Origin of the sequence: Streptococcus sp. HMSC074F05 (assembly GCF_001808725.1) — a bacterium.
Taxonomy (GTDB): domain Bacteria; phylum Bacillota; class Bacilli; order Lactobacillales; family Streptococcaceae; genus Streptococcus; species Streptococcus parasanguinis_I.
The window spans coordinates 982954-1040624 of record NZ_KV794411.1 but is presented as its reverse complement, the minus strand read 5'-3'; the positions used below and the strand labels follow the sequence as shown (position 1 = coordinate 1040624).

General features: G+C 42.6%; 55 protein-coding genes, 2 pseudogenes and 1 riboswitch (1 of these 58 running past the window's edge). Of the genes and pseudogenes, 50 read left to right on the top strand and 7 right to left on the bottom strand.

Annotated features, from left to right (window positions below; genetic code table 11):
* The 16 genes from gndA to greA form a co-directional block, all read left to right on the top strand.
* On the top strand, positions 1–666 hold the 3' portion of the coding sequence (gndA, locus tag HMPREF2685_RS08755) for an NADP-dependent phosphogluconate dehydrogenase (RefSeq protein WP_070466421.1). It extends 759 nt beyond the left edge of the window; only the last 666 of its 1425 coding nucleotides appear in the window; its start codon lies off the left edge, out of view; the stop codon is at positions 664–666.
* A gap of 9 nt (positions 667–675) precedes the next feature.
* A complete protein-coding gene (locus HMPREF2685_RS08750) occupies positions 676–1374 on the top strand; it encodes a response regulator transcription factor (protein WP_049483336.1) in 699 nt (232 codons plus the stop codon).
* A 233-nt stretch (positions 1375–1607) separates the two neighbouring features.
* Positions 1608–3803, top strand: a complete 2196-nt coding sequence (locus HMPREF2685_RS08745) for a PTS transporter subunit IIBC (RefSeq protein ID WP_083279716.1) — start codon at positions 1608–1610, stop codon at positions 3801–3803.
* Between the two features lie 85 nt (positions 3804–3888).
* On the top strand, positions 3889–4701 hold the full coding sequence (locus tag HMPREF2685_RS08740) for an endonuclease/exonuclease/phosphatase family protein (protein WP_049474028.1): 813 nt from the start codon (positions 3889–3891) through the stop codon (positions 4699–4701).
* 164 nt (positions 4702–4865) lie between these two features.
* Positions 4866–5339 carry a transcriptional regulator NrdR gene (gene nrdR / locus HMPREF2685_RS08735; protein ID WP_003005476.1) on the top strand — a complete coding sequence of 158 codons (474 nt, stop codon included), beginning with the start codon at positions 4866–4868 and terminating at the stop codon, positions 5337–5339.
* Positions 5340–6518 carry a replication initiation and membrane attachment family protein gene (locus tag HMPREF2685_RS08730; protein ID WP_070466419.1) on the top strand — a complete coding sequence of 393 codons (1179 nt, stop codon included), beginning with the start codon at positions 5340–5342 and terminating at the stop codon, positions 6516–6518.
* A complete protein-coding gene (dnaI, locus tag HMPREF2685_RS08725; protein ID WP_070466417.1) occupies positions 6519–7418 on the top strand; it encodes a primosomal protein DnaI in 900 nt (299 codons plus the stop codon). It abuts the gene before it with no gap.
* Complete coding sequence (locus tag HMPREF2685_RS08720; RefSeq protein WP_070466415.1) at positions 7415–8128, top strand: nitroreductase family protein; 714 nt, start codon at positions 7415–7417, stop codon at positions 8126–8128. Before dnaI ends, HMPREF2685_RS08720 begins: the two co-directional genes overlap by 4 nt.
* A 57-nt stretch (positions 8129–8185) precedes the next feature.
* A complete protein-coding gene (gene der / locus HMPREF2685_RS08715; protein ID WP_031575509.1) occupies positions 8186–9496 on the top strand; it encodes a ribosome biogenesis GTPase Der in 1311 nt (436 codons plus the stop codon).
* 597 nt (positions 9497–10093) lie between these two features.
* Entirely contained in the window at positions 10094–13192 is a 3099-nt protein-coding gene (locus HMPREF2685_RS08710) for a pilus expression-regulating Snf2 family helicase (RefSeq protein WP_070466413.1), read from the top strand.
* Between the two features lie 55 nt (positions 13193–13247).
* A complete protein-coding gene (locus tag HMPREF2685_RS08705) occupies positions 13248–13898 on the top strand; it encodes a divisome accessory protein ZapJ (protein WP_003017389.1) in 651 nt (216 codons plus the stop codon).
* Between the two features lie 9 nt (positions 13899–13907).
* A complete protein-coding gene (gene murC, locus HMPREF2685_RS08700; protein ID WP_003005130.1) occupies positions 13908–15242 on the top strand; it encodes a UDP-N-acetylmuramate--L-alanine ligase in 1335 nt (444 codons plus the stop codon).
* Positions 15243–15323: 81 nt separating this feature from the next.
* On the top strand, positions 15324–15740 hold the full coding sequence (locus tag HMPREF2685_RS08695; RefSeq protein WP_070466411.1) for a GNAT family N-acetyltransferase: 417 nt from the start codon (positions 15324–15326) through the stop codon (positions 15738–15740).
* Between the two features lie 12 nt (positions 15741–15752).
* Positions 15753–16262, top strand: a complete 510-nt coding sequence (locus HMPREF2685_RS08690) for a GNAT family N-acetyltransferase (RefSeq protein ID WP_176745539.1) — start codon at positions 15753–15755, stop codon at positions 16260–16262.
* 71 nt (positions 16263–16333) lie between these two features.
* Complete coding sequence (mltG, locus tag HMPREF2685_RS08685; protein WP_371106514.1) at positions 16334–17851, top strand: endolytic transglycosylase MltG; 1518 nt, start codon at positions 16334–16336, stop codon at positions 17849–17851.
* Between the two features lie 57 nt (positions 17852–17908).
* On the top strand, positions 17909–18391 hold the full coding sequence (greA, locus tag HMPREF2685_RS08680) for a transcription elongation factor GreA (RefSeq protein ID WP_003005389.1): 483 nt from the start codon (positions 17909–17911) through the stop codon (positions 18389–18391).
* Between the two features lie 154 nt (positions 18392–18545).
* Here the strand turns inward: greA and yidC are convergent, their stop codons facing one another.
* Both yidC and HMPREF2685_RS08670 read right to left on the bottom strand, forming a co-directional pair.
* The gene (gene yidC, locus HMPREF2685_RS08675; protein WP_003008377.1) at positions 18546–19463 is read right to left on the bottom strand and encodes a membrane protein insertase YidC; all 918 of its coding nucleotides are present in this window, start codon (positions 19461–19463) and stop codon (positions 18546–18548) included.
* Positions 19464–19540: 77 nt separating this feature from the next.
* Positions 19541–19819 (bottom strand): acylphosphatase, encoded by a 279-nt coding sequence (locus HMPREF2685_RS08670; protein WP_023918900.1) that lies wholly within the window; start codon positions 19817–19819, stop codon positions 19541–19543.
* A 73-nt stretch (positions 19820–19892) separates the two neighbouring features.
* On the opposite strand from HMPREF2685_RS08670, the gene HMPREF2685_RS08665 reads away from it, so the two are divergent.
* From HMPREF2685_RS08665 to yidD, 14 genes are all read left to right on the top strand, one after another.
* Entirely contained in the window at positions 19893–20639 is a 747-nt protein-coding gene (locus tag HMPREF2685_RS08665; protein WP_049523730.1) for a TrmH family RNA methyltransferase, read from the top strand.
* An 82-nt stretch (positions 20640–20721) separates the two neighbouring features.
* Complete coding sequence (locus HMPREF2685_RS08660; protein ID WP_003005617.1) at positions 20722–21213, top strand: HDIG domain-containing metalloprotein; 492 nt, start codon at positions 20722–20724, stop codon at positions 21211–21213.
* 28 nt (positions 21214–21241) lie between these two features.
* The gene (locus HMPREF2685_RS08655) at positions 21242–21928 is read left to right on the top strand and encodes a Bax inhibitor-1/YccA family protein (protein ID WP_003008369.1); all 687 of its coding nucleotides are present in this window, start codon (positions 21242–21244) and stop codon (positions 21926–21928) included.
* A gap of 95 nt (positions 21929–22023) precedes the next feature.
* Positions 22024–23274: a diaminopimelate decarboxylase gene (locus HMPREF2685_RS08650; RefSeq protein ID WP_070466409.1), complete on the top strand. Its 1251-nt coding sequence runs from the start codon at positions 22024–22026 to the stop codon at positions 23272–23274.
* A gap of 55 nt (positions 23275–23329) precedes the next feature.
* Positions 23330–23575: a YneF family protein gene (locus HMPREF2685_RS08645; RefSeq protein ID WP_031575486.1), complete on the top strand. Its 246-nt coding sequence runs from the start codon at positions 23330–23332 to the stop codon at positions 23573–23575.
* Positions 23576–23652: 77 nt separating this feature from the next.
* Positions 23653–24447 (top strand): glutamate racemase, encoded by a 795-nt coding sequence (racE, locus tag HMPREF2685_RS08640; protein WP_003008361.1) that lies wholly within the window; start codon positions 23653–23655, stop codon positions 24445–24447.
* Entirely contained in the window at positions 24444–25424 is a 981-nt protein-coding gene (locus HMPREF2685_RS08635; protein ID WP_003005496.1) for a nucleoside-triphosphate diphosphatase, read from the top strand. Before racE ends, HMPREF2685_RS08635 begins: the two co-directional genes overlap by 4 nt.
* A complete protein-coding gene (locus HMPREF2685_RS08630) occupies positions 25397–25918 on the top strand; it encodes a metallophosphoesterase (protein ID WP_049474019.1) in 522 nt (173 codons plus the stop codon). Before HMPREF2685_RS08635 ends, HMPREF2685_RS08630 begins: the two co-directional genes overlap by 28 nt.
* Complete coding sequence (gene cbpB, locus HMPREF2685_RS08625; protein WP_003008353.1) at positions 25915–26376, top strand: cyclic-di-AMP-binding protein CbpB; 462 nt, start codon at positions 25915–25917, stop codon at positions 26374–26376. The genes HMPREF2685_RS08630 and cbpB overlap by 4 nt, the downstream gene beginning before the upstream one ends.
* Complete coding sequence (gene xerD / locus HMPREF2685_RS08620; RefSeq protein ID WP_070466407.1) at positions 26373–27104, top strand: site-specific tyrosine recombinase XerD; 732 nt, start codon at positions 26373–26375, stop codon at positions 27102–27104. The genes cbpB and xerD overlap by 4 nt, the downstream gene beginning before the upstream one ends.
* A complete protein-coding gene (locus HMPREF2685_RS08615; RefSeq protein WP_049472072.1) occupies positions 27104–27823 on the top strand; it encodes a segregation/condensation protein A in 720 nt (239 codons plus the stop codon). Before xerD ends, HMPREF2685_RS08615 begins: the two co-directional genes overlap by 1 nt.
* Positions 27807–28376: an SMC-Scp complex subunit ScpB gene (gene scpB, locus HMPREF2685_RS08610; protein WP_070466405.1), complete on the top strand. Its 570-nt coding sequence runs from the start codon at positions 27807–27809 to the stop codon at positions 28374–28376. The genes HMPREF2685_RS08615 and scpB overlap by 17 nt, the downstream gene beginning before the upstream one ends.
* The gene (locus HMPREF2685_RS08605) at positions 28366–29097 is read left to right on the top strand and encodes a pseudouridine synthase (RefSeq protein ID WP_003005375.1); all 732 of its coding nucleotides are present in this window, start codon (positions 28366–28368) and stop codon (positions 29095–29097) included. The genes scpB and HMPREF2685_RS08605 overlap by 11 nt, the downstream gene beginning before the upstream one ends.
* On the top strand, positions 29094–29336 hold the full coding sequence (yidD, locus tag HMPREF2685_RS08600; RefSeq protein WP_023918885.1) for a membrane protein insertion efficiency factor YidD: 243 nt from the start codon (positions 29094–29096) through the stop codon (positions 29334–29336). Before HMPREF2685_RS08605 ends, yidD begins: the two co-directional genes overlap by 4 nt.
* A gap of 223 nt (positions 29337–29559) precedes the next feature.
* Here yidD and HMPREF2685_RS08595 read toward each other — a convergent pair whose 3' ends face one another.
* Complete coding sequence (locus HMPREF2685_RS08595) at positions 29560–30999, bottom strand: TrkH family potassium uptake protein (protein ID WP_070466403.1); 1440 nt, start codon at positions 30997–30999, stop codon at positions 29560–29562.
* A 5-nt stretch (positions 31000–31004) separates the two neighbouring features.
* Positions 31005–32360: a Trk system potassium transporter TrkA gene (gene trkA, locus HMPREF2685_RS08590; protein ID WP_003008340.1), complete on the bottom strand. Its 1356-nt coding sequence runs from the start codon at positions 32358–32360 to the stop codon at positions 31005–31007.
* A 333-nt stretch (positions 32361–32693) separates the two neighbouring features.
* Between trkA and HMPREF2685_RS08585 the strand changes: the two genes are divergently transcribed.
* The 7 genes from HMPREF2685_RS08585 to HMPREF2685_RS08555 all read left to right on the top strand — a co-directional run bounded on the left by HMPREF2685_RS08585 (position 32694) and on the right by HMPREF2685_RS08555 (position 38838).
* Complete coding sequence (locus HMPREF2685_RS08585; RefSeq protein ID WP_070466401.1) at positions 32694–33236, top strand: tRNA (cytidine(34)-2'-O)-methyltransferase; 543 nt, start codon at positions 32694–32696, stop codon at positions 33234–33236.
* Positions 33237–33316: 80 nt separating this feature from the next.
* Positions 33317–33551, top strand: a riboswitch (FMN riboswitch).
* A 217-nt stretch (positions 33552–33768) separates the two neighbouring features.
* Entirely contained in the window at positions 33769–34326 is a 558-nt protein-coding gene (locus HMPREF2685_RS08580) for an ECF transporter S component (protein WP_049472288.1), read from the top strand.
* Entirely contained in the window at positions 34316–34966 is a 651-nt protein-coding gene (locus HMPREF2685_RS08575) for a phosphatase PAP2 family protein (protein ID WP_070466399.1), read from the top strand. Before HMPREF2685_RS08580 ends, HMPREF2685_RS08575 begins: the two co-directional genes overlap by 11 nt.
* A 57-nt stretch (positions 34967–35023) precedes the next feature.
* A complete protein-coding gene (locus tag HMPREF2685_RS08570) occupies positions 35024–35983 on the top strand; it encodes a tRNA modification radical SAM protein MnmL/YtqA (RefSeq protein ID WP_148130451.1) in 960 nt (319 codons plus the stop codon).
* Entirely contained in the window at positions 35967–36524 is a 558-nt protein-coding gene (locus HMPREF2685_RS08565; protein WP_070466395.1) for a tRNA 5-(aminomethyl)-2-thiouridylate-methyltransferase MnmM, read from the top strand. Before HMPREF2685_RS08570 ends, HMPREF2685_RS08565 begins: the two co-directional genes overlap by 17 nt.
* Positions 36517–36771: a hypothetical protein gene (locus HMPREF2685_RS08560; protein WP_023918874.1), complete on the top strand. Its 255-nt coding sequence runs from the start codon at positions 36517–36519 to the stop codon at positions 36769–36771. The genes HMPREF2685_RS08565 and HMPREF2685_RS08560 overlap by 8 nt, the downstream gene beginning before the upstream one ends.
* A gap of 12 nt (positions 36772–36783) precedes the next feature.
* The gene (locus HMPREF2685_RS08555; protein WP_070466393.1) at positions 36784–38838 is read left to right on the top strand and encodes a cation:proton antiporter; all 2055 of its coding nucleotides are present in this window, start codon (positions 36784–36786) and stop codon (positions 38836–38838) included.
* Positions 38839–39047: 209 nt separating this feature from the next.
* Here HMPREF2685_RS08555 and HMPREF2685_RS08550 read toward each other — a convergent pair whose 3' ends face one another.
* Positions 39048–39839, bottom strand: coding sequence for an ABC transporter ATP-binding protein (locus HMPREF2685_RS08550; protein WP_070466392.1), 792 nt, complete (start codon positions 39837–39839; stop codon positions 39048–39050).
* 74 nt (positions 39840–39913) lie between these two features.
* Here HMPREF2685_RS08550 and HMPREF2685_RS08545 point away from each other — a divergent pair, with 74 nt between their 5' ends.
* The 6 genes from HMPREF2685_RS08545 to HMPREF2685_RS08520 all read left to right on the top strand — a co-directional run bounded on the left by HMPREF2685_RS08545 (position 39914) and on the right by HMPREF2685_RS08520 (position 47228).
* Positions 39914–41041, top strand: a complete 1128-nt coding sequence (locus HMPREF2685_RS08545) for an AI-2E family transporter (protein ID WP_049507210.1) — start codon at positions 39914–39916, stop codon at positions 41039–41041.
* Positions 41042–41178: 137 nt separating this feature from the next.
* Positions 41179–42660, top strand: a complete 1482-nt coding sequence (locus tag HMPREF2685_RS08540; protein WP_070466390.1) for an AcpB/EbpR/MafR family transcriptional regulator — start codon at positions 41179–41181, stop codon at positions 42658–42660.
* A gap of 115 nt (positions 42661–42775) precedes the next feature.
* Entirely contained in the window at positions 42776–44125 is a 1350-nt protein-coding gene (locus HMPREF2685_RS08535; protein ID WP_024054783.1) for a hemolysin family protein, read from the top strand.
* A gap of 408 nt (positions 44126–44533) precedes the next feature.
* Complete coding sequence (locus tag HMPREF2685_RS08530) at positions 44534–45511, top strand: ABC transporter substrate-binding protein (protein ID WP_024056316.1); 978 nt, start codon at positions 44534–44536, stop codon at positions 45509–45511.
* 10 nt (positions 45512–45521) lie between these two features.
* Positions 45522–46415 (top strand): ABC transporter permease, encoded by an 894-nt coding sequence (locus HMPREF2685_RS08525; protein ID WP_070466388.1) that lies wholly within the window; start codon positions 45522–45524, stop codon positions 46413–46415.
* 9 nt (positions 46416–46424) lie between these two features.
* Positions 46425–47228, top strand: coding sequence for an ABC transporter ATP-binding protein (locus HMPREF2685_RS08520; protein WP_070466386.1), 804 nt, complete (start codon positions 46425–46427; stop codon positions 47226–47228).
* Positions 47229–47408: 180 nt separating this feature from the next.
* Here HMPREF2685_RS08520 and treR read toward each other — a convergent pair.
* Positions 47409–48042: pseudogene (gene treR, locus HMPREF2685_RS08515) on the bottom strand (trehalose operon repressor).
* Between treR and HMPREF2685_RS08510 the strand changes: the two are divergent.
* The 6 genes and pseudogenes from HMPREF2685_RS08510 to HMPREF2685_RS08485 form a co-directional block, all read left to right on the top strand.
* Positions 47962–48714: pseudogene (locus HMPREF2685_RS08510) on the top strand (alpha-amylase family glycosyl hydrolase); the annotation flags it as partial. The pseudogenes treR and HMPREF2685_RS08510 sit on opposite strands and share 81 nt — an antisense overlap.
* A gap of 129 nt (positions 48715–48843) precedes the next feature.
* Complete coding sequence (locus HMPREF2685_RS08505; RefSeq protein ID WP_070466384.1) at positions 48844–51156, top strand: endonuclease/exonuclease/phosphatase family protein; 2313 nt, start codon at positions 48844–48846, stop codon at positions 51154–51156.
* Positions 51157–51371: 215 nt separating this feature from the next.
* The gene (gene pflA / locus HMPREF2685_RS08500) at positions 51372–52166 is read left to right on the top strand and encodes a pyruvate formate-lyase-activating protein (protein WP_031574308.1); all 795 of its coding nucleotides are present in this window, start codon (positions 51372–51374) and stop codon (positions 52164–52166) included.
* A gap of 124 nt (positions 52167–52290) precedes the next feature.
* Positions 52291–53226 carry a manganese-dependent inorganic pyrophosphatase gene (locus tag HMPREF2685_RS08495; protein ID WP_049485982.1) on the top strand — a complete coding sequence of 312 codons (936 nt, stop codon included), beginning with the start codon at positions 52291–52293 and terminating at the stop codon, positions 53224–53226.
* A gap of 63 nt (positions 53227–53289) precedes the next feature.
* Positions 53290–53802, top strand: a complete 513-nt coding sequence (locus tag HMPREF2685_RS08490) for a YiiX/YebB-like N1pC/P60 family cysteine hydrolase (protein WP_049485983.1) — start codon at positions 53290–53292, stop codon at positions 53800–53802.
* Complete coding sequence (locus tag HMPREF2685_RS08485; protein WP_049485984.1) at positions 53786–54436, top strand: DUF1803 domain-containing protein; 651 nt, start codon at positions 53786–53788, stop codon at positions 54434–54436. Before HMPREF2685_RS08490 ends, HMPREF2685_RS08485 begins: the two co-directional genes overlap by 17 nt.
* 38 nt (positions 54437–54474) lie before the next feature.
* On the opposite strand, the gene HMPREF2685_RS08480 is transcribed toward HMPREF2685_RS08485, so the two are convergent.
* Positions 54475–55920 carry a UDP-N-acetylmuramoyl-L-alanyl-D-glutamate--L-lysine ligase gene (locus HMPREF2685_RS08480; protein ID WP_070466382.1) on the bottom strand — a complete coding sequence of 482 codons (1446 nt, stop codon included), beginning with the start codon at positions 55918–55920 and terminating at the stop codon, positions 54475–54477.
* An 87-nt stretch (positions 55921–56007) separates the two neighbouring features.
* On the opposite strand from HMPREF2685_RS08480, the gene HMPREF2685_RS08475 reads away from it, so the two are divergent.
* Entirely contained in the window at positions 56008–57636 is a 1629-nt protein-coding gene (locus HMPREF2685_RS08475; RefSeq protein ID WP_070466381.1) for a putative polysaccharide biosynthesis protein, read from the top strand.
* Positions 57637–57671: the final 35 nt, after the last annotated feature.

Below are 57671 nucleotides of genomic sequence, written 5' to 3'. Positions count from 1 at the left end.
GACTACATCTTGGACGCTGCAGGAAACAAAGGAACTGGTAAATGGACGAGCCAATCAGCGCTTGACCTTGGTGTGCCATTGTCACTCATCACGGAGTCAGTATTTGCCCGTTACATCTCTGCCTACAAAGAAGAACGTGTACATGCTAGCAAGGTTCTTCCAAAACCAGCTGCATTCAAATTTGAAGGAGACAAGGCTGAGTTGATCGAAAAAATTCGTCAAGCCCTTTACTTCTCAAAAATCATCTCTTACGCACAAGGTTTTGCGCAATTGCGTGTTGCTTCTAAAGAAAACAACTGGAACTTGCCATTTGCGGACATCGCATCTATCTGGCGCGATGGATGTATCATCCGTTCTCGTTTCTTGCAAAAGATCACAGATGCTTACAATCGCGATGCAGATCTTGCTAACCTTCTATTGGATGAGTACTTCTTGGATGTCATTGCTAAGTACCAACAATCAGTTCGTGATATCGTAGCTCTTGCTGTTCAAGCCGGTGTACCAGTACCAACCTTCTCAGCAGCCATCACTTACTTCGATAGCTACCGTTCAGCTGATCTTCCAGCAAACTTGATCCAAGCACAACGTGACTACTTTGGTGCTCACACTTACCAACGTAAAGACAAAGAAGGTACTTTCCACTATTCTTGGTACGACGAAAAATAATCTTGCTCTATGGTCAAACGAGTTCTACTAGTAGAAAATGAGAAGCAAATCGCTCGCTTTATTGATTTGGAACTTCAAAAAGAGGGGTATCAAGTTGATGTGGTCGAGGATGGAAAAGCGGGTCTGGCTTTGATTACTGCGACCAAATATGATCTGATCTTGTTTAATTACGATCTGTCAGATATGTCGGGTGAAGCATTCGCAGAGGAAATCAGTCAGATTCGCCCAGCTTCTGTTTTGATTGTGTTGGATAGCCGCGAAAAAATTGCTGAGCACCAAGAGAGTATTCAGCGCTTTGCTGTTTCCTATATGGTCAAACCCTTTATTATCAGCGATTTAGTCGATAAGATCACAGCGATTTTTAGAGGACGTGATTATATTGACCAACATTGTAGCCAGATGAAAATTCCAACCTCATACCGCAATCTGCGCATTGATGTGGAACACCATACCGTCTATCGTGGGGAAGACATGATTAGTTTGACCCGCAGAGAATATGACCTCCTAGCGACTCTGATGGGAAGCAAGGGAGTGGTGACACGAGATCAGTTGTTGGAAAGTGTCTGGAAGTACGAGAGTACGGGGGAGACCAATATTGTTGACGTTTATATCCGTTATCTCCGTGGGAAAATTGATCTACCCGGTCAAAAAAGCTATATAAAGACCGTTCGTGGGATTGGCTATGCCATGCAAGACGCATTAGAATAAAATATTCGAACCCTTAGAGGGTTCGAATATTTTTATGCCCCAAGGGAAACGTTTGCGTTTGGAAAGGCTGGGTTTTAAAAAGGATTTGGCTTAAAAAAGATAAAAAAAGATAAAATTTGGAGAAAAAAATGAATGTAAGGCTTTACAAATTTTTAAAATATGGTATACTAGAAGCAAATTAAGCGCAAACGTTTTCTTAAAAACAAAAGCCTTAAACAATATAAGGAGGTTGAATGATGAATAAAGGATCATTCAAAAGTTTATTTAGCTTTGAATTCTGGCAGAAGTTTGGTAAGGCCTTGATGGTCGTTATCGCTGTCATGCCAGCGGCTGGGTTGATGATTTCAATCGGGAAATCAATCCCTATGATCAACCCGAATTTATCTCCACTTGTTATTACAGGTGGAATTCTCGAACAAATCGGTTGGGGGGTTATCGGTAACCTTCACATCCTCTTTGCACTCGCTATCGGTGGTAGCTGGGCCAAAGAGCGTGCTGGGGGTGCCTTTGCGGCTGGTCTCTCTTTCATCTTGATTAACCGTATTACCGGTGCAGTTTTCGGAGTGACATCTGCAATGTTGGCCGATAAGGATGCTACCGTTCACACGATCTTAGGTGGATCAATTAAAGTTGCAGACTACTTCATTAGTGTCCTTGAAGCACCGGCACTTAATATGGGGGTGTTTGTAGGGATTATCTCAGGTTTTGTTGGAGCAACTGCTTTCAATAAATACTATAACTACCGTAAACTTCCAGAAGCCCTTTCTTTCTTTAACGGGAAGCGCTTTGTCCCATTCGTTGTTATCGTTCGTTCAGCTCTTACAGCCTTGGTTTTGGCAGCCTTGTGGCCAGTGGTTCAATCAGGAATTAATGGATTCGGTGTCTGGATCGCCAACTCACAATCAACAGCTCCAGTATTGGCACCATTCTTGTTTGGTACCTTGGAACGTCTTCTCTTGCCGTTTGGTCTTCACCACATGTTGACCATTCCAATCAACTATACTCAATTGGGTGGTAGCTACCAAGTTCTTACAGGTGCTGCCAAAGGAACAACTGTATTTGGACAAGATCCACTTTGGTTGGCTTGGGTAACAGACCTTGTCAACTTGAAGAAAGCTGATCCTAGCCAATACCAACACTTGCTTCATGCCTACACACCAGCTCGTTTCAAAGTTGGTCAAATGATCGGATCATTTGGTATTTTGATGGGTATTGTGGTTGCCATCTACCGCAATGTGGATCCAGATAAAAAAGAAAAATACAAAGGGATGCTTTTTGCAACTGCCCTTGCAACATTCTTGACAGGTGTAACAGAACCAATTGAATACATGTTCATGTTTATTGCTACACCATTGTACATCATCTATGCTCTTGTTCAAGGTGCTGCCTTTGCAATGGCTGACTTGGTTAACCTTCGTGTTCACTCATTCGGTTCAATCGAATTCTTGACACGTACTCCAATGGCCATCAACGCTGGTTTGGCATTAGATATCTTTAACTTTGTATGGGTAACAGTCCTCTTTGGATTTATCATGTACTTCATTGCCAACTTCATGATTAAGAAATTCAATTATGCGACTCCAGGACGTAACGGTAACTATGAACAAAATGATGATGCCCCTGCAGGAGATGGTGCAGCAGCAGGTGCTGCTACAAGCTCAGCAAGCTCACAAGTCATTAACATCATCAACCTTCTTGGTGGACGTGCCAATATCGTAGACGTTGACGCATGTATGACTCGTCTTCGTGTAACCGTTAAGGACGCTGAAAAAGTCGGAACAGAAGAACAATGGAAAGCTGAAGGCGCTATGGGTCTTGTCATGAAAGGACAAGGTGTCCAAGCAATCTACGGACCTAAAGCTGACGTATTGAAATCTGATATCCAAGACGTTCTTGATTCGGGTGAAGTTATTCCTGAAACACTTCCTAGCCAAATGACAGCAGTTCAAAAAGCTGAAGCAACCTTTAAAGGGGTAACTGATGAAGTGCATTCCGTTGCAGATGGTGAAGTGATCAACATCGAAGATGTGAAAGATCCTGTATTCTCACAAAAAATGATGGGTGACGGATTTGCAGTTGAGCCTGAAAATGGCCACATCGTTTCACCAGTTGCTGGTAAAGTTACTAGCGTCTTCCCAACCAAACATGCCCTTGGTTTGGTAACAGATAATGGTTTGGAAGTCTTGGTTCACATCGGTCTAGATACTGTTAGTCTTGAAGGAAAACCATTTGAGGTTAAAGTTTCTGAAGGTCAAACAGTGGCTGCTGGAGACCTCTTGGTGGAAGCAGACCTTGATGCAATCCGTGCAGCTGGTCGTGAAACTTCAACAATTGTTGTCTTCACAAATGCAGATGCGATTAAATCCGTTAAGGTCGAACATACTGGTAAATTGGCAGCAAATGCGCCAGTTGCAACAGTAGAATTATAAGAGACGTCGGCAAAGAAAATGAGGTTGGGGCAGTGCACCCGGCCTCTTGCCGTTTCTTGATTTGGAGAGAAGGAGAAATCAGGGGATGAAATTTTTAACATTAAATTCCCATAGTTGGATGGAAGAGAATGCTCAGCAAAAATTTGAAACCCTCAAGGAACAAATTTTAGAAGCGCAATATGATGTGATCTGTTTCCAAGAGGTCAATCAAGAAATGGCCTCAGAAACAGTCGAAACAGATGAGTATTATCAAGCTTTGCCATCATCTGTAGCGATTCACAAGGATCACTTTGTTCGCGTATTGGTAGAAGAGTTAGCTGCTCATGGACTCCACTATTATTGGACTTGGGCCTACAACCATATTGGCTATGATCACCTCAATGAGGGTGTGGCCGTTCTTTCGCGTCAACCCTTGAAGGCGGATGAGATTTTGGTATCCAATATGGATGATCCAACGGACTACCATACTCGTCGAGTAGCCGTTGCCCATACAAGTGTAGATGGCAAAGAGATTGCTGTTGCCAGCGTCCATCTTTCTTGGTGGGACAAAGGTTTCCAATTTGAGTGGCCACGCATTGAGAACTACTTCAGCCAAGTAGGCAAACCCTTTATTCTAGCTGGTGATTTCAATAATCCTGCTGGTCAAGAAGGGTATGAAACGATTCTATCCAGTTCGCTAAAACTTCAAGATAGTTTTATCGAAGCCAAAGAAACAAAGGGGACTTATACTGTAGGCCCTGGAATCGATGGCTGGACGGACAATCAAGTTCCATTGCGAATCGATTACGTCTTTGCAAGTCCAGAATGGGACATCCAGCGTCTACATGTCATTTTTGATGATCAAAACAAACCCCATGTCAGTGATCACTATGGCTTAGAAGCTGAATTATCACTTTAATATAAATGGAGAGTCGAAAGGAAAACGATTTTATTCAATCGTCCTTCGACTCTTTTTTATGGATCAATGAGGAGCAAGCATAGGGGATTCTCCTGTTCTTCTGCTTTCTTTACGATTCAATTTATGGTAAAATGAAGTGTTAAAACAGTTTAAGGAGGTAGCAAATGCGTTGTCCAAAATGTGGTGGAAGTAAGTCTAGTGTGGTGGATAGTCGACAAGCTGAAGATGGGAACACCATCCGTCGTCGCAGGGAATGCGAAGAATGCCATTATCGCTTTACTACCTACGAACGAGTGGAAGAGCGGACCCTAGTGGTTGTCAAAAAGGATGGGACACGCGAGCAATTTTCTCGTGATAAAATCTTTAATGGTATTATCCGCTCAGCTCAAAAACGGCCTGTTTCTAGTGACGAAATCGAAGAAATTGTAAACCGGATCGAGCAAAAGGTTCGCAGCCAAAGTGATAATGAAATCAACAGTGAATATATTGGTTCGTTGGTCATGGATGAGTTAGCAGATCTAGATGAGATCACCTATGTCCGTTTTGCTAGTGTTTACCGGAGTTTCAAGGATGTCGGTGAGTTAGAAACCCTCTTGAAACAAATTACGAAGGGAACCAAGAAGAAAAAGGAAAAATAGATGAAGCCCAATACGCCTTTCGCATTTTTAAAAAATAATCTTCTTCCACCGGCAGGGGCTGCATTGGAGCAGTATTACCTGCCTATTTTAGAGACAGAAACTGTAGCAGTTTATCGTTATCTGCTCGCCTCTTATGATCAGGGTGAAAAACAATATTTACTTGCTCAAATCCTCAATCACTTGAATATAGGATTTCCACAGTTGCTACTCGCCTTTGATCGTTTAATTGCTATGGGGTTGATGGATCTCTATGAGGAAGAAGTTGGGATCACGATCCAGTTACATGCTCCTCTTGCCTCAGAACAATTTTTTTCGAGTGCTGTTTTTAAACGCTTGCTTGAAAAAAAGATTGGGGAAAAGGCCGTGGAGGATCTGATCCCAGCTCGCTCTTTAGGGACTAGACGGCAAGTTTCCTTCTCGCAAGTCTTTGGACTAGATGCTGGGGAGACGACCGTTCTTCCAAGTAAGAAACAGCAGTTTGATATGGAGATGTTTAAGCGAATGATGGGGCGTGATGGACTTCGTTTTGCGGATGAAGGAGAAGCAACCCTAGCTCTCTTTGCCATCGCAGAAGAGCAACAATGGACCTGGTATGAAACCTATCTCCTAGCAAAAGAAACGGCTGTAGACCGGATTGTCTCTCCAAAGAGAATGAAGCAAAAGTTGGCTCAGGCCAACCAAGAGCAACCCCGCATGTCCTATAGCCGTCAGGAAGAAACCATTCTGAGAGAAGCTAAGGCAAAATCCAGCCTACAATTTCTAGCGGAGATTAAGAAGGCACGCAATGCGACCATTACGCAGAGCGAACGCAAGACTTTATCCAAGTTAGCTGATCTAGGCTTACTAGACGAGGTGATCAATATTATCTTGTTGTTGACCTTTAACAAGACCCAGTCTGCTAATCTCAATGAAAAGTATGCTTTGAAGGTGGGAAATGATTTTTCTTATCAAGGGGTCAACAGTGCAGAACTAGCGATTTTAAAAGTTCGAGAACGCCAGGAACAAGCTAAAGCTCAAGGAAACAAGGGGACGAGTCCTACATCAGCCAAGGGCAAGAACAGCAATGTTCCCAAGTGGAGCCAACCAAACTATCAAAATCAAACCAGTCAAGCAGAAAAGGTGGATCTTGCTAAAGAGAAACAACGCCTATTAGAAAAACTGAATCAAGGAGGTGAGTAGATGGAAAGTGTAGGTCAAACCATGTCTCACATGAACCGTGCGCGTCAATTTAACTATGAGGATTTGGTCGCACAGATCTTGGCAGACCAAGAAGTGGCTGCCTTTATCAAGGACCAGTCTTTGTCTGAACAAGAAATTCGACGGAGTATTTCAAAATTTAATCAATACATTAGTGAACGCAACCGTTTCTTATTGGGAGATTCGGATTATATTGCCAAAGGTTATAAGCCCATCCTCACCATGAATGAAGGCTATGCGGATGTCGCTTATGAGGAAACGCCAGAGTTAATCGAAGCCCAAAAACGAGCTGCGATCAACCAACGTCTCAACTTGATCAATCTCCCTTCAACCTTGAAAGAAGCGAGTCTAGCCAAGGTAGAGCTCGATGATAAGGGACGATTTGAGGCCTTTGAAGAATTAGCCAATTTTGTGTCCAACTATCCAGAATATCAAAAGGGGATCTACCTCTATGGTGATTTTGGAGTAGGAAAGAGCTACATGATGGCAGCCTTGGCTCATGATTTATCCGAAAAACGCCAGGCCTCAACTACCCTACTTCATTTCCCAAGTTTTGCTATCGATGTCAAAAATGCCATCAGTTCGGGCTTGGTCAAAGAAACCGTCGATCAGGTGAAAAAAGCCGAAATTTTAATTCTTGATGATATCGGTGCGGAACAGATGTCAGCCTGGGTGCGAGATGAAATCTTACAAGTGATTTTGCAGCACCGGATGCAGGAAAATCTCCCAACCTTCTTTACTTCTAACTTTAATTTTGAAGAGTTGGAGCGTCATTTTGCGGTTTCGCGCAATGGAGATGAAACCTGGCAGGCCAAACGTGTCATGGAGCGCGTAAAATTTTTAGCCAAGGAAATCCATCTGGAAGGAGTCAATCGCCGATGAATGAAACCATCCGTTTAATGAAATCTCATTTTTCTGTTCGCCGTTTTAAGGAAGAAGCCATCAAAGAAGCTGACCTCAAGGAAATTTTATCAGCTGGGCAGATGGCATCAAGTTGGAAAAACTTTCAGTCTTATTCTGTGATTGTGGTCAAAAGCAAGGAAAAGAAAGAAGCTCTTTACGACTTGCTTCCTCAAGAAGCGATTCGCCAATCAGCCGTCTTTCTCCTCTTTGTTGGGGATTTAAACCGTGCTGAAAAAGCTGTCAAACTTCATGAGCAGGATTTTCATCCTGAAGGGGTGGACAACTTACTGATCACCTCAGTGGATGCGGCTCTAGCAGCTCAAAATACACTATTGGCAGCTGAAAGTCTCGGCTATGGTGGAGTGATTATCGGCATGTTGCGCTACTGTTCAGAAGAAGTCGCAGAACTATTCCGTCTGCCAGACTATACCTATCCTGTTTTTGGGATTGCTCTCGGAGTACCTAATCAGCAGCATGCAGTGAAACCACGTTTGCCATTGGAACAGGTTGCTTTTGAAGAAGAATACCAAGAACAAGACCTATCAGTTGTGACTGCCTATGACAAGGTTCAGGCAGATTACGCTGGAGCGCGTGCAACCGATAGCTGGAGCGAGCGCCTTGCAGCTCAATTTGGTCAACCTGAACAAGAAGAGACCAAAAAACTACTAGAAAAACACAAACTATTATGAAATGAAGAGAGGCGTTCTTGAACCGAAGTCTCGCCTTTCATTAGAAAAGAGGAAATCATGGCCCTACCAACTATTGCGATTGTAGGCCGTCCCAATGTCGGAAAATCTACACTCTTTAACCGGATTGCCGGTGAGCGGATTTCCATCGTTGAGGATGTAGAAGGAGTCACTCGTGACCGCATTTATGCAACAGCTGAGTGGTTGAATCGAAAATTTAGTATCATTGATACGGGGGGAATTGATGACGTAGATGCCCCATTTATGGAGCAAATCAAGCATCAGGCAGAAATCGCCATGGACGAAGCAGATGTGATCGTCTTTGTCGTTTCTGGTAAAGAAGGAATCACGGACGCGGATGAATATGTCACTCGTATCTTGTATAAGACCCATAAACCGGTGATTCTAGCGGTCAACAAGGTGGATAACCCAGAGATGCGCAATGATATCTATGACTTTTATGCCTTGGGACTGGGTGAGCCACTACCGGTATCCTCTGTCCACGGGATCGGAACTGGGGATGTGCTCGATGCCATCATCGAAAATCTTCCGAATGATACAGAAGAAGAAAATCCAGATATCATCAAATTTAGCTTGATTGGTCGCCCAAATGTTGGGAAATCAAGCTTGATCAATGCGATCCTTGGAGAAGACCGGGTCATCGCAAGCCCTGTTGCTGGAACTACACGGGATGCCATCGATACCCATTTTACCGATGCAGATGGCCAAGAATTTACCATGATCGATACAGCCGGTATGCGCAAATCTGGTAAAATCTATGAAAACACTGAGAAATATTCTGTCATGCGTGCCATGCGTGCCATCGACCGTTCAGATGTGGTTTTGATGGTCATTAATGCCGAAGAAGGGATTCGGGAGTACGACAAGCGGATCGCTGGCTTTGCTCATGAGGCTGGTAAAGGTATGATCATTGTTGTCAATAAATGGGATACTATTGAAAAAGACAACCATACCATGAAGCAGTGGGAAGATGACATTCGCGATCAATTCCAATACCTTTCTTATGCGCCGATTGTCTTTGTTTCTGCCCTAACTAAACAACGCTTGCACAAGTTGCCAGAGATGATTAAACAGATCAGTGAGAGTCAAAATACGCGGATTCCTTCAGCTGTCTTGAACGATGTGATTATGGATGCCATTGCCATTAATCCAACGCCGACCGACAAAGGAAAACGCCTCAAGATCTTCTATGCGACACAAGTGGCAACCAAGCCGCCAACTTTTGTGGTCTTTGTTAACGAAGAAGAACTGATGCACTTCTCATACCTCCGTTTCTTGGAGAACCAAATTCGCAAGGCCTTTGTTTTTGAAGGAACTCCAATCCATTTGATTGCGCGAAAACGGAAGTAGGGAATACGAGACAAATGGATCAAAGTGGAGAAGGATATTTCAAATGATAAAATGCTCATTCTTCCAACTATGAAAACAACTAAAAGTAGCGCATAAGCGTTGCTTTTTTTAATAAGCTGGTAAAATGAAGTGGAGGATAGTCAGATGCGTAGTATCATAGTCCGGATATGCTTTATTCCTTAGCTTTTTTTAAGGTTGAGAAGAGTAAACTCATGAAGATCATGAGAGCTTTAGGTTTGTGTACTTATTATTTAAAATCTATCTGTATCTCTTGTTTCTCGGTTCGATCGTAAGCTTGGAGCTCTTGATCCTATTGTTGGGGATTTATTAAAAAATAGGTCGTATTTTTTGTGGGCTATCGGGATCTTTCTCCTCTCTATTTAGCTATTCTGTCTATTGTTCGCTCAGACGGTTAAAAGAGAAAAATCATGGATAGCTGATTGAGGTAACTCTATTACGAAATCAGGTGAAAAGCTGGGACAAGACTGTCTCAGTTTTTTTCTAAAAGTAAGTTAAAATCCTTTTAATAGTAAAATTATCTTTTCTAATTTTATCTTAAATATGGTATAATAAAGGGATTAATCTAAGGTGGTAAACATGGCAAAATTAATTCCTGGGAAGGTTCGTTCACAAGGGAGCCTTCTCTATGAAGCTGGGAAGGTTTCCCTTCAGGAAGTAAAAGAAAAATACCTATATTTTCGGGTGGAAGAAGAAAGCTTGCGGTACAGTTTGGACGACGATGCTGTTTTTTGTAGCTGTGCTTTCTTTCAAAAGAAAAAATTCTGTACGCATCTGGCAGCTGTGGAAGCTTTTTTGAAGAATGATGACAGTGGGAAAGCAGCTCTTGCAAGTCTTGAAGAAGACGCCACGGCGACTGAAGAAACGCAGGAGAAGGTCTCTTTTGGAAGTTTGTTTTTAGACCAGGTTCTTCCAAAAATCGAAAAGAAAGCAACACGTTATGTCTTATCAGCAGTCGGGCAGGAGGATGAATACTCTGGTCAATTCTTGTGGACCCTTCGCATTCGTCGCTTGCCAGACGAGCGTTCTTATGTGATCAGAGATGTGCTAGCTTTTTTGCAGACCCTTCAAAAAGAAGGCCACTTTGCAATTGGCAAAAGTTACTATGAACCCATTTCTTATTTAGAATTTGATGGGCCTAGTCAGGATGTGATCAATTTCCTACAAGGCTTGGTCACAGATAGTGGCTCGAAAGAGCAAGATTTCTTTCCCAATGCTGGGCGCCATCTTTATTTTCCACCGACTCTCTTTGAAGATGCTGTAGAATTACTGATGAATTTGGATTCTTTCCTCTTGCAATACAGCTTGTATGATTTTTCTGAAGTCTATTTTCAGGATGTCCATGGGGAGGAAGATCTCTTTCATTTTCAGGTGGAAGACCATGGTGATTTTTACGAATTGATCATTACGGAGCCACAAGTGAAGGTTGTCGAGTCGGCTGTTTACCTGTTTCGAAATGGTGTCTTCTATCACCTGACGCCCCAACAGCGAACCCTATGGAAGGCCATCCAAGATCTTCCAATGGATCAGGATCGCAAAAAACGCCTGCATTTTGATCCAACGGATCAGACCAAACTTTCCTATAGTCTAAAAGAGTTCAAAAAACTGGGACAAATAACAGCCCCGACCAGCTTTTTAATCCACGATTTCACTCCGGAATTTCATTTTGATCTAGCACAGGATCAGACTGTATTACTGGATGTTGTCTTTCAATACCAGGATCGTGTGGTGACCACGCGTGAGGAACTTCTCAATCTTCCTTATTCTAGTGATTTCGATAAGGAGCAAGAAGTCTTTTCAACCATGCTAGCAGCAGGTTTTACGGATGATTTTTCTTCCCAAAGAAGTCCTTTATCAAGTGAGCAAATCTATCCATTCTTTCACCAACAGATCCCGACTTTTGAAGCCTTAGGAGAGGTTACCCTCTCTGATAGCCTTTTAGATCTTTATCAAGTGGAGCGTCCAAAAATTGATGTTAAAACCAATGGCAGTCTACTGGAGATCGGTTTTGACTTTGAAAGTGTGGATCCAGCCGAAGTGGACCAGGTCCTCAAAGCTCTAGTAGGGCAAAAAGACTATTTTGTCAGCCATACAGGGAAAGTTCTTGTCTTTGATGAAGAAACCAAGAAGATCAGTCGAGCCTTAGCAGATCTGCGGGCGAAAATGAGCAAGGGTGGGAAACTACAAGCCCGCCGGATTGCCGCTTATCAGCTATCTGATTTGTTGGCAGATCAAGACAATGTTCATTTTTCAGAAGACTTTCGAAATTTAGCTCATGATTTGACTCATCCAGAAGACTTCCAACTCCCTCAGATGACAATCCAAGCGACCCTAAGGGATTACCAAGAAACAGGGGTTAAATGGTTCTCCATGTTAAATCATTATGGTTTTGGTGGTATTTTAGCGGATGATATGGGGCTTGGGAAAACCCTGCAGACTATTTCCTTCTTGACCAGTGTCGCAAAAAAAGAAACTAAAATCTTGATTCTAGCTCCATCTAGTCTCATCTACAATTGGAAACAAGAATTTTCAAAATTCGCTCCTCAGATGGAAGTGGCAGTCGTCTATGGTCTCAAGCAGCACCGAGATGAACTCATCGCAACCAATCCACAGGTAGTTATCACTAGTTACGCATCTTTTCGTCAAGATGTGGAGGAATACCAGAAGAATCAGTATGAGTACTTGATTCTAGATGAAGCCCAGGTCATGAAAAATGCCCAAACCAAGATTGCCCAACACTTACGTGGCTTTGAGGTTCCGCATGTGTTTGCCCTATCTGGGACACCGATTGAAAATCATGTGGGTGAACTCTGGTCCATTTTCCAAATTGTCCTTCCAGGGCTCTTCCCAGCTAAAAGAGAATTTCAAAAATTGAGTCCTGAGACCATTGCACGATTTGTCAAACCTTTTGTCATGAGACGGAAAAAAGATGAAGTGCTCCAAGAATTACCGGACTTGATTGAAACAACCTACCACAATGAGTTGGATGAAAGCCAAAAAACGATCTATTTGGCTCAATTAAAACAAATTCAAGATCGGGTTCGAAGCTCTAGCGAGGAAGAACTAAATCGGAGTAAGGTGGAAATTCTCTCGGGTCTCATGCGCCTTCGCCAAATCTGTGATACCCCCGCCCTCTTTATGGAAGACTATCAGGGAGATAGTGGGAAATTGGAGAGCCTTCGAGATCTTTTGGGTCAAATCAAGGATGGCGAACACCGGGTTTTGATCTTCTCTCAATTTAGAGGCATGCTGGATATCCTAGAGCAGGAGATTGACCAGCTTGGCATGACCTCCTTTAAAATCACAGGTTCTACTCCCGCTAAAGATCGACAAGAAATGACCAATGCTTTTAATGCAGGTGAGCGCCATGCTTTTCTCATTTCTCTGAAGGCTGGAGGGGTTGGATTGAACCTCACTGGTGCCGATACGGTCATCTTAGTCGATTTGTGGTGGAATCCTGCAGTGGAAGACCAGGCTATTGGACGTGCCCATCGAATGGGACAGGAACAAAATGTTGAAGTTTACCGCATGATTACTCGTGGTACGATCGAAGAAAAAATCCAAGAACTACAAGCTTCCAAAAGACACTTGGTCTCAACGATTTTAGACGGAACGGAAACACGATCTAGTTTATCGGTTGAGGAAATTCGTGAGATTCTTGGAATTCAGTCAGAATAGCTTGAAAAATTCTGTGAATAGTTTATAATTAATGGAGTGTCGAAAGGAAGAAAGCATGACAGAAAAATATTTTCCTCAAGTAGGGGATAATGAGTTGATGTTAACAGAGATGCCCCACATGAACCTGTATGATGAAACAGACTTGATTAGTAACATTACAGGCGACTATGTGGATAAAAATTATTTGGAATGGCAACCGATTGCTGAAAATACCAAACCTAAGCATCCTTACCACCAACCATTAGAAGAGCCCCTACCGAAAAGACGGCCAGTAAGAAAACCTGATTTTAAAGAGCCGATTGATAAAAAAAGCCCAGCCAATCGTTATGCAGAGGAAGCGAGAGAGCGCGCTCGTGAAGATCTGAAAAAGAAACGCACAGCTCCCTATCTGACAACGGATCCAGCAGCTACTACAAGTAAACGGAAAAAACCATTTATTTCTGAACGAAAACCTGGTCAGCCAACGGCTCCCTTCCAAAAGGAAAATCCGGGTGAATTATTGAAATATAGCAAACGATTACGACAAGATCAGTTGATCCTTGCAGAGTTCGAATCTGCAGGAGAACCAGAAGTGGCAGAACCGACTGAAAAGAAAAACAATTATGATTTCTTAAAGACTAGCCAAATATACAATAAAGATCAGCACAAGTTGAAACCACAGCCAATCAAACAAGAATTGGATTTAACCCATCTAGATCAAGAATAAGGAGAAAACATGTCTAATACATACCATTTTATTGGAATTAAAGGAGCAGGGATGAGTGCTTTAGCCCTCATGCTTCACCAAATGGGACATACGGTTCAAGGGTCAGATGTTGAGAAGTATTACTTTACGCAACGTGGCTTGGAACAAGCAGGAATTCAAATTTATCCATTTGATGTGAAAAATTTGGAAGGCGACAAGATCCTCATTGCCGGGAATGCTTTCCGTCCAGATAACAATGTGGAAATTGCTTATGCAGATGAGCATGGCCTAACTTATAAACGCTACCATGAATTCCTTGGTGAATTTATGCGTGACTTCGTCAGCATGGGGGTTGCCGGAGCACACGGAAAAACCTCGACAACAGGGATGCTTTCTCACGTCTTATCAAATATCACTGACACCAGTTATTTGATTGGTGACGGGACAGGTCGTGGCTCTGCAGCAGCCAAATACTTTGTCTTTGAATCAGATGAGTATGAACGCCACTTTATGCCTTACCATCCTGAATACAGCATCATCACCAATATTGACTTCGACCATCCAGACTATTTCACGAGCTTGGAAGATGTCTTTAATGCTTTTAACGATTATGCCAAACAAATCAGTAAGGGCCTCTTCATCTACGGAGAAGACAAAGAATTGCGTCGGATTACCTCATCAGCACCAATTTATTACTATGGTTTTGATAAGGAGACGAACGATTTTGTGGCAAGCAACTTGCTTCGCTCAACGACAGGTTCAACCTTCAACGTTCATTTCCGTGGAGAAGATTTGGGGCAATTTCATATCCCAACTTTTGGTCGCCACAATATCATGAATGCTACAGCAGTCATTGGTTTGCTTTACATTGCAGGATTTGATTTAGATTTAGTCCGCGAGCATTTGAAGACCTTTGCTGGAGTGAAACGTCGCTTTACTGAAAAAGTAGTCAATGGAACAGTGATCATCGATGACTTTGCGCACCATCCAACGGAAATTATTGCAACCTTGGATGCGGCCCGTCAAAAATACCCAAGTAAAGAGATTGTGGCGATTTTCCAACCACATACCTTTACACGGACCATTGCCTTGTTAGATGAATTTGCAGAAGCCTTGAATCAAGCAGATGCTGTTTACTTGGCACAGATCTATGGTTCTGCACGGGAAGTCGATCACGGCGATGTGAAAGTTGAAGACTTGGAAGCAAAAATTGTCAAACGTTCAGCGATTATTACAGCTGAGAATGTTTCTCCTCTTCTTGACCATGATAATGCAGTCTATGTCTTTATGGGAGCAGGAGATATTCAAACCTATGAATACTCATTTGAGCGTTTATTATCTAGTTTGACACATAGTGTACAATAAGAGATGATTGAGTCTGGAATCGATTGGTTCCAGACTCAAATTTATCTGTCCACTGAAGGAGTATGAGATGAGGAAAGCAGGATGATGATTCGATCAATCACCCCAGCTGATCAAGAACAGCTGGGCTTACTAGAAGAAGAACTTCATGACAATGAAGGAAAGGAGCACAGGGCCACTCTTGAGGAAGCGCTGGGTTCGAAGGAAGCCATTTCTTTGCTTGCAGAGCAGGTGGGGGATGCTGTGGCTTACTTGTTGGCGACAGAAGACCAGCCTTTAAAAGGAGACCTAATCGTATTGCGATTAGCAGTGAGGCCAGCCTTTCAAGGTCAAGGCTATGGTTCTATTTTGATTGCTGCTTTAAAGGATCTAGCTGTTCAAAAGGAAAAGAAAGCCATTTGGATCGATTGCCCAGAAGACTTACTATCTTATTTTTCCCAGCAAGGATTTCGGGATGAAGCTGAGTCTGACCGAGGTGTCCATATGGTTTGGGAACGATAGAAGGAGTAAATGATGAAAGAAAAGATTCACATTAGACAGGCAGAGCTGCAGGATTTGGATGCCATCGAGCGCATTGAGCTTGAGAATTTCTCAGAAGAAGAAGCGATTGCGCGTGAGATTTTAAAAGATCACATCGAAAAGATTCAAACGACATTTCTTGTAGCAGAGTGCCAGGGTCAGATTTTAGGCTATTTAGAAGGACCTGTTAGACCGGAGCGCTATTTGATCGATTCCTCTTTTTCAGAGGTTGAAGATCTAAGTCAGTTAGAACAGGGCTTTATTTCCATTACGAGTCTATCCATTGCTAAAGAAGCTCAAGGACTTGGAGTGGGAACCCTTTTGCTTGAAGCGATGAAAGAGATTGCGTTGAAAGATAATCGCCAAGGGATCAATTTGACCTGTCATGATTATTTGATTCCTTATTATGAAAAGCAAGGATTTACCAATGAAGGCCGGTCAGAATCCCAATATGCGGGTGAAGTTTGGTACAATCTGGTCTGGGAAAATGAAAAACTTGATTAAATAGGTATTTTAAAGAAGAAAGGCGATTTGTATTGCTTTTCTAAATCTTTTAAGATATAATATTAAGGATTATGATGAGGGAGGTCAATTATTTGACTGATAAATCACAAGACAGTGAGAAGTTATTAAGCTTCAAAGAGCAGATCCTCAGAGACTTAGAAGAGGCCAATGAGCAACTTCTAAAAATCGAAAAAGAGTATGATCTACCTGATCGAAGTATTGAAACCCCTTCTTCACTGAAAGAGGAGGAAGAAGCAACACTACCTCCAAAAGTAGAAGAATCTGCGTTGGCTCCCAAAGAAGAACCAGTGGAGCCGGTAAAGGCGACTCCTGCTGTGGAAGAAAAGAGTGAGCTTACAAAGCCTGCTAAAAAAGAACCAAGTCAGGAACCGGTAGAGGAAAGCTTATCGCGCTCTTCTCGTAACCAGCGCCAACAAAAACAAAAGAAACAAAATAAAATCGCTAAACGAATTGTGCGGACAGTAGTCAGCCTTTTGCTGATTGTGATCGTAGCTACAGGGATCTTTGCTGTGACCTATATCCATTCAGCTGTCAAGCCGATGGATAAAAATGCAACAGAATTCGTAACGGTTGAGATTCCAGCAGGTTCAAGTAATCGTGAGATTGGCGCGATCCTTGAGAAAAAAGGACTCGTGAAAAATGGTCAGTTCTTTAACTACTATACCAAGTTCAAGAACTATAGCAATTTCAAATCTGGTTATTTCAATTTGCAAAAGAGCATGGATCTAGAAACCATCATCCAAAAACTGCAAGAAGAGGGAACCAAAACTCCTCAGGCTCCAGTTCTTGGAAAGGTCACGATTCCAGAAGGTTATACGATCGATCAGATTGCGACGGCTATCACCACCAATGTCTCCACTAAGAAGGCAGGCAAGACTCCATTTAAGAAAGAAGATTTCTTGAAGGCTGTCCAAGACGATGCCTTTATTGAGAAGATGGTGGCCAAATATCCTAAGCTCTTGGCGAATCTGCCAAGTAAGGATTCTGGTGTTCGCTACCGTTTAGAAGGTTATCTCTTCCCAGCAACTTATAACTATGGGAAAGATACCACAGTGAAAGAGATGATCGATCAGATGCTTGCGGCAATGGATCAAAACTTAAGCCCATACTATGAAACACTTGAGAGCAAGAACATCAATGTAAACGAAGTATTGACTCTTGCTTCCTTGGTTGAAAAAGAAGGGGCGACGGATCAGGACCGCAAAGATATCGCGAGTGTCTTCTATAACCGCTTGAACCAAGACATGCCTTTGCAAAGTAATATTGCAATTCTTTATGCAGAAGGGAAACTTGGTCAAAAGACGACCTTAAAAGAAGATGCAACGATCAATACAGAGCTGGATTCACCTTATAATATTTATAAGAATACCGGCTTGATGCCTGGCCCAGTGGATAACCCTGGAGTATCAGCGATCGAAGCGGCGGTGAACCCAAGTAAGACCGATTACTTGTATTTTGTCGCAAATGTCGAAAATGGTGAAGTTTTCTTCGCTAAGACATACGAAGAACACAATAAAAATGTTGAAGAACACGTCAATAGTAAATTGACACAAGCAAGTTCAAACTAGAAAAAGCATGTGGCGCGTCCACAGCTTTTTCATTCAAATAATAGAAAGAGAAGAATAATGGCAGAAAAAACATACCCAATGACCCTAGCAGAAAAAGAAAAATTGGAACAAGAATTAGAAGAATTGAAATTGGTCCGTCGACCTGAAGTGGTGGAACGGATTAAGATCGCTCGTTCATATGGTGACCTCTCAGAAAACTCTGAGTATGAAGCAGCAAAAGATGAACAAGCTTTTGTTGAAGGTCAAATCTCTAGCTTGGAAACAAAAATCCGTTATGCAGAAATCGTCGATAGTGACGCTGTTGCAGTAGACGAAGTAGCGATCGGAAAAACCGTTACAGTTCAAGAAGTTGGCGAAACAGATGAAGAAGTATACAGCATCGTTGGTTCAGCAGGGGCAGATGCCTTTGCAGGAAAGATTTCTAACGAAAGCCCAATCGGTCACGCTTTGATTGGTAAGAAGACAGGTGACGTTGTCACTGTTGAGACACCAGCTGGAAGCTACCAAGTGAAAATTTTGAACGTAGAAAAAACAGCGTAACTATAAAACGCAAGCCCTCCAAGAGGGCTTGTTTTTTTGTGCTCTTAATCTTTTTGTGAGAGTGAAAATTCTTTGCTGACTGAACGATATCAAAAAAAGCACTTGAACCTTGGGTTCAAGTGCTACTGTATACCGCTAGAATTAGTAGTTTGTACTACTTTCTATTGCGTTGTTTTCCTGCATTGCGGTTGTTTTTTGGTTTGTGTTGGATTTGTGTCGTTGCAGTAGGTGTGACATCTTTTTTCACGCGGTGACTAGTCGCTTTAGGAGGATTGTTTTTGTATTCCTCAGCGACTCGTTTGCGAAGATTTGGACGAATCAAGTAGTTGATGACAAATTGTTGGATAATTTGGATCACCCCACCGACTACCCAGTAAAGAGTTACTCCGGCTGAGGAGATCAATGAGAAGACACCGATCATAATCGGACTCATCAGTGATGCTTTGCGCATGCTTTCCTTTTGGGTTTCATCTTCAATTCCATGAAGAGAAAGCATACTTTGGATATAGTAAAGAACTGCTACGATCGCTGTCAAGAGCAAGCTTGGTTTGCCGAGAGCAATGCCAAGGAAGCTACTATCTGCTACCCCTTTGGTGTGCTGAGCTGCAAAGAAGAGAGCTGAGAAGAATGGCATTTGGATCAAGAGTGGCAAACACCCAACTCCACCAAACATGCTAACTCCATTTTCACGTTGAGCAGCCATTAATTCCTGTTGCGCCAATAGCTTTTCTTCTTGTGTGCTAGCGTTCTTCATGCGCTCTTGGATTGGCCCAAGGATAGGTTTTAAGTAGTTCATCTTTTCAGATTGGTAGGTTGCCTTCCATGATTGGTACAAACCAAGTGGCAAGATGATTAACCGTACGATCAAGGTGACGATAATAATCCCGATCCCAAAGCCTAAGCCAAGGTTGTTGGCAAAGAATTTGATGGCTTCGCCCATTGGACGGCCAAGAAGATTCCAGATCAATCCAGTCGGATTTCCAGTTTTCCGATCGACACTCACGCATCCTGATAAGAAGACAAGCGAAGCTAGTCCCATCGATGCAAGTAATGCAAGTTTATTTTTTTTCACAAATAGTTCCTTCTTTTTTTTAATGTTACCTTTCTATTCTACTGTTTTTTTTGAAAATACACAATAGTTCTCTAGTCTTAATTTGCAATTTTGAAGTCTGTATAGTTTTCAAAGTTTGCGAGCGTAACATCTAAATAAGTCACATGCGCAAAAGGCGTAGGACCTTTGCGAATTTCTTGGATGAATTTGGCCATTTGGCTACTAGACTCTGCCTGTGCCAGAATGCCAACTGTTCCGTCGTCATTATTCCAGACACGGCCAGTGATCCCACCGATCTCTAAAGCAAGACTGTAGACTCCCCAGCGAAAGCCAACCCCTTGAACCCGTCCTTGGGCAATCATTTTTACCTTTTGCATGTGCGACCTCCTTGACTCGAAGAAATCTATCTGAGGTATGATTTCTTCTTTTTCTTTGTGCTATAATAGTTCTATGAATATTATAACGTCTAAATCCAATAATGTAATCAAAAATGCAAAAAAATTACATCAAAAAAAATACCGGACAGATTCTTATCTCATTGAAGGCTGGCATCTGTTTGAAGAGGCAGTAGAAAATCATGCGAAGATTCGGCAGGTCTTTGTTTTAGAAGCCTATTTAGACCGGGTAGAGGACATCCAAAAAGTCACTATCGTGACTCCGGAGATCTTAAGCCTCTTGGCAGATTCGAAGACTCCTCAAGGGATTGTCGCAGAGATTCTTCTAGAGCAGCCAGAGCTTCCGGATCAGCTACAAGGGCGATTCCTCTATTTGGAGGATGTACAGGATCCTGGCAATGTAGGGACGATGATTCGAACAGCAGATGCAGCAGGTTTTGATGGCGTCATGCTTTCGAAAGCCTCCGCTGATCTATACAGTCTCAAGACCCTTCGATCCATGCAGGGCAGTCATTTCCATATTCCTATCTGGAAACTGGATCGAGAAGAACTATTGGAGCGAGCTGCGCACTCTCATCTAGCAGTTCTCGCAACGACGCTTTCAGAAGCTTCCATTGACTACCGTCAGCTTTCTCAGACCGATCAGTTTATCCTGGTTATGGGGAATGAAGGAAATGGCATCAGCCAGGAAATGGCGGCACAAGCAGACCAGCTGGTTCATATTCCCATGCCAGGTCGGGCAGAGAGTTTAAATGTTGCAGTGGCAGCAGGAATTTTGATGTTTTCTTTAAGGAAATTTTGAGAAAAAGAAGTATACTTAACCTGTAAGAAGAAGTTGATGGAGATCTTATTGGGAGAGCTTATCAACGAAAGGTGGTTATCTTATGCAATATCATCGTGACAAAGAATACATGACCTATGTAGGCCATCTGATCCAGCATCCTAAGGTTCAAAAATTAGCCGACATTCCCCACCATATTCATTCCAATCGTTTGGAGCATTCCATTCATGTGAGCTATACCAGTTATAAACTGGCTAAAAAATTTGGTTGGGATGCCAAAAGTACGGCTCGGGGTGGCCTCTTGCATGACCTCTTTTACTATGATTGGCGCGAGACCAAGTTTACGAAAAGTCACGCCTGGATCCATCCCCGCATTGCCGTGAGAAATGCACGAAAGATCACAGATCTCAATGCCAAGGAAGAAGACATCATTATTAAACACATGTGGGGAGCTACCCTTGCTCCGCCTCGCTACAAAGAATCCTTCGTAGTGACCATGGTGGATAAATACTGGGCTGTTAAAGAAGCTTCAGAACCATGGCGTAAAAAGATGGCTAAAAGGAGATTTTTTCATCGAAAAATGTTAAAATCGTAGTAAACAAATTTGAAAGGAACTTGTTAATATGTATAATGATTCAGTAATCCAAGAACAAAGTGGATTGAATGCTTTTTATAACAAAATCTACTCATTAGTTGGGATCGGTGTGGGGATTTCAGCCCTTGTGTCTGGCCTGATGATGACAGTCTTTCAAGACTTCTTCGTACAAATCTTGACAACCGCACCAATGGTTTACTACGCAGCAGTGGTTGTAGAATTGATCTTGGTCTTTGTTGCAAGTGGGAAGGCTGTTAAAAATAGCCCGTCTGCTCTTCCGATCTTCTTGATCTACTCAGCTTTGAATGGCTTTACCTTGAGCTTTATCATTGCTCGCTACATGCAAGCAACTGTCTATAAGGCTTTCTTGGTCAGTGCCTTGATGTTTATTGTCATGGGAGCTATCGGACGCGTCGTGAAAAAGGACCTGTCTGGAATGGGACGTGCCTTGATGGGAGTCTTGATCGGTGTGATCATTGCTTCTGTTGTGAACATGTTCTTGAGAAGTTCTGGAATGGACTATATCTTGAGTATTATCTCTGTCTTCCTCTTTGCAGGTTTGACAGCTTGGGATAACCAAAAGATTCGCTATGTCTATGATCAAACAAATGGTCAACCTGCTACAGGTTGGGCAGTAGCAATGGCTTTGGAACTTTATCTTGACTTTATCAACCTCTTTATCAGCCTTCTTCGTATCTTCGGAAGAAACGACTAATCAAAGAGAGATTGAGCTGGGGCAGTTGCCTCGGCTTTTTTTGTCTTTCGACTTGTGCTATACTAATAGTGACTAAAGAATAGAAATGAGCGCTTATGAAAACACCTTTTGTAACCTGTGAACAATTAGAAAGCCTGACCCAAGAATTCCCTACCCCTTTCCATCTCTATGATGAAGCAGGAATTCGTGAAACGGCTCGTGCTCTCCATCAAGCTTTTGCTTGGAATGAAGGATTTAAGGAATACTTTGCCATCAAGGCAACTCCTAACCCATCGATCCTAAAAATTTTGCAAGAAGAGGGCTGTGGTGTCGACACTGCCAGCTATGTCGAATTGTTAATGGCGGATAAACTGGGCTTTAGTGGAAAAGAGATCATGTTTTCTTCTAACAATACGCCAGCAGATGAATTTGTCTATGCTAGAGAATTAGGGGCAACGATCAATCTGGACGCCTATGAAGACATTGCTTTCTTGAAGTCTGTGACTAGCATTCCCAAGGTCATTTCTTGCCGCTATAATCCTGGTGGAGTTTTTGAACTGGGAACCGATATTATGGACAATCCTGAAGAAGCCAAGTTTGGAATGACCAAGGAGCAATTGATCCAAGCCTTTATCGAGTTGAAAGAACTAGGTGTGGAAGAGTTTGGCATTCACGCTTTATTAGCTTCTAATACTGTATCCAACGACTACTATCCAGAGCTAGCGCGTCAACTTTTTGAATTAGCAGTAGAAGTCGTCGAGAAAACAGGTGTCCACTTGGGCTTCATCAACCTCTCTGGTGGAGTTGGGGTCAATTACAAGCCAGAACAAGAACCAAATGATATTGCCATTATTGGGGAGGGCGTGCATCGCGTTTTTGATGCGATTCTTAAACCAGCAGGACTTGGTCATGTGAAAATCTATACCGAGCTTGGTCGCTTTATGCTGGCTTCACACGGCCTCTTGGTAACCAGAGTGACGCATAAAAAGAAAACCTACCGGACCTATGTGGGTGTCGATGCTTCAGCTGTGAATCTTCTTAGACCGGCTATGTACGGTGCTTATCACCATATTACCAATATGGATCGTTCAGATGAACCAACTGAAGTGGTCGATGTCGTGGGAAGTCTCTGTGAAAACAACGATAAATTTGCCAAACAACGAGAACTACCCGTGACGGAGATTGGAGATTTACTCGTGATCCATGACACTGGAGCCCATGGATTTTCAATGGGCTATCAGTACAATGCCAAGTTGCGTTCGGCAGAAGTTTTGCTTCAAGAAGATGGGCAGGCCCGTTTGATTCGTCGAGCAGAAAAACCAGAAGATTATCTTGCGACACTCTACGGCTTTGACATTGAAAAATAAGCGATTGTCTGATATAATGATAGTTATGTAAAAATAATGGATCGGAGAAAATTGTATGAATCTCTTTTTAGGAATTTTGTTGATTATTTTAGCTTTCTTTGGTGGGATGGTTGCAGGAATGTTCTTGCTTCGTCGTCAATTTGAAAAAGAATTTGCATCAAACCCACGTTTGAATATTGAAGCAGTCCGTACGCTTTTAGGTGCGAGTGGCCAACGTCCAAGCGAAGCAAAAGTTCAACAAGTCTATCGCCAAATTGTGAACCAACAAAAATCAGCAATGGCGAAAAACAAGAAAAAATAAGAGTGGGGCAATCTCACGATAATAAATGAGAGGGGCTTGGAGGAATTTCTTAGTCCCTCCTTTTGGAAGGAAGAGATATGGATAACCGACCGATTGGTTTTTTAGATTCTGGAGTAGGGGGCCTAACTGTTGTCCGCGAATTGCTCCGTCAGCTTCCTCACGAAGATGTCGTCTATATTGGAGATTCAGCGCGTGCACCTTATGGTCCTAGACCAGCAGACCAAATTCGCGAGTATACTTGGCAGATGGTGAACTTCCTTCTGACCAAAAATGTCAAGATGATTGTCTTAGCCTGTAATACAGCGACGGCAGTTGTTTGGGAAGAAGTCAAGGAGAAACTTGATATTCCTGTTTTAGGAGTGATTTTGCCCGGAGCTTCTGCAGCCATTAAATCGACGACCCATCAAAAAATTGGGGTCATTGGGACACCGATGACGGTTTCTTCTGGAATTTATAAAGAGAAGATTCAAAGTCTAGCACCAGACATGGAAGTCAGCAGTTTAGCTTGTCCCAAGTTTGTTCCTTTAGTGGAATCAAACGAGTTGGCATCCAGTGTGACCAAAAAGGTGGTTTACGAAACCCTAAAACCACTAGTTGGAAAGGTTGATACCTTAGTCTTGGGATGCACCCATTATCCCCTTTTAAAACCGATCATTCAAAATGTTATGGGACCGGATGTCAAATTGATTGATAGTGGGGCAGAGTGTGTTCGGGATATCTCCGTTTTATTAAACTATTTTGAGCTCAATAAGAGTCGCGAACTCTTAGAGCAGACCCACCGCTTTTATACAACTGCAAATGCCAATAGCTTTGCAGCGATTGCCGAAAAATGGCTAGAACGTTCAGTGAATGTGGAGCATGTAAATTTATGAGTGACAAACTATTTGAATACAAAGATCCCCAAGATTGGTATATTGCCCAATGGGGAGAAGATGCAGACTACAACCAATTTAGTCAAGTGCCTGCGGAAGCTTCCACTCTGTTAGATCAGCTGGAACTTCTCTTTGCCAAGGATCCTGAAGGATTCCCTCTCAATCTATCGGTGATGCGCTATGGTTCAGCCTTTCGTTTTCTGACCTTTTTGACCGAAATCTTGAATGAAGTCAAGGGAAGAGCTTTTGAAATAGTACAGCGTCAAGGAGCCTTGCTCTTGGTTGAAAAAGGGAAATTGCTCTATTTGCATTTGCCAAGTGATGGGGTGGATTTGGAAGCCTTCTTGGGTCAAGACAAGGTCAAAGATACGATTCTTATTGCGACTCGAAATGAGGGAAAAACCAAAGAATTCCGTAATATGTTTGAAAAGCTGGGCTTTGAAGTGGAAAATCTCAATCAATACCCAGAGCTTCCAGAAGTCGAAGAGACAGGTCTGACCTTTGAAGAGAATGCCCGCCTAAAAGCTGAAACGATTGCAGAGCTAACTGGGAAAACAGTCTTAGCAGATGATTCAGGTTTGAAGGTAGATATCTTGGGAGGCTTACCAGGAGTTTGGTCAGCTCGCTTTGCGGGAGTTGGTGCGACAGATGCGGAAAACAATGCGAAATTGTTGCACGAATTGGCCATGGTTTTTGACTTGAAAGATCGTTCAGCTCAGTTCCATACGACCTTGGTGGTTGCAAGACCAGGCAAGGAAAGCCTAGTGGTGGAGGCAGATTGGCCAGGGTATATTAATTTTGAGCCCAAAGGGGAACACGGCTTTGGCTATGACCCTCTCTTCTTAGTTGGGGAAACGGGCCGTGCTGCTGCTGAATTAACGCTAGAAGAAAAAAATACACAATCACATCGTGCTTTAGCTGTTAAAAAGTTATTGGAGGTATTTCCATCATGGCAAAGCAAACAATCATCGTTATGAGTGACTCACATGGAGACCGCTCCATTGTTGAAGCTATTAAAGAAAAATACCTAGGCCAGGTCGATGGGATCTTTCACAATGGGGATTCTGAACTAAAAAGTGATGATCCTGTCTGGAAAGGGATCCACGTTGTCCAAGGAAATATGGATTTTTATGATGGCTATCCGGAACGCTTGGTGACCCAACTAGGGCCAACACGGATCATCCAGACCCACGGACATCTTTTCCAGATCAATTTTAGTTTTCAAAAATTGGATTTGTGGGCCCAAGAGGAGGAAGCAGATATCTGTCTATACGGCCACCTTCATATCCCAGATGCTTGGAAGGAAGGAAGAACCCTCTTTGTGAATCCTGGATCCGTTAGCCAACCTCGTGGTCTGATTCGCGAGTGTTTGTATGCCAAGATAGAGATTACCGATTCGAACTTCAAGGTAGAGTATTATACGCGAGATCATGAATTGTACCCTGAATTGACAAAGGAGTTTAGCAGATGATAGCAAAGGAATTTGAACGTTTCTTGCTGGCGCAGGAAGAGACGTTCTTAACTCCTGCCAAAAATTTAGCGGTCTTGATTGATACCCACAATGTAGACCATGCGGTCTTGCTGTTGAGCCAGATTAGCTATAGTCGCATCCCGGTAGTGACGGATGAACGCAAGTTTGTGGGGACGATCTCCCTAACGGATATTCTATCTTATCAATTGAAACACGAGATTCCTGAGGAGACTTTTGCTTCGATGGATATCGTAGACGTTGCAAAGAAGGAGGTCGGGGTCATCGGCTTAGACTTCAATTTGACAGAAGTCCTTCACAAGTTGGTGGATGACTCCTTCTTATCAGTGGTGGATGAAGAAGGTTATTTCCAAGGGATTATTACTCGGAAATCTATCCTCAAAGCCATCAATTCGCTGATGCATAATTTTTCAAATGAATACGAGATGATTCCAAAATGAAAGAATTTATTGCAAGTTTTATTGATCAAAAAGAACTAAGTGAAAATTCTCAGTCAGCCTATTTCTATGATTTGGACCAATTTATTGAATCAATTCATGGAAAAGTGACGCCGACGAATTTGAGAATTTACCAAGCTTCGATTAAAGATTTTAAACCGGCGGTTCAAAAACGAAAATTATCCGCTGTTAACCAATTTTTATATTATTTGTATCAAGAACGCTTTATTTCTGAATACCATCGTTTGGTCTTGCCTAAAATTCAACCGGCCAAGATCCATGATCGTGAATTGTTGGATCTGACCCATTTTTGGGAAGAATCAACTAACCCACAGGGACGCTTGATGGCCTTATTGATTCTGGAGATGGGCTTATTGCCAAGTGAGATCCTCCAAGTCAAGGTCGAAGATATTCAGCTGGACTTTCATGTCATTCGAGTGGGCAAAGATGGCCAAAAACGGGTTTTAAAAGTTCCAGAGCCTTTACTGGATGAGTTGCAACTCTTCCTCGATGGTGTCTATCTCTTTGATAATAAAGGAAAATCTTACTCCCGTCAGTGGGGATTCCGACAGTTAGAAGCCTTCTTGATCGAAAAAGGCAACCAAGACCTTTCGGCCCAATCAATTCGTGAGCAGTATATTTTGAAACAACGTGAACTCGGTGTGGATCTCTTTAGTATTGCGCGTGAATTGGGCCTAAAAACCATGGTGACATTAGAAAAATATAAATAATGGATATTAAAATAAAAGATTTTGAAGGGCCTTTGGACCTCTTGCTCCACTTGGTCTCTAAATACCAGATGGATATCTATGAGGTCCCCTTGATTGAGGTGATTGAACAGTACCTGGCTTATCTGGCGACTCTCCAGGCTATGAAACTAGAGGTAGCAGGGGAATACATGCTGATGGCTAGTCAACTAACCCTGATCAAGAGTCGTAGACTTCTTCCTAAGGTCGCAGAGGAGATGGATGAAGCAGAGGATCTAGAGCAGGACCTCCTTTCTCAATTGGAAGAGTACCGTACTTACAAGCAATTAGGAGAGTTGATGGCCTCGCAGCACGAGGAGCGCGCCCTCTATTATTCGAAACCAAAGATGGAATTGGTCTATGACGATACCGAATTACTTCATGATCGCACCACGGTGGATCTCTTCTTGGCTTTCTCAAAACTATTGACGAAGAAAAAAGAAGAATTCCGCCAGAACCATACAACCATTGTCAAGGATGAATACAAGATTGAGGATCTGATGGACCAGCTGCGTCACCGATTCCACGATCGCTCACAAGTTCTCTTACAGGACTTGTTTCTAGAAGCAGCGGATCTCCAAGAGGTCATTACCCTATTTCTTGCAACCCTTGAATTGATCAAGATCCAAGAGGTCACAGTGGTACAGGATACGGCTTTCGGAGAAATTTACTTAAATAGGATTGAACATGAGCAAATTAGCTGAAATTGAAGCACTCTTATTTGTAGCGGGTGAAGAGGGAATTACTGCCAGACAAATCGCAGATCTTCTCTCTTTACCCCCAACAGGTGTGGTGCAAAGTTTAGAAAAATTGGCCCAAAAATACCAGGAGGATACAGGTACGAGTCTGTGTTTGATGGAGACAGCTTCCCGTTATAAATTGGTGACAAAGGCAGACTACGCTTCGGTTTTACGAGACTATTCTAGAACGCCTATGAATCAAAGTTTGTCTCGGGCTGCCCTTGAAACCTTGTCAATTATTGCTTATAAGCAACCGATCACCCGTATGGAGGTCGATGATATTCGGGGTGTCAATTCCAGCGGTGCCATTACTAAACTACTGTCATTTGATCTGATCCGAGAGGATGGGAAAAAAGAAGTCCTCGGGCGTCCCAATTTGTATGTCACGACGGAGTATTTTTTGGATTATATGGGGATCAATCATTTGGAGGAATTGCCAAAGGTTGAGGAAGTGGATATCGATCCAGAAGAAGGTCAATTATTTTCAGAGAGAACAGAGGAACTAGATGAGAATTAATAAATATATTGCCCATGCAGGAGTGGCTAGTCGTCGCAAGGCCGAAGAACTGATCAAGCAAGGCTTGGTGACGGTCAATGGCCAAGTTGTGCGTGAATTAGCGACTATCATTAAAACCGGTGATCAGGTTGAAGTAGAAGGGACTCCAATCTATAACGAAGAAAAGGTCTACTATCTTTTAAATAAGCCACGTGGTGTCATCTCTAGTGTATCGGATGATAAAGGACGGACAACAGTCGTTGACCTTTTATCTCAAGTACCAGAGCGCATCTACCCAGTGGGACGTTTGGACTGGGATACATCTGGTGTCTTGATTTTGACCAATGATGGTGATTTTACAGATGAGATGATTCACCCGCGCAATGAAATTGATAAGGTCTATGTGGCGCGTGTCAAAGGGATTGCCAATAAGGAAAACTTGCGTCCCTTGACGCGAGGAGTGACCATTGATGGAAAGAAAACCAAGCCAGCAACTTACGAGATCTTAAAAGTGGATGTCGAAAAAAACCGTTCAGTGGTTCAGTTGACCATTCATGAAGGGCGTAACCACCAGGTTAAAAAGATGTTTGAAGCGGTGGGACTTTTAGTGGATAAACTCTCCCGGACCCAGTTTGGGAATTTGGACGTCTCAGGACTTCGTCCGGGTGAATACCGTCGCTTGAACAAAAAAGAAATCAGCCAGTTGCACAATCTAGCAGTGACTAAATCTAAAAAAGCATGAAAACAATCCTAATTGCGCTGGTCAGAGGCTATCAAAAATGGATCTCTCCCCTATTTCCGCCTTCTTGTCGCTTTCAACCGACCTGTTCCAATTATATGATCCAAGCGATTGAACGTTTTGGTGTGAAAGGTGTCTTGATGGGGATTGCAAGGATTCTACGTTGCCATCCTGGAACCAAAGTAGGACCAGACCCCTTGCCAGACCATTTTAGTCTGAAGCGAAATGAAGAATCAAAATAGGACGATCGCAAATAAACAGAAACGAGGCTGGGACAAAAGTCCTAGCCTCTCAATTATTTTTGGATTGTCGAGCAAGACGCAGTGGTTGAGTGGGCTCTACTACGCTGATTTCATCAGCTTTTACAGCCCTACTCAACTGTGCGGAGGTGGGACGACGAAATCGAATTCTAACGAATTACCGATTTCTGTCCCACTCTCGTTGATTTTGTACTAGAGTTGTCTATCAGCGTTTAGACCATGTTTTAGGGAGGAAGAGAAGAATCATTGGATAGATTTCAAGCCGTCCGGCAATCATGGCTAAGGAAAGTAACAGTTTTGAAATCGGACTAAAAATGGAGAAGGTTTGACCTGTTCCAATCATAGGTCCGATGTTGTTGAAACAACTAAAGACAGCACTGACAACCGTCATGAAGTTATTATTATCTAGACTGACTACAAAGAGCAAGCCGATCGTGATAAAACTGTATATCGTAAAGTACTTGAGGATCTGATGCTGTGTATCCTTATCCAATACCGTATCATTGACATGCAAGGTTAGAACGCGATTCGGAGACAAGGTCGAAAGAACCTGATTTTTTGCGATTCGCCATAAGGTCAAGCACCGAATGACTTTAAGCCCCCCAGCGGTCGATCCAGCAGAACCACCGATGACCATCAGCATCAAGAGGATGAACTGAGAAAAGAGAGGCCATTTTTCCGTCGTTCCATAACCAAAACCGGTGGTGGTGATGATATTGGAAACTTGGAAGAAGGAAATCTCAAAACTCTTAGCGACATTGGCATAGAGATGAAGGACATTGTAAGCGATCAAGACACTGGAAACGAGGACGATGGTGATATAGGTCCGCAATTCCTCATCTTTAAAGAAGGCCTTGAATTTTCGGATCATGAGGAAGTAGTAGAGGTTAAAGTTAACCCCGAAGACTAAAACCCCGATACTGACCAAATAGGTGATTAAACTACTATTGTAGTGGGCAATTCCGTCGTTAAAAACGGTAAAGCCCCCGGTCCCAGCCGTCCCCATGGCGATGACAAAACTATCATAAAGGGGCATGCCAGCAAGGAAATAAAGAACCACAAAAAGGAAGAACAAGCCCAAGTACAAGAAGTAGAGGATTTGAGCTGTGTTTTTTAATTTGGAAACGACCTTCCCAAAAACTGGACCAGGAACCTCCGCCTTCATGACTTCAAGGTGGCTGTTCTTATTATTGTCCATAATCGCAAGGGCGAAGACCAATACTCCCATCCCTCCAATTAAGTGGGTGAAACTGCGCCAAAAGAGGAGAGAATGGCTGAGGGCACCTACATCATCTAAAATCGTTGCCCCTGTTGTTGTAAAGCCAGAGCTGACTTCAAAAAAGGCGTCGATAATGTTGGGGATTTGCCCCGAAAAGACAAAGGGAAGGGCACCAAAGAAGGACCAGAGGATCCAACAGAGTGCTACAATCAGGACTCCTTCTTTAGCATAGATGTGAAAGTCCTTTGGTTTGTGAAAACTACCAAGTAGCCCCAGCCCAAGTAAGATAGCCATGGTTGCCCCAATAGAGACAAAGACCTTGGCAGGTTCCTGATAGATGGCAGCGACCACTAAAGGAACGATCAGAAGACCAGCTTCGATTAAGAGGAGTTTGGACAAGAGGTAACGAATCATGCTTCTATTCATATGGCTTACCTCTCAAGTAGATCGTAGATTTTTGTGACATTTTGAATCAAGGTGGTTACGATAATCCGATCTCCTACCATCAAACGGTCATCTCCATTTGGGAAAATAGCCTTGCCGTCTCGAATAATGGCAGCGATCAAGACGCCTTTTTTCAATTTCAATTCAGAGAGGGGATATTGGGTTAGTTTATTGTCTTCCTTGATTTGGAACTGCAAGGTTTCAATCCGACCGTTTGCGACATGGTGCAGGGCTTCTAGGTTTGAGAACTGTGCATTGTAACGTCCGCGAATAAAGTGCATAATGGTATCTACAGCGATGCGTTTTGGCGTAACGATACTGGTCATATCTTGATCGCCAATGATCTCCAACAGACTGGTTCGGTTGACCTTGGTAATGTTCTTTTTGACTCCGACAGAATTTAAGAACATGGAGGTGATGATGTTTTCTTCATCGACCCCTGTCAAAGTAGCCACAGCATCGAAGTTATTGGCACTCTCTTCTAAAAGAATGTCTTTAGCAGTTCCGTCTCCATGGACGACATAGAGATCAGGAAATTCCTGGCTAAAGAATTCCGCCCGTTCGCGATTGACTTCTAAGACCTTGAGATCGATCTTGCGACGCACGTCTTGAAGAATATTGAGTAGGTAGTAGGCAATTTTCCCAGCACCAATGATCATCATGCTCTTAATGACCTGAGGGCGAACATTGTTGTGGAAGAGAACGACCTCGATCCGATTACCTGTTACGAAAATTTTGTCTTGAGGTTGCAAGACAAAGTCCCCGTTTGGAATGGTGAGTTCGTTGCCACGCTCGATCGCACAAACAATGACATTTCCGTATTTCTTCCGGAATTGGGAGAGGCTCATATTGCAGAGATTGCTATCTGGCTTGATCTTAAATTCCATCAAGGCAACTCGTCCATTGGCAAAATGCTCCACAGAAAGGGCATTTGGGAAGTCAATGATATTGGCAATATAACGAGCTGTCAGCAATTCCGGATTGACAACTAGGGAGAAGCCCAAGATATTTTTTTCCTTGAAGTAGGAATTGGAATATTCCGGATTCCGCACCCGAACGATAGTCTCTTTGGCTCCCATTTTTTTAGCCAAAACAGCAGAGACCATGTTAACCTCGTCGTACTCGGTCATGGAAATGAAGATGTCGCAGTCTTCAACATCTGCTTGCTCCAAGATCTTGAAGTTCGCCCCATTTCCTAAAATTCCAATGATATCAAACCGTTTGGTAATATGGTTAAGAACGGATTCGTCTTTTTCGATCAAAATAACATCGTGGTTTTCAGCAACGAGAGAACGACAAAGGGCCGTTCCGACCTTTCCTCCACCAACAACAATAATTTTCATAGAATACCTCCAGAGTATGCTTCTATCATACTCTATTTTCAAGAAAAATTCATCTTTTTTAAGGATTTTCTGGTGGAATTTTGAGAAGCTAAGAACAAGTAGGAAAAATCGTCAAAAGAGTAGAACGAGGAGGGATTGAAAACTTTGGTAAAGTTTCTTAAAAAAATCTAAAAAAACTATTGACAGGAGCTTCAAAAGTGTTATACTTAGAAAGTACCTTCGTTGATTTACCTCAAACCTGTTGTGAGTTAAGTTAATGAAGCTGTAACCACGCTGTTTGCTGAGCTTGACTCCGGGCAGTGTGGCTATTTTTTTATCAGAAAGAGATCGAGTATGAATATTGAAGAACTGGACTACCAAGAGTCAGCTGCTCAAAACCACATCGTCTTGTTCCAACCTCAGATTCCACAAAATACGGGAAATATTGCACGGACTTGTGCGGCGACCAATTCCCCCTTGCATATCATACGACCCATGGCTTTTCCGATCGATGATCGCAAAATGAAGCGAGCAGGACTCGATTATTGGGACAAGCTGGATGTCCGTTTTTATGATAGCCTAGAAGAGTTTATGGAAGCAGCGAGCGACGGTCAGGTACACCTAGTGTCCAAGTTTGCAAATCAGACCTATTCGGACGTTTCTTATCAGGATGGGAAGTCCCATTATTTCTTGTTTGGACGCGAAGATAAAGGATTGCCGGAAGAATTTATGCGCCAGCACGAGGAGAAGACTATTCGCATTCCGATGAATGACGAGCATGTTCGTAGTTTAAATGTCTCCAATACCGTCTGCATGATTGTTTATGAGGCGCTCCGCCAGCAAGGTTTTAAGGGGCTGGAGTTGAGCCATCTTTATGAGCATGACAAGCTCAAATAAGAACGAAAAATTAAAAGACGAACGGTGTAATCTATCAAGTTACAAAAACTTGCCTTGGCAAGTTTTTTTTGTTATGATTAAGAAGTCTTCAGGGCAGGGTGAGATTCCCGACCGGCGGTGACTTTTACTAGGAAATGTTTTTTTCCTTTTATACTTTGTTGCCAAGCTTTGCTTAACAAGAAGTTATGCCTACAGCTTGTCGTATCGTTTAAAAGAAAAATCTCCATTTCCATACTCTAAAAGAAGTCCGCGAGCGCAAGCTGATGTGGTGTGACTCCACAACCGACAGTATAGTCTGGATGGGAGAAGACGAGAGACGAATAGACTGACAGCTATTCTGATCTGTTTAGAGCTGATGCATAGGAATAAAACGTTAGGTGCTATGATTGATTAGCGGTATTTTTCAATGGAGACCAGCTAAAGTGACTAGAATGTTCTCTAGTTTAAGCTTTGTTTAAATAGTTTAGAGTAGAATGATGGGGTAGACGTCTTTCCAGCTTCTCTAATTTTTAAAAAATTGGAGGAACCTGTTATGACAAATACACGTAAACTGACCCTAGTGGCTGTTTTATCCGCACTATCTTTTATTTTGATGTTCTATCAATTTTCTTTCTTGATAGATTTCTTCAAAATTGATTTGAGTATCATCGCCATTTTGTTGGCTTTGGTCTTGTTGGATTTTAAAAGTGCTGTTTGGGTGACCTTGATTCGATCTGTTCTTAAATTAGCTCTTAATAATAAGGGGCTTGAAACTTTGATCGGACTACCAATCAATATCATTGGAGTTCTTGTTTTTGTTCTTGCTTTTGCATGGATTTGGAATAAGGAACGGACCCATGGCCGATTTGTCCTGGCTACGATTATTGGAACGATTAGCTTGAGTATCACGATGGTATTGGTGAACTATGTCTATGCAATCCCTTTGTATGCTCGCTTTATGAACTATGATATTTCGAAAACACTAGGGCTTGTCCACTATTTAGCCGCAATGGTTGCACCCTTTAACCTGATCGAAGGAGTGATTTGGGCCATCGCATTTGGATTGATCTACACTCTTTTGCAACCGATTTTGAAAAAATATGAAAAATAAACAACAACATTGGGCGAAGGCAAGCTTCGCCCTTCTCATTTTTGTCATTCTCGGGTATGTGATTCGTTTCTACCCGCAACAATTAACTGGTTTTGATAGCGCGCTTCAATCTACTATTCGAGGCGATCTGCCTGCACCACTGACAGCCTTCTTTACCAAGGTAACCCATGTCATGGATACCAAGATCATTGTCATCTGGGTGGGTCTTTTGCTAGCTGTCTTTGCCTGTAAGAAATGGTACAGCGAAGCCCTCTTTCTGGGGAGCAATCTGGTATTGACTGGTCTTTTGGTTCTTCTTCTAAAGAATATCTACCAGAGACCGAGACCAAGTATTCTTCATCTAGTAGAGGAAAAAGGCTTTTCTTTTCCAAGTGGTCATTCACTGGCGTCTACCCTTGTTTTGGGAAGTTTGATCATTATAATCGGCCAACATGTAAAAAATAAAACAGCCTGCTATTGCCTTCAAGGCTTGCTGGTTCTGGGAATCGTGACCATTGTGGTTTCCCGCGTTTATGTCGGGGTCCACTATCCATCAGACGTTCTTGGCAGTATGATTTTGGGCCTTGCTGTCTTACAGTTTGAGTATCCCTTGTATGATCGCTTGCGATTTCAATGGCGCTTTACAGGCAAGCAAAAATAAGCATCTAACAACTAGGAGTTGAACTCGCGTTTTGAGTTCGACTCTTTTTTTGCTATAATGAAGGGTATGAAATCCTACAATACCTTGAATGATTATTATCGAACCTTATTTGGAGAAAAGACCTTTAAAGTCCCTATTGATGCAGGCTTTGATTGTCCCAATCGAGACGGAACAGTCGCCCACGGTGGCTGTACTTTTTGTACGGTCTCGGGTTCAGGAGATGCCATTGTGGCCCCAGAAGCTCCGATTCAAGAACAGTTTTACAAAGAGATTGATTTTATGCATCGGAAATGGCCAGATGTGAAGAAGTACCTGGTCTATTTTCAAAATTTCACTAACACCCACGATAAAGTGGAAGTCATTCGAGAGCGGTATGAACAGGCCATCAATGAACCAGGAGTGGTAGGAATCAACATTGGTACGCGTCCGGACTGTTTACCAGATGAGACCTTGGCCTACCTAGCAGAGCTGACAGAGCGCATGCATGTGACGATTGAGTTGGGGCTTCAGACGACTTATGAAGCGACTTCTGAATTGATCAATCGGGCCCATAGTTATGACCTCTACGTTGAAACAGTCAAACGTATTCGACAACAGGTGCCCAAGGCAGAGATCGTCTCCCATTTGATCAATGGCCTTCCTGGGGAGACGCATGAGATGATGGTGGAAAATGTTCGCCGTTGTGTGACCGATAATGAAATTGATGGCATCAAGTTGCACCTCTTGCATTTGATGACCAATACACGGATGCAACGGGACTATCATGAAGGACGACTTCAACTCATGAGCCAGGAGGAGTATGTCAAGGTCATCTGTGACCAGTTGGAGATCATCCCCAAACACATTGTCATCCACCGGATTACAGGGGACGCGCCAAGGGATATGTTGATTGGCCCTATGTGGAGCCTCAACAAATGGGAAGTCCTAAACGCCATTGAAACTGAAATGCGTCGTCGTGGAAGTACCCAAGGATGTAAGCTAGAAGAAAAGGAGACTGCTGATGCTTCGACCACTTGAAATGGCCCATCAATTTTTAGCAGAGGTCATCACCAAAGAAGATGTGGTGGTGGATGCGACCATGGGAAATGGACATGATACGGCCTTTTTAGCTCAACTTGCAGGACAGGTCTATGCCTTTGATATTCAAGAGCAGGCACTTGTAAATACCCAAGAAAGATTGGAAAAGTTGGGACTTCAACAGGTCCGGTTGATTTTGGATGGCCACCAGCATGTGGACCAATATGTGGAGACCCTCAAAGCAGCTATTTTTAATCTGGGGTATCTGCCATCTGCAGATAAATCGGTCATTACTCTTCCAGCTACCACGATTGAAGCGATGGAGAAAATCTGTGCTCGCCTAGAAAAAGGTGGGCGAATGGCTATTATGATCTATTATGGTCACGAGGGAGGAGACATCGAGCGTGATGCGGTGCTGGACTTTGTCAGTCAGCTCCCTCAAAAAGACTATACAGCGACCATCTACCGGACACTGAATCAAGTGAATCAGCCACCGTTTTTAGTCATGATCGAAAAATTAGAAAGCTACCGTCATGGATAAAGAATATTTAAAGAATAAAATTGAAGGATTGAGACATCATTTTGTCGAATCAACTATCCACGAGCGTGCAATAGGTTTTTATGATGAAGCTCATATGACCAAAAAGATGCTCAAAATAAAAAAGAAATTGGTTTCGCTTGAGATGGAACGGTGCCAAAAGAAGATTGAGCACAAGGATGTAACCAAGACAGACCAAAAGATTGCGGAGTTAAAACAGCAATTTGAGACCTGTTGCCAAGAACGCTAAGGAGGGAGTGATATGGAACTACTCCTTTATGCAGTGATCTTTTCGATGATTTTGATCGTCTCAAATGCTACCAATAAACTTGTGCCGAGCCTTCCTCTGCCCTTGATCCAAATTTTACTAGGGATTGGTTGGGCCCTCTTTGTGCCAGAAGAAAATTTTCATCTGGATACCGAGCTTTTTCTGGCCTTGGTCATTGGCCCTCTCTTATTTAGAGAAGCAGAAGAAGCAGATATTACTTCCGTCTTAAAGCACTGGCGGGTCATCCTCTATTTGATTTTCCCAGTGATTTTTATCTCCACCATTAGTTTGGGCTGGGCAGCTCACTCCTTGTGGCTGAGCCTTCCATTAGCAGCCTGTATGGCAGTTGGGGCAGCCCTTGGGCCTACCGACTTAGTAGCCTTTGCTTCCCTGTCAGAGCGCTTTAGCTTTCCAAAGCAGGTTTCGAATATCTTAAAAGGTGAAGGATTACTAAATGATGCCTCAGGTCTAGTTGCCTTTCGAGTGGCCTTGGCAGCTCTTGCGACCGGAAGTTTCTCTCTTGGAGAGGCAGGGGTTTCCTTAGGAATCTCCATCATTGGAGGATTTGCAGTGGGGATCTTGACGGCCTTTGTGAACCGGTGGCTGCAAACCTTGCTCTTGAGTGTTCGCGCTAGTGATATTGCCAGTGAATTGTTATTAGAACTGAGTCTCCCTCTGTTGACCTTCTTCTTAGCAGAAGAACTCCATGTCTCTGGTATCATTGCAGTAGTTGTGTCAGGAATCTTAAAAGCCAGTCGCTTTAAGCACATTACCCTCCTTGAAGCGCGGGTAGATACTGTGAGTCATACTGTCTGGAATACGGTCAACTTTATCTTAAATGGTTCGGTCTTTGTCATCTTAGGAATGGAATTGGAAATGATTGCCAAGCCCATCTTAAGTAGTCCCATTTACAATAATCTTCTTTTAGTTCTTTCGGTCTTTCTGTTGACAGCCTTGCTCTTTTTGATTCGTTTTGTCATGGTTTACCTCTTTTATTGGTTCCGAACGGCTCGACTAAAAAAATCGTTGAGAAATTATCTAAAAGATGCCTTATTGCTGACTTTTTCGGGTGTGAAGGGAACAGTTTCGATTGCGACGATTCTTTTGATTCCAACCAAGATCGAAAAAGAATACCCCATCCTACTCTTTTTAGTGGCAGGAGTTACCCTTGTCAGCTTTATTGCTGGCTTAGTGGTACTTCCAAAATTATCAGAAGAAAAGGAAGAAACCAATGACTACCTGATGCAGATCGCGATTTTAAATGATGTCGTCATGGAATTAGAAGCAGACCTAAAGAATAGCAAGCACAAGGGGCCCTTGTATGCGGCAATTGATAACTACCATGGTCGCATAGAAAACTTGATTCTAGGCCAAGAAAACAGGCTCATTCAAAAGGACTGGGAACAGTTGAAGCTCCTGATTTTGAGTATTGAAAGTGACGGCTTGGAACAGGCCTATGAAGAAGGGAAGATTCGAGAGCGGGGCTACCGCGTCTACCAACGCTATCTTCGCAATATGGAGCAACGTGTCAATCGCAATCTTTCGTCTCGTCTAACCTATTACCTCTTGGTGTCTTTCCGTCTCTTGCGTTTATTAGTACATGAGATCTTAACCTTTGGGTCTGGCTTGCGAAACTGGTGGACCCGGGAGGACAGCAAGTTAGAGGCCATTGATTATGACCAGATTGTAGCCCTTTATCTGGCCAATACGGAAATCATTATCGAAAGTTTGGAAGACCTCAAGGGGATTTATCGGAGCAGTTTGATCTCTTTCCTACAAGAATCTCGTCTGAGAGAGACAGCTATTATTACCAGTGGGGCCTTTGTGGAGCGGGTTATTAATCGCGTGAAACCAAATAATATCGATGAAATGTTGAGAGGCTATTATTTGGAGCGTAAGATTATTTTTGAATATGAAGCGCAACACCTGATTACTGCCAAGCAAGCGCGCCGTATGCGACAAAATGTCAATGAATTAGAAAGCTATTCCCTAAGAGAAAGTGCCAATACTCTTCCATACGATTTGATCGAGTATGCACGGAATCGTTGAGATAAGAGTAAAAGAGGCTGGGACAAAAGTCCTAGCCTCTCAATTATTTTTGGATTGTCGAGCAAGACGCAGTGGTTGAGTGGGCTCTACTACGCTGATTTCATCAGCTTTTACAGCCCTACTCAACTGTGCGGAGGTGGGACGACGAAATCGAATTCTAACGAATTACCGATTTCTGTCCCACTCTCTTTGCTTTATTCATTTTCTTTTCAGTGTGCGATTTCTGGTTTGACAAAGAGTCGCTCATCACCCAGATTAATAAGGGATACTGGTGCTTCATAAAATTGGCTAAGGACATGAGGAGTTAGGATCTTTTCCTTTGGTCCTTGCTCGACCACTTGGCCATGTTTGAGTAAGAGGACATGGGTCATGTCTGTTGTAATTTCCTCAGCATGGTGGGTGACGTAGATCATGGTAGGCGCGTGATCCAGTTGTTTGATATGATGGATCTGACGGAGGAGCTTTTCTCTGGCAAAGAGATCCAATCCACTAGAAGCTTCGTCAAAAATGATCAGATCTGGCTGGTCCATGAGGCTTCGTGCAATGAGAACGGTCTGCTTTTCTCCCTGGGAGAGCTCACGGTATTTGCGGCCGATCAAAGAGCTAGCCCCAATTGAAGTTAGCATATCCCGTGCCCAGTTCAGTTCTTCTTCCCCGTATGCAGCAAATAAGATACTACTCTTGTATTGACCAGTTAGGACAATTTGCTCTGTCAAAAGATGTTCTGGCAGTCTTTCTGAAATGAAGGAGCTAACGATCCCAATACGCTTACGTAACTCAGGAATACCCCCTTCTCCAAAGCGGGTTCCAAGGACCGTTACCTGGCCAGAACTAGCCCAGTATTCAGACATGAGCAGTTTGAGGAGGGTCGATTTTCCTGCTCCATTTAAGCCTAAAATCGCCCAACATTCATTTTCTTTTACTTGCCAGTTAATCTCTTTTAAAAGGGCTTTTCCATTGCGGATCAAATTGACGTCTTGTAGTTCAATCAAATTATTCATAACTTTATCCTTTTGATTAAAATCTCCTTTATTCTATCATAAAATATGGTAGAATAGAAAACAGGAGGTAAGGAATGTTTCGAAATAGTAAATTGTTATTCTGGACATGTGAGATCTTATTATTGACGGTGATTTTCTATATTTGGAAATCAATGGGGACTTTAATTTCTCCATTTGTATCTGTTCTGAATACCATCCTCTTACCATTTTTAATTGCAGGTTTTTTATATTACATTACCAATCCGATTGTTGAATTGTTGGAAAAACATTTAAAAATCAAGCGTGGGTTTGGGATTTTGATCACCTTAGTACTCTTGTTTGGGATCATTGGCTTAGGGATCTTTTATCTGCTCCCTATCTTAATTAATCAGTTAACCAGCTTGATCAATTCAACTCAAGGACTTTACTGGGAAGTTCAAAGTTTGGTTCGAAAACTCTCGACCAATCCTTTGTTCCAGAATGTGAATATCCAGTCGACGATTCAGCAGTTGAATCTCTCATATATGGATATCCTACAAAATCTCTTGAATAGTGTGACCAACAGTTTAGGAAGTGTGGTTAACACCATTGTTAATACGGTCTTTATCTTGATCATGACCCCTGTCTTCTTGGTTTATTTCTTGGTCGATGGGAAGAAGTTATTACCGATGTTGGAGCGGACCATTTTACGCAATGACAAACTCCACATTTCAAGCCTCTTGATTAGTTTGAATGAAACGGTCTCTCGCTATATTAGTGGGATTTCTATCGATGCCTTTATCATTGGAACCCTAGCCTACATTGGCTATAGTTTTATTGGATTGAAGTATGCTTTGGTCTTTGCCATTTTTTCTGGATTGGCCAATCTCATTCCATATGTAGGACCAACCATCGGGTTGATTCCGATGATCATCACCTATGCCTTCACAGATATGGATATGATGATCAAAGCAGTCATTTACATGTTGATTATCCAGCAGATCGATGGGAATATTCTTTATCCGCGTATCGTTGGAGGCGTGATGAAGGTTCACCCGATTACCATTATGGTTCTCTTATTGCTCTCAAGTAATATCTACGGCATTATCGGGATGGTCGTTGCGATTCCAGTCTATTCGATTGGAAAAGAAATTGTAAAATTCTTGGTAAATCTTTATGATAACCACCGTGCTGCTAAGGAGCAGAAGAAAAAAGAAGAATTTGGTATCATTAATAAATCATAGACTCTAGCGCCTATATGGGCCTTGGAGTCTTTTTTGTACATTTTTTTGAAAAATGCTGGAAAAAAGTCAACAAGTGCTATGAAATGTGTTAAAATATAAGTAATTTTGAAAGAAAATATGAAATTAGGTAGGGAAAGATGAGACTGCTCTTATCGAAAAAACAGAGACGCCAATTGCAATTGTTGGAAATCTTGATTAAGGAAAAAAGATGGTTCCACTTAAAAGAGTTGGCCAAGCGTTTGGATTGTACAGAACGTTCGTTAAAAGAAGATTTGTCTAATCTTCGTAGTACATTTGATGACTTTTTAATTGAATCCTCTACCAATGGGATCAAGATCAGTTATGAGGATTCGGTTGGGCTAGAAGTGATCTATCATCACTTTTTAAAAGAATCACAAGCCTTCGCCTTGATTGAATATCTTTTCTTCAACAAGGATGTTTCCAATGAATATATTTGCAGAAAGTTTGATCTGAGTTACCAATCTTTCTACCGCTTGATTCGGACGATTAATCAGAAGCTTCAAACCAAATACAATGTAAAGATTGATTTGAAACCCTTGAATCTTGTCGGGGATGAAGTGGATGTTCGTTTCTTCTATGCCCAGTATTTTGCGGAACGTTATTACTATATGGAGTGGCCTTTCCCAGAATTTAAGGAAGAGGCTGTGACCGATTTGATCACCTTCTTCTTCAAGCTCTATGACTATCCATTGACCTTCTCTGTCCTCAGGTCTTATAAAGTTCTCTTGACAGTCTACTTATCACGGATTAAGCAGGGCTATTTTATTGACATGCCAACGAACTATGATGTGTATAAGGACCAGTATCAAGGAGTGACCAATGTCGAGGAGATGTTACGCTACTTTAGCTTGCAGTTGGGTGTCGAATTGAATGAAAAAGTGCTGGAGCAGTTCTTTATTATCTTTATTCAAGAGAATTTCTATTTCAGTCCAGAAAGCTTGATCGAAGCTGCAGAAACAGATCCTTATGCCAAAGAATCAACGACGCTCATCAGAGATATGTTCAAGGATCTATGCTATACCTATGATTTAGACATTGAAAATCTTGATGAGATGTTGATGCACGTTCACAATACGGCTCACTTAGGTCGGAAGGAATTGTTCTCGGAGTTCCTCTTATTTGATACCAAGACCAATACCAACGAAGATTTCATGAGCATCTTCCCAGCCTTCTATGATGATTTGAAGGAGCATATCATCACTTATATGAAGACCATGAAGCATGATCTGAACGAAGAGATCATCAAGCACATGATCTACACGGTCTACACTCACTGGGAACGTCTCTTACCGCAGTTGTTGCGCCGTCGGAAGTCTATTAAGGTCCTGATTATCAGTCGTTTTGACGATCACCATGCCAAATCCATGATCGATTTTCTAGATTTCTACTGTACGGATAACTTTGAATTTACGCAGATGATCAAGTACAATCTAACAGTGGATGATATTGAAGCTTCGGATGCCGACGTAGTGGTGGCCAACTTTATGATGCCTGAATTAAAGAAAAAACCATTTATTTGTACAAGTAGTCTCTCATCGCTTGAGCTGGTTGAAAAACTCAATGCCTTCTTTTATGATTTTACCAGTGCAGAGCACTAAAATCAGGACCTGGTCCTGATTTTTTGATGGTGAAAAAAGAAAATGACATAGAAGAATGCAGGCTCTCCTATTTTGTGGTATAATATACAATATTATATACTGGAGGAAAGTATCCATGGAAGACCCTGGCAGTCAGGAAATTTTACTGGAATTTATTTTATTGATTGTTTTGACATTATTGAACGCCTTTTTCTCGGCAACCGAAATGTCAATGGTATCGTTGAATCGTTCTCGTGTAGTGCAAAAAGCAGAAGAAGGGGATAAAAAATACATTCGTCTTCTTAGCGTTTTGGAACAGCCCAACCATTTCTTATCCACTATTCAGGTGGGGATCACCTTGATTACCATCTTATCTGGGGCGAGTCTTGCAGATAGCCTTGGTCATGTTATTGCTGGATGGATGGGCAATACTAAAACGGCTATTGCAGCTGGAAGCTTTTTATCTCTAGCGTTTTTGACTTATATTTCGATCGTGTTTGGCGAACTCTATCCGAAACGAATCGCTATGAACCTGAAAGATGAGTTAGCTGTTCGAACAGCTCCGATTGTCATTTTATTAGGAAAAATTGTTAGCCCCTTTGTTTGGTTGCTTTCAGCGTCGACCAACCTTTTGAGCCGTATCACGCCAATGGAATTCGATGATCCGGATGAAAAGATGACGCGGGATGAAATCGAGTATATGCTGACCAATAGTGAAGCAACACTAGATGCGGACGAGATTGAGATGCTCCAAGGGATCTTTTCATTAGATGAAATGGTGGCGCGTGAAGTCATGGTGCCACGGACAGATGCCTTCATGGTTGATATCAATGATGATACTAAAGAAATCATTGAAAGTATCCTTAAGCAAAACTTTTCACGGATTCCTGTCTATGATGATGACAAGGACAATGTCATCGGTCTCATCCATACCAAACGTCTCTTGAACGAAGGATTTATCAATGGCTTTGATAATATTGTCTTAAGAAAGATTTTACAAGAACCTTTGTTTGTTCCAGAGACCATTTTTGTGGATGATCTTTTGAAGGAATTGCGCAATACCCAAAATCAAATGGCCATTCTGCTTGATGAATATGGTGGGATGTCTGGTTTGGTTACTCTTGAAGACCTCTTGGAAGAAATCGTCGGTGAAATTGACGATGAGACTGACAAAGCAGAAATTGATGTCTTTGAAATTGCGGACAATACCTATGTCGTACAAGGAGCCATGTCACTAAATGACTTTAACGAATATTTTGATGTTGAGTTGCAAAGTGATGATGTGGATACCATTGCAGGGTATTATCTGACAGAGGTTGGGCGAATTCCAACCTTGAAAGAGCGACTCAGCTGTGAAGTCGATAGTCAAAAGAAACACCTCATTTTGACAAATGACAAAGTAAAAAATGGTCGTGTGACGAAGGTGAAAGTTGAAATTTCTGAAATCGTCGAGGAAGATGAAGAAACTAAATCAAAAGAAGATTAGAAAATAGAGGCCTGGATGTGTTCCAGCCTCTGTTTTTTTCTTGTCAGGACCAGTTGAATTTTCAAAAAATTTCAAAAATTTCTGAAATAGTCTTGACATCAAAAATAAATTACGGTAAGATAATACCCATAAATAAAGAAAGCAGAAAATAAACATGAAGCAACAAGCCATTTCCGTTCAAAAATTTTACTTTAGCTACTTTAGATAGTGTTTGTAGACATGATCTCATGGATGCAAACAACCCAAGCAATTTGTTTGTATCTATGTGGCTAAGATTTTTGATGATGGTCCATAGAGCTAGTATCTAAATGGACCGAGGTTTTGTAACTTGTTGGAGAATTTCAAGCATCCGTTTAGAGAATCATCTAAGCGGATTTTTTGTTTATTTTGCAGAAAAGGAGTCAATAAATGAAAGTAGTGAAAAAATTGCTAGCACCTGTCCTGGTTGTAGGACTTCTGTTAACATCATTGGTGACCTTACACAATCTAAAGGATACTAAAAAAGACAATGTCTTTCGAATTGGGATTTCCCAGTACATCACCCATAAGTCGCTCGATGCGACACGAAAAGGCTTTATCGAGGAGTTGAAAAAAGAAGGCTATGTAGATGGGAAAAATATTCAGATCGATTTCCAAAATGCTCAAGGGGAGCAACGAAATCTGAAAAATATTTCTAAACAATTGGCAGAAGAAAGTGATCTAGTTTTTGCGATTGCAACCCCTTCTGCACAAAGTTTGGCTAATACCACTAAATCAACACCTATTGTCTTCTCAGCTGTGACCGACCCATTGGCAGCGAAATTGGTGAAAAACTTGAAAGAACCAGGTGGCAATATCACAGGGACAAGTGACCAGTCAGAAGATGCGATCGCTACACAGGTAGACATGATTAAGCAAGTGCTTCCAACGGCGAAAACAGTTGGGATTCTCTATACGCAAAGTGAGCCTAACTCCGTCGTCCAAAAAGACAATGCGAAGAAGATCCTAGAAGCTAAAGGCTATCAAGTGGTTGAAAAAACAATTCTCGATAGTAACAATGTGAAAGCTGCAGCAGACAGCATCATGTCAGAGGCAGATATCGTCTTTGTTCCGACGGACAATATTATCTCTTCTACAATGGACACTGTCAAACAGGTTTCTATCAGCCATAAGGTGCCCGTTTTTGGAGGTTCTGCTGAAATGGTGGCTACTGGTGGCTTGTACAACTTTGGTACTGATTATGAGGAATTGGGAAGACAAGCTGCTCGGATGGCCATTCGCATCATGAAGGGTGAGAAACCCGGCAAAGTCGCAGTTGAAACACCTGAAAAATTAGAATTGCACACCAATAAAGAGATGGCTAAAGAGCTTGGAATTGATATTAGCTCGTTGAAGGTAGAAAAATAGGAGGTTTGAGATGAATTTTGTTTTATCAAGTTTATCAGAAGGTTTATTGTGGTCGATCATGGCGATCGGTGTTTACTTAACATTTCGAATTTTAGATATTGCCGATATGACGGCAGAAGGAGCCTTTCCACTTGGGGCAGCAGTTGTAGCCTCACAAATTCAAGCGGGACGAAACCCTTGGATTGCAACCTTGTTAGGCTTTTTAGCAGGGATGATTGCAGGCTTGGTCTCTGGTATTCTCCATACAAAAATGAAAATTCCAGCCCTCTTGACGGGGATTGTCACTTTGACGGGTCTCTACTCTATCAATATCAAAATTATGGGAGGAGTTCCTAACCTTTCTATTGGAGATGCAGATACCATTTTCAAGAGTGTCATGAAATTTGGACTTTCTAATGAAGAAGCTGTCTTTTTGATTAGTATTTCCTGCTTGATCATCGTCTGTATCTTGTTGACCCTCTTAATGAAGACGCAACTTGGCTTGGTTTTGCGCTCGACAGGTGATAACATCCCAATGAGTGAGGCTAATGGGGTCAATGTAGATAACATGAAGATGTTGGGCTACATGATTTCCAATGGATTGATTGCCCTTTGTGGCGCTATGTTTGCTCAAAATGATGGTTTCTCAGATGTGACTTCTGGGACAGGGACGATCGTGGTTGGCTTGAGTGCGGTGATTATCGCTGAGGTTTTGATCCACGAATTGACCATTGGTTGGCGCTTGCTTTCAATCGGGGTTGGAGCCATTGTTTACCGTTTGATTATCTTAAATATTTACGAGATCCCAAATCTCGATCAAAATATGGTTCGTCTCTTCAATGCGATCTTGCTCGCAATTGTCTTGTTCGCTCCTGAGGCGCAAAAACGTCTTCGTGTTCGCGGATTGAAGTTAGGAAATAAGTAGGAGAAAAGTATGGCAACATTATTATCAATTGAAGGTATTCATAAGACATTTGAAGGAGGAACGGTTAATGAAAACCACGTCTTAAAAGGTTTGGATCTCCAAGTGGAAGAAGGAGATTTCATTTCGGTCATCGGTGGAAATGGAGCTGGGAAATCAACCTTGATGAACATCTTGGCAGGAAATCTAGTCGTGGATGAAGGGGATATCTTGCTAGAGGGTAACTCTATCAAAAATACGAGTGTTCGGAAGCGTGCTAAGGATATTGCGCGTGTCTTCCAAGATCCTAAGATGGGGACGGCTTCTCGTTTGACCATTGAAGAAAATATGGCGATTGCCCAACGTCGGGGGAAATCTCGTGGTTTGAGCTGGGGAGTTCGGGAGAAAGATCGCGAATTGTTCCGTGAAGCCTTGAAGGAACTGAATATCGGTTTAGAGAATCGTCTCAAGGTAGATACCCAATATTTGTCTGGTGGGCAACGTCAAGCTTTGACCTTGGTCATGGCAGCTTTGGTTAGACCAAAACTCTTGCTTCTGGATGAACATACCGCAGCGCTCGATCCAAAGACTAGTGAAATGGTCATGGAATTGACCCAAAAGATCGTGGAAAGCCATGATTTGACAACCTTGATGATTACGCATGATATGAACCATGCGATTGAATACGGCAACCGCTTGATCATGCTCTACCAAGGCAAGGTCGTGGTCGACGTCAAAGGAGAAGAAAAGAAAAACCTAACGGTTGAAGATTTGATGCGCCTCTTCCAACAAAACAGTGGTGAAACCCTGGTAAGTGATGAATTGGTATTAGGATAAAATGAGAGTGGGACAGAAATCGGTTATTCGTTAGAATTCGATTTCGTCGTCCCACCTCCGCACAGTTGAGTAGGACTGTAAAAGCTGATGAAAGCAGCGTAGTAGAGCCCACTCAACCACTGCGTCTTGCTCGACAATCCAAAGATAATTGAGAGGCTAGGACTTTTGTCCCAGCCTCCTTTATTTCCTCCGTTCTGCATAGTCGACAAAATGAAACTTGTCTAATTTGTGCCTGCTTTCGGTGAATTGGAATTGGCGTCCGTCTGCTAGGTGAACTTGGGAACGGACAGTTACCACGTGTTTGTCTTTTCCAAGATCCAGTAAGATTTTGTCACGATTATCGATTGGTGAAATCAAAATTTCTTTTTTGGCATAGCCAATCTGCAATTTCAAGTCTTCTTCTATATATTGGTAGATAGAGTGCTGGGCGATTTCCTTGGTTAGGCCAGGGATGAGCTCTCTGTCTAGGTAATCAATATCTAAGACAGAAGCGACGCCATCCACTACCCGTTGCCGGGTTACTTTCCAAACCAAACGGTGAAGGGGGAAGCCTGTCTTTTTAGCTCCTTTTTCATCGATACTGATTTGTTCCAAACGAATGACATTGGTTTCTGAAAGCTTTGACGATTTCTTGATAACTGGTTAATTGGGAAACAGGGAAGTCAAAGTGCGCTTGTCTAGAAACTTGCGAACCCATCCCTTGAACAGTCTCGATAAAGCCTTCCTCCTGCAAGAGCTTGAGCGTCTCTATCATACTTGGGGCAAGGAAATGAGTGAACGAGATGGTTGGAGTGCCCTCTTCTGGAATAACCATGACCAACCTCGTGCCTTGAATCGCTTTGTAGATATCAAGAACTTCCGCAATGAAGGAGCGACCATGCTCGCAGCTAGCCTTCACTTGTCACGTGGTACCCCTTATATCTACATGGGAGAAGAAATCGGCATGATAGATCCAGACTATGATTCGATGGCAGATTATGTGGATGTTGAGTCTATCAATGCTTACCAAATGCTCTTGGATCAAGGTAAGTCACCTGAGCAAGCCTTTAAGATTATTCAAGCCAAATCACGTGATAATTCTCGTACGCCAATGCAATGGGATGCTTCTGAAAATGCAGGTTTTTCAACAGGCACACCATGGTTGAAGGTTGGGAAGTCCTATAAAGACATCAATGTTGAAAAGGAAATGGATGGACCAATCTTTACCTTCTATAAAGAATTGATTAGCTTGCGTAAAGAAATGCCCATCATTTCAGAAGGCAGCTATCAGCCAGCACTGGAAGATAGTCAAGAAGTCTATGCCTTTGAACGCTACTTAGATGGTCAAAAACTCTTGGTACTCAATCATTTCTATGGAAGTGAAGTTGAAGTAGCGATTCCAGAAGACTACCAAGCAGGGCGCGTGCTCCTGTCCAACTATGAGAATGTAAAGCTTGCTGAAAAGATAATTCTGAAACCATATCAGACACTGGCGATTTTAGTTTAAGTATTTCACACTTCGATCTTTTTGGGTCGAAGTGTTTTTCTTTTTGAAAAATATTTTTGAAAGCGCTTGAAAATACAAAGTTCTTCCCTTATAATAAAAGAGGAAAACTTTTTAGGGATGGAGAAACGCATGAGAAAAAACGGTAAAAAGATTCGCCTACTGGGAGTAGCCACCTTATTGGCTAGTCAGTTGGGGGTCTTTAGCAGTGCCCTCACTGTAGTTGCAGACGAGACCACAGCTTCGACTTCAGAGCCAGCGCTTGTGACGAACACTAGCAGCGAGGAAAGCTCGACAAATCATTCGACTTCTGCTACAACAACAACTACAGAAGCTACGACGAGAGCTTCGAGTGATAAAGAAGAGACATCTAGCAGTTCCTCAGACGATACTGAGGAGAAAACGGTTAAGATCGGGGACATTCAAGGGGAATCACAACGCTCTCCACTGGAAGGCCAAAAGGTAGCTATCAAAAATGCAGTGGTGACGAAAACAGACCGCTATGGTTTTTATGCCCAAGATATTGAATCGGATGGCAATAGCCGTACTTCAGATGGGATTTATGTAGTTTCTAAATACAAGGTCAAGGTCGGTGACAAGGTTAAAATCACTGGTACCGTCAAGGAAGGCTATATGGAAGAGGTTACCTTGGGAGCTGGGAAAACCTTTAAGGAACCAACGAATAGTTTAACGGTGACCATGCTGGTCGATGCTTGGATCACAAAAGATGGGACAGCCCCTCTTCCAGAAGCTGTGAATATCACTGAGGGCATGCCAGCAGATGTGAAGCCTAATCCGACTGCTTATGCTCCAGAAACTGATGCTCTCGATTATTGGGAAAGCCTGGAAGGAATGCTCACGGTGGTGAAGAAACCTCATGTCCTTGGTCCCCAGTACAAAGGAGATATCTATGTCTTGGGAGAAGATTTTACTGGCCTTCCTTTAAACAATATTGGAGGTCTGAATCTACGGCCACATGCGCAAAATACAGCGACAATTCCGGTTTATGTTGGGAATCAGTTTGTCGCAAAAGCCAAGGATTACTTTACGGAAGACCTAACAGGAGTGGTAACGTATCGGAATAGCTTTTATAAGTTAGAGCCTACTCAACAATTGACGGTACAAGACGGTGGCTTGCAGCGTCAAGCAGCTCAAACCCAACCAAGTGAGGACAAGCTGACCATTGCTTCCTACAATATTGAAAATTTCTCGGCTAACAATGCCAAAAATGAAACCCCAGAGGATAAGGTGACGCTGATTGCCAATTCCTTTATCCATGAAATTCACAATCCAGACATCATTACTTTGATCGAAGTGCAGGACAATAATGGTAGTGTGGATGACGGAACGACCAGTGGTGTTGAAAGTGGACGCAAACTAGCCAATCGGATCAAGGAATTGGGTGGCAAGAGCTATGAGTATACGGAGGTTGCTCCAGTAGATGGCGCTGACGGAGGAAAGCCTGGTTCCAATATTCGTTTGGGAATCCTCTACAATCCAGAACGCGTGAGCCTAGCTAAAAAAGAGGCAGCAACTAGCAACGAGGCAGCACAATTTGACATGGGACACCTGGTTAAAAATCCAGCTCGGATTGCCCCTAATGACCCATCGTTTGATCATACTCGCAAGTCTTTAGCCGTTGAATTTGAATTCAAAGGTCAACCAGTTGTGGTGATTGCCAATCACTTGAAATCAAAAATCGGAGATGATGCTATTTATGGGGCAAGCCAACCAGCAGTGGAACATACCTTGCCAACGCGTGAAGCACAAGCCAGTGTCATCCATCAATTCGTCCAAGAAGGCTTGAAGCAAAATCCGAAGACCACCTTTGTATTGACGGGTGATTTTAATGATTACGATTTCTCAACCACGGCACAGATCCTTGCGGGCAACGAACTAACCAACTTAATGGCCCAACATGATGCAGGCGATCGCTATTCTTATTTCTACCGTGGAAGCAATCAAGTTTTGGATAACATTTTTATCTCAAACAACATGGCAGCTAAAGCAAGGTTTGAACCAGTCCATATCAATGCTTCCTTTATGAAGGAACACGGTCGTGCATCAGACCATGATCCTGTCTTGGTCCAAATCGACTTTAGTGGAGCACAAACTCCAGGAACGCCGACAGATGATCAACAAGGAAATACAGGACAAGCAACGGATCAAAACAGCCCTTCCTCATCGAATACAGGATCTCAACTAGTCCCTCATCAAGCTCAAGCCAATGAACAAAAGAGTTCAACATCTGAAAGCAAAGAGAAGGGCAAGAACGAAGATGAGAAGCAAGATGACAAGGAAGAGGCAGCAACAGAAACCAAGACACCAGGTAAACGGAAAATCCTTCCATCTACCGGACAAGAAACAAGCTATCTAGCTCTTTTTGGAATGACAGTAGCTACGATGAGTCTTGTCTGGTACAAGAAGAAAAAGACGACTCACTAACGTGTTTTATAAGAAAGATCTAAAAAAGGAGTCGCTGGCTCCTTTTTTTTCTCCTAAAATACAGGACAGATAGTCCCATATTGGAAACTGTACTAGAACAATGAAAACTACTGAAAAGAACAGTTTCTTTTCAAAAAGAAGCTTCAACTCTTTAAAATAGATGGAATCGTGATATAATAAAATCATAAAACGTTTTCAAGAGAAGAGGTTCCTCAATGGAAAATGAAACAGTTGACTATGGAAAAGTAACAGGAATGGTACACTCAACAGAAAGTTTTGGTGCAGTAGACGGGCCTGGGATCCGTTTTATTGTCTTTCTTCAAGGCTGTCAAATGCGGTGTCAGTATTGCCATAACCCGGATACTTGGGCTATGGAAACCAACATGTCTAGAGAACGAACAGTAGATGATGTATTGGAAGAAGCCCTCCGCTATCGTGGATTTTGGGGTCAAAAAGGTGGAATCACGGTCAGTGGTGGAGAAGCCCTCTTACAGATAGACTTTTTGATTGCCCTCTTCACCAAGGCTCAAGAGTTGGGTATTCACTGCACGCTCGATACCTGTGCTCTGCCTTTCCGGAATACGCCTCGTTATTTGGAAAAATTTGACCGCTTGATGGCAGTGACAGACTTGGTGCTTCTGGATATCAAGGAAATCAATGATGAACGTCACAAAATTGTGACCAGCCATACCAATAAAACGATTCTAGCTTGTGCCAAGTACCTATCTGATATTGGAAAACCAGTCTGGATTCGTCACGTTTTGGTGCCAGGTTTGACAGACCGAGATGATGACTTGATCGAACTTGGAAAATTTGTTAAAACCCTTAAAAATGTCGATAAATTTGAGATCCTTCCTTACCATACTATGGGGGAATTCAAATGGCGTGAATTGGGCATTCCGTACAAGTTGGAGGGTGTGAAACCACCGACAAAAGAACGGGTTCAAAATGCAAAAGATTTGATGGAAACAGAAAGTTACCAAGATTACCTGAAACGGGTCAAAGGATAAAAAGTATAGACAGTTGGTCACTCCAGCTGTCTTTTCTATTGAAATGCACAACTATTCCCTTTCTTTAAATGGCAAAACGTGCTAAAATAGAGTGAATCTATAAATGAAATAAAGAGGTAGAAACATGTCAAAAATTCTCGTTTTTGGTCACCAAAATCCTGACTCAGATGCTATCGGCTCATCTGTAGCTTTTGCTTATCTTGCAAAAGAAGCTTATGGTTTGGATACAGAAGCAGTGGCTCTTGGAACTCCAAATGAAGAAACAGCTTTCGTATTGGACTATTTTGGTGCGGAAGCACCACGCGTCATCACATCAGCTAAAGCAGAAGGTGCAGAGCAAGTCATCTTGACAGACCACAATGAATTCCAACAATCTGTTTCAGATATCGCTGAAGTAGAAGTTTACGGTGTAGTGGATCACCACCGTGTGGCAAACTTTGAAACTGCTAGCCCACTTTACATGCGTTTGGAACCAGTTGGATCAGCATCTTCAATCGTGTATCGCATGTTTAAAGAACACGGTGTAGCAGTGCCAAAAGAATTGGCAGGTTTGATGCTTTCAGGTTTGATTTCAGATACCCTTCTGTTGAAATCTCCAACAACACACCCATCTGATAAAGTGATTGCGCCAGAATTGGCTGAATTGGCTGGTGTGAACTTGGAAGAATACGGTCTTGCCATGCTCAAGGCTGGTACTAACTTGGCAAGCAAATCAGCAGAAGAATTGATCGACATCGATGCTAAGACTTTTGAATTGAACGGAAATAACGTTCGTGTGGCTCAAGTGAATACAGTTGATATTGCGGAAGTTTTGGAACGCCAAGCTGAAATCGAAGCAGCTATCCAAGCTGCCAATGCAGCTAACGGCTACTCTGACTTTGTTTTGATGATTACAGACATCGTCAACTCAAACTCAGAAATCTTGGCTCTTGGTGCCAACATGGACAAGGTAGAAGCAGCCTTCAACTTCAAACTTGAAAACAATCATGCTTTCCTTCCAGGTGCCGTTTCACGTAAGAAACAAGTGGTACCACAATTGACAGAAAGCTTTAATGCTTAATGATAGGTGGGAAAACCCATTATTAAAAAGGAGTTTCGGCTCCTTTTTTGCTAGGAGAGAAGTATGTTAGAAAATGGCGATTTGATTTTTGTAAAGGACCTGTCAGATATGGGGCAAGCCATCCAGGAATCTACTGGCAACTATAGCCATGCTGCCATCTTTTTGGACGGACAGGTCTATCATGCTACGTTGGAAGGTGGCGTCCTTGCCCAGGCTCCTGAGGACTTCTTTGAAGCTGGAAAAGTCTATGACCTTTATCGCTATCCAGGAATCGATCTCAAAGAGGTCAAAAAGCGGGCAGAGAGTCTTTTAGGGGCTCCCTACAATGCTTCCTTTTATCCGGATGGAGATGGTTTCTATTGTTCCCAGTTCATCGCTGAACTACTTCCTATTTTTGAGACCATTCCCATGAAGTTTGGAGATGAGGAAGAGGAGATTAGTCCGTTCTGGCTGGATTACTACAAGGAACTTGGCCTAGCCGTTCCTTTGGATAAGCCCGGGACCAATCCTAGTCAGTTAGCCCAATCACCACAGCTAGAGTTTAAAGAAAGGTATTTGGATGATTACAATCATTAATCCTACACGTTTGACACGTCAGCCATTTTTCAAGGACTTGGTCAACTATTTGGACCAGCACGACGATGTGATCCTGCGGCAAATCAAGTCCCAATTTCCTGATCAACCAGTGGATAAGCTGATGGAGGAATATATCAAAGCGGGCTTCATCCTTCGAGAAAATAAACGCTACACCCTCAACCTGCCCTTCTTGGAGTCAGCTGATCGAGTGGACCTGGATCAAGAGGTCTTTGTCCGAGAGGACAGTGCAGTTTATCAAGAATTAAAAGCCAAGGTCTTCCAAACGGAACTCCGCAATACTACCAATGCAGCGATTCTCATAGAGGAGACGGACTTTGCGCGACATGCACAGACCCTTTCCAATTACTTTTATAAGGTAGCTCACCAATACCCATTGACGGAGGATCAAGAAAAGCTCTATGCCATCTTGGGAGATGTCAATCCCGAATATGCTCTCAAGTATATGACCAGCTTTTTGCTCAAATTTCTCAAAAAAGAAGTAGTCCAGCAAAAGCGCAAGGACATCTTTGTCGATAGTTTAGAAATCTTAAGCTATATCCGCAAAAATGATGAAGGCAAATATGAATTAGCAGTGGACTTGGATAAGGAAAGACTGATGTTTATCAAACAATAGAAAGAGGCTAGGAAAACTTCCTAGCCTTGTTCTTTTGATTATAGATAACGTTCAGCGATGGCGGCGTCACCTGGATACTCTTCTTTTACGCCGTTGACGATTTGGTAGCAGTCCGCTCCTTTTCCGGCAATAATGACGGCATCTTCAGGCTTGCTGGTTGTTGCCATGGCCAGTTGAATGGCTTCTTCGCGATCTGCGATTTTCTCGACAGGGCGCGTGATAAAGCTGCTAATCTCTTCAGCGATAGCCAAAGGATCTTCATAGTTGGGATCATCCGCTGTGAGGAAGACTTGGATCTCAGGATGGTCTTCCAAGAGTATGCCAAAGTCCTTGCGGCGGCTCTCTCCTTTATTCCCAGTTGATCCAAGGACCAGTGAAATGGCCCCGGTTTGATGGGTTTCAACAACTGAGAGCAGTTTTTTCAAGCTATCTCCATTATGGGCGTAGTCGATGAAGACCTTTGCTCCATTTTTCTGAGTCAAGACTTCCATTCGGCCAGGAACGCGCGTCTTAGCAATCCCTTTTTGGATATCCTCGAGGCTCGCACCTAGGCGAAGGCAGGCAAGACCTGCAGCCACAGCATTTTCTTGGTTGAAGTGACCAATCAGTTGGATATCGTAGTCGCCGGCTAGCTTACCAGTGGCTGAGAAGCTGAAGGCCTTAGAGTTTTCAATTTGATTCTCAGACTGGCTTCCATAAAAATCGTGGTCTTGGTTCGCGACTTGGTCCGCTAAAACTTGGAAATGATCCATATCACTATTGATGACAACGGCTTGGCTGTTCTTCATGAGGAGACGTTTGTGGTAGAAATAATCCTCAAAAGTTGGGTGTTCAATCGGTCCAATATGGTCAGGACTGATGTTGAGAAAAACACCAACGTCAAAGGTCAGACCGTAAACTCGTTTCACTAGATAAGCTTGACTGGAAACTTCCATAATGAGGTGGGTCCGATCATTGGCTACTGCCTCAGCCATCATGGCAAAAAGATCCAAGCTCTCTGGAGTTGTCAGGGTCGATTTAAAGAAGTTTTTACCATCCAGTGTTGTATTCATGGTCGACAGCATAGCTGGTCGGTGACTTTGTTCCAAAATATGGTAAGCAAAATAGGCCGCGGTTGTCTTTCCCTTAGTCCCTGTGAAGGCCAATAGTTTTAATTGTTTCTCAGGGTGTCCATAAAACTCCATGGCGATTAAGCTCATAGCCTGTTTGATATCATTGACGAGGATGGCAGGAATACCAACTTCATAATCTTTTTCAGAGACATAAAAGCCGAGTCCATTAGAAATAGCCTGTTCCAGGTATTCTTTTTTGAAGTTAGCCCCTTTGACAAAAAAGAGGGTGCTAGCAGAAACCTTCCGGCTATCATAGCTAATAGCATCAAAATTTGTTCCCTCTAGATGGTAGTAGTATTCACCATTTACTAGAACTTCTCGGAAATTTTGGTCTTGTTTTAAAATGTTGAGGGTTTGTTCAATTGTAATCATAAAACTATTGTAAACCTAAAGTCCCTATTTTACAAGTGTCATGGAAAAGTTTATAATGAAGAGAAGAAGAAACGAAAGAGGACACCAATGAGTCACGAACAAAACGACCAGCAAGCCCAGATGCTACGCGGGACTGCCTGGATGACAGCCAGCAACTTTATCAGCCGTTTGCTAGGAGCCGCTTATATTATTCCTTGGTATATTTGGATGGGAAAATATGGTCCACAAGCCAATGGTCTTTTTACAATGGGCTACAATATCTATGCTTGGTTTCTCTTGATTTCGACAGCCGGAGTACCCGTAGCTGTTGCTAAGCAAGTAGCCAAATACAATACCCGGGACCAAGCGGATCATAGCTTTGCTTTGATTCGGGGCTTCTTGAAATTTATGGGAATTCTAGGCCTTGGATTTGCCATTCTCATGTATCTTTTATCTCCTGTCTTTGCGAGTCTTTCAGGTGGGGGAAAAGAGTTGATTCCGATCATGCAGAGCCTTTCTTGGGCTGTCTTGATCTTTCCTTCGATGAGTGTCATTCGGGGATTTTTCCAAGGTTTTAACAACATGAAGCCTTACGCCATTAGCCAGATCGCTGAACAAGTGATCCGGGTCATCTGGATGTTGCTCACGACCTTCTTCATTATGAAGATTGGCTCAGGAGACTATGTGCAGGCTGTGACGCAGTCGACCTTTGCGGCCTTTATCGGTATGGGAGCGAGCCTTCTGGTGCTCTTTTATTACCTTGCAAAGACAGGCTTGCTCTCTTCTATTTTTAGAAAGCAAGAGGGAAGTGAAGGGATTGACACTCGGGCTCTCTTGATTGATACGATTCGTGAGGCCATTCCTTTTATTATCACTGGTTCCGCCATTCAGCTCTTCCAAATTGTTGACCAGATGACCTTTATCAATGTCATGTCTTGGTTCACAGATTATAGTCAAAAGCAGCTCTTGGTCATGTTTAGTTATTTCTCTGCTAATCCAAACAAAATCACCATGATCTTGATCGCAGTAGCGACTTCGATTGGGGGAGTTGGGATTCCTCTGTTGACTGAGAATTATGTCAAGGGCGACTTAAAAGCTGCAGGCAAGCTCGTACAGGATAACTTGACCATGTTGCTAGCTTTCTTGCTTCCAGCCACCTTTGGTGCAGTAGCAGTCGCAAAACCACTTTATACGGTTTTCTATGGGCAACCAGATGGCTTGGCCTTAGGACTCTTCATCGTAGCGATGTTGCAGACCGTAATTCTCGGTCTTTACACGGTCTTATCGCCAATGATTCAAGCTCTCTTTCAAAATCGCAAGGCCATTCGCTACTTCCTTTATGGTGTAGTGGTGAAATTGGTCCTACAAATTCCATTTATTTTGGTCTTTCGTTCTTATGGACCACTTTTGTCAACGACCATTGCCTTAATGGTGCCAATCGTTCTCATGTATCGAGAGATCCAAACCATCACTCAGTTTAATCGCACCATCGTCTTCAAGCGGACCTTGCTTGGTTCTATCCTGACTATGGTGATGCTACTTGGAGTCTTGATCGCTGGCTTGATTTTGGGCTGGATTTTCCCACCAAATGGTCGTGTATCGAGCATGATTTATATCATCGTCATTGGCGGATTAGGATTTGCTATATATGGAGCCTTAGGATTATGGCTACGGTATTTTGACCGCTTTATCGGAGGGCAAGCAGCACGTCTCAGACAAAAATTCCGGATTAAATAAACCTGTGAGGCTGGGACAAAAGTCCTAGCCTCTTA

Coding starts and splice junctions, on each gene's coding strand:
- HMPREF2685_RS08605 (WP_003005375.1), top strand. CDS start 28,366: ATGAGAATTAATAAATATATTGCCCATGCAGGAGTGGCTAGTCGTCGC.
- HMPREF2685_RS08730 (WP_070466419.1), top strand. CDS start 5,340: ATGAAGCCCAATACGCCTTTCGCATTTTTAAAAAATAATCTTCTTCCA.
- HMPREF2685_RS08630 (WP_049474019.1), top strand. CDS start 25,397: ATGGCAAAGCAAACAATCATCGTTATGAGTGACTCACATGGAGACCGC.
- HMPREF2685_RS08695 (WP_070466411.1), top strand. CDS start 15,324: ATGATGATTCGATCAATCACCCCAGCTGATCAAGAACAGCTGGGCTTA.
- HMPREF2685_RS08520 (WP_070466386.1), top strand. CDS start 46,425: ATGGCAACATTATTATCAATTGAAGGTATTCATAAGACATTTGAAGGA.
- HMPREF2685_RS08540 (WP_070466390.1), top strand. CDS start 41,179: ATGAGACTGCTCTTATCGAAAAAACAGAGACGCCAATTGCAATTGTTG.
- dnaI (WP_070466417.1), top strand. CDS start 6,519: ATGGAAAGTGTAGGTCAAACCATGTCTCACATGAACCGTGCGCGTCAA.
- HMPREF2685_RS08740 (WP_049474028.1), top strand. CDS start 3,889: ATGAAATTTTTAACATTAAATTCCCATAGTTGGATGGAAGAGAATGCT.
- yidD (WP_023918885.1), top strand. CDS start 29,094: ATGAAAACAATCCTAATTGCGCTGGTCAGAGGCTATCAAAAATGGATC.
- HMPREF2685_RS08530 (WP_024056316.1), top strand. CDS start 44,534: ATGAAAGTAGTGAAAAAATTGCTAGCACCTGTCCTGGTTGTAGGACTT.
- HMPREF2685_RS08505 (WP_070466384.1), top strand. CDS start 48,844: ATGAGAAAAAACGGTAAAAAGATTCGCCTACTGGGAGTAGCCACCTTA.
- HMPREF2685_RS08710 (WP_070466413.1), top strand. CDS start 10,094: ATGGCAAAATTAATTCCTGGGAAGGTTCGTTCACAAGGGAGCCTTCTC.
- HMPREF2685_RS08705 (WP_003017389.1), top strand. CDS start 13,248: ATGACAGAAAAATATTTTCCTCAAGTAGGGGATAATGAGTTGATGTTA.
- HMPREF2685_RS08535 (WP_024054783.1), top strand. CDS start 42,776: ATGGAAGACCCTGGCAGTCAGGAAATTTTACTGGAATTTATTTTATTG.
- HMPREF2685_RS08635 (WP_003005496.1), top strand. CDS start 24,444: ATGAGTGACAAACTATTTGAATACAAAGATCCCCAAGATTGGTATATT.
- HMPREF2685_RS08745 (WP_083279716.1), top strand. CDS start 1,608: ATGATGAATAAAGGATCATTCAAAAGTTTATTTAGCTTTGAATTCTGG.
- trkA (WP_003008340.1), bottom strand. CDS start 32,360: ATGAAAATTATTGTTGTTGGTGGAGGAAAGGTCGGAACGGCCCTTTGT.
- der (WP_031575509.1), top strand. CDS start 8,186: ATGGCCCTACCAACTATTGCGATTGTAGGCCGTCCCAATGTCGGAAAA.
- HMPREF2685_RS08650 (WP_070466409.1), top strand. CDS start 22,024: ATGAAAACACCTTTTGTAACCTGTGAACAATTAGAAAGCCTGACCCAA.
- HMPREF2685_RS08585 (WP_070466401.1), top strand. CDS start 32,694: ATGAATATTGAAGAACTGGACTACCAAGAGTCAGCTGCTCAAAACCAC.
- murC (WP_003005130.1), top strand. CDS start 13,908: ATGTCTAATACATACCATTTTATTGGAATTAAAGGAGCAGGGATGAGT.
- HMPREF2685_RS08550 (WP_070466392.1), bottom strand. CDS start 39,839: ATGAATAATTTGATTGAACTACAAGACGTCAATTTGATCCGCAATGGA.
- HMPREF2685_RS08660 (WP_003005617.1), top strand. CDS start 20,722: ATGCAATATCATCGTGACAAAGAATACATGACCTATGTAGGCCATCTG.
- HMPREF2685_RS08580 (WP_049472288.1), top strand. CDS start 33,769: ATGACAAATACACGTAAACTGACCCTAGTGGCTGTTTTATCCGCACTA.
- HMPREF2685_RS08750 (WP_049483336.1), top strand. CDS start 676: ATGGTCAAACGAGTTCTACTAGTAGAAAATGAGAAGCAAATCGCTCGC.
- nrdR (WP_003005476.1), top strand. CDS start 4,866: ATGCGTTGTCCAAAATGTGGTGGAAGTAAGTCTAGTGTGGTGGATAGT.
- greA (WP_003005389.1), top strand. CDS start 17,909: ATGGCAGAAAAAACATACCCAATGACCCTAGCAGAAAAAGAAAAATTG.
- HMPREF2685_RS08595 (WP_070466403.1), bottom strand. CDS start 30,999: ATGAATAGAAGCATGATTCGTTACCTCTTGTCCAAACTCCTCTTAATC.
- HMPREF2685_RS08560 (WP_023918874.1), top strand. CDS start 36,517: ATGGATAAAGAATATTTAAAGAATAAAATTGAAGGATTGAGACATCAT.
- mltG (WP_371106514.1), top strand. CDS start 16,334: ATGATGAGGGAGGTCAATTATTTGACTGATAAATCACAAGACAGTGAG.
- HMPREF2685_RS08485 (WP_049485984.1), top strand. CDS start 53,786: ATGATTACAATCATTAATCCTACACGTTTGACACGTCAGCCATTTTTC.
- HMPREF2685_RS08670 (WP_023918900.1), bottom strand. CDS start 19,819: ATGCAAAAGGTAAAAATGATTGCCCAAGGACGGGTTCAAGGGGTTGGC.
- xerD (WP_070466407.1), top strand. CDS start 26,373: ATGAAAGAATTTATTGCAAGTTTTATTGATCAAAAAGAACTAAGTGAA.
- HMPREF2685_RS08570 (WP_148130451.1), top strand. CDS start 35,024: ATGAAGGGTATGAAATCCTACAATACCTTGAATGATTATTATCGAACC.
- HMPREF2685_RS08645 (WP_031575486.1), top strand. CDS start 23,330: ATGAATCTCTTTTTAGGAATTTTGTTGATTATTTTAGCTTTCTTTGGT.
- HMPREF2685_RS08555 (WP_070466393.1), top strand. CDS start 36,784: ATGGAACTACTCCTTTATGCAGTGATCTTTTCGATGATTTTGATCGTC.
- HMPREF2685_RS08480 (WP_070466382.1), bottom strand. CDS start 55,920: ATGATTACAATTGAACAAACCCTCAACATTTTAAAACAAGACCAAAAT.
- HMPREF2685_RS08475 (WP_070466381.1), top strand. CDS start 56,008: ATGAGTCACGAACAAAACGACCAGCAAGCCCAGATGCTACGCGGGACT.
- scpB (WP_070466405.1), top strand. CDS start 27,807: ATGAGCAAATTAGCTGAAATTGAAGCACTCTTATTTGTAGCGGGTGAA.
- HMPREF2685_RS08525 (WP_070466388.1), top strand. CDS start 45,522: ATGAATTTTGTTTTATCAAGTTTATCAGAAGGTTTATTGTGGTCGATC.
- HMPREF2685_RS08615 (WP_049472072.1), top strand. CDS start 27,104: ATGGATATTAAAATAAAAGATTTTGAAGGGCCTTTGGACCTCTTGCTC.
- pflA (WP_031574308.1), top strand. CDS start 51,372: ATGGAAAATGAAACAGTTGACTATGGAAAAGTAACAGGAATGGTACAC.
- cbpB (WP_003008353.1), top strand. CDS start 25,915: ATGATAGCAAAGGAATTTGAACGTTTCTTGCTGGCGCAGGAAGAGACG.
- HMPREF2685_RS08490 (WP_049485983.1), top strand. CDS start 53,290: ATGTTAGAAAATGGCGATTTGATTTTTGTAAAGGACCTGTCAGATATG.
- racE (WP_003008361.1), top strand. CDS start 23,653: ATGGATAACCGACCGATTGGTTTTTTAGATTCTGGAGTAGGGGGCCTA.
- HMPREF2685_RS08495 (WP_049485982.1), top strand. CDS start 52,291: ATGTCAAAAATTCTCGTTTTTGGTCACCAAAATCCTGACTCAGATGCT.
- HMPREF2685_RS08665 (WP_049523730.1), top strand. CDS start 19,893: ATGAATATTATAACGTCTAAATCCAATAATGTAATCAAAAATGCAAAA.
- HMPREF2685_RS08655 (WP_003008369.1), top strand. CDS start 21,242: ATGTATAATGATTCAGTAATCCAAGAACAAAGTGGATTGAATGCTTTT.
- HMPREF2685_RS08575 (WP_070466399.1), top strand. CDS start 34,316: ATGAAAAATAAACAACAACATTGGGCGAAGGCAAGCTTCGCCCTTCTC.
- HMPREF2685_RS08545 (WP_049507210.1), top strand. CDS start 39,914: ATGTTTCGAAATAGTAAATTGTTATTCTGGACATGTGAGATCTTATTA.
- HMPREF2685_RS08690 (WP_176745539.1), top strand. CDS start 15,753: ATGAAAGAAAAGATTCACATTAGACAGGCAGAGCTGCAGGATTTGGAT.
- HMPREF2685_RS08720 (WP_070466415.1), top strand. CDS start 7,415: ATGAATGAAACCATCCGTTTAATGAAATCTCATTTTTCTGTTCGCCGT.
- HMPREF2685_RS08565 (WP_070466395.1), top strand. CDS start 35,967: ATGCTTCGACCACTTGAAATGGCCCATCAATTTTTAGCAGAGGTCATC.